The organism is Citrobacter sp. Colony219, from assembly GCF_019382635.1.
Classification (GTDB): domain Bacteria; phylum Pseudomonadota; class Gammaproteobacteria; order Enterobacterales; family Enterobacteriaceae; genus Citrobacter; species Citrobacter youngae.
Genome location: NZ_CP080033.1, coordinates 3,249,671 through 3,299,466, shown reverse-complemented (window position 1 = coordinate 3,299,466; position 49,796 = coordinate 3,249,671). Strand labels below are relative to the sequence as shown.

Sequence of the window (49,796 nt, the reverse complement as noted above, 5' to 3'; positions counted from 1 at the left end):
TTATCGCTGCGAAAGGTGAATACGAGAACACCGGCAACTACAACTCGAAAGCCAGCCAGCAATACGGAGATGCTTACGGCCAGATAGTAAATCTGCTGAATATCACCAGCGTTGATGCGCAGAATCAGCAGCAGGTGAAGGATGCACTAACGCAGTATGCAATGGATGTGCTGGGTGTTGATCGCCAGACGGCTCAGGGTTATGCCGAAACGAAGCAGGGAATGGATATTATCGTTGCTTCGGTGACTCCAGTGTTGGGTTCAGTGGCAGCAAAACAGCTCAGTAAAGTCGTTGATGCTAATCTCAAGGTTGTTGCGAAAGGTAATGTAGACGGGGCTAAATTCACTGATACCAATCAGGGTGCAAGACCATCCAACTTAGCAGATGTGAATAAGCCAACACTCATTGATGGAAGAATCCAAGCTAAAATAGATAAGCAAGGCAAGCCTCTTCCTAATGGAAATATGGCTACAGCTCATGCTGAAGTGGGCGTCATCCAACAAGCTTTTGAAAAGGGTATGTCTCAAGGGCGTGAGATGACAATGAGTGTATCTAAAGAGCCTGTATGTGGTTATTGTCGCGGTGATATAGCTGCTATGGCCGATAAAGCGGGGCTAAAATCTTTAACAATCTATGAAGAGACTACTGGGTCTGTCCTCTATTGGCAGCCGGGAATGAAATCTCTCAAGGCCAGGGATTAAAATGAATTTTAAAATGAGTTGGACGCTAAATGGAACTGGCGGAAATAAGCAGATTTCAAACTGGGATGATATATTAAATCAGTTGAAACAACTTCAGGGAAAAAAAGGTTCCATAACTCTTGATACCCTAACCAGTGTGGATAGTGGAGCTGAAATGCTTCAGGTAAGAACAGAAAATAATTTTTACCTAATAACATTAGGTGAGATCTTCGAAGATGAATATCAGATAAGAAGTTACTGGGATCGCTCTAAACTTGATGCCGAAATGATGATACTTGGTGATTATTGGCCTGAACGTCAGCTTACAAAAGACTTTGATATTGTTATCAGTGTTTTTAAGGAATTTTTTAATACTGGCAACGTATCAATGGAGCTTTTGAGCTAACACATAGATCCCGAGCATACGTCAGGATTTTTGATTTCACAGCTATAAGTTCTTTAACAGCGCTGGGAAAAGTGGAGAACAGGGAGCAAAACCGCGTATCTGGCTGGCGGTGATATGGGGGCCGCGCTGGCGGGGGCATCGGCACCGGAGCTCGCGCATCTGCTTAAATCGACAGAGGGCAATAGTGCGGTAAATGTTATTGCCCACGCGATACTGGGCGGCGCAGTGGCGGCGATGCAGGGAAACAGCGCGGCAGCGGGCGCAGCGGGGGCGGCAACGGGTGAACTTGCGGCTAGGGCGATTGCAGGTATGCTGTATCCTGATGTGACTGACCTGTCGCAACTGAGTGAGGATCAGAAGCAGACCATCAGCACGCTGGCAACGATATCAGCAGGGATGGCCGGTGGTCTGTCGGGCGATAGCACGGCGTCGGCGGCTGCCGGGGCGCAGGCCGGGAAAAATGCGRTTGAGAATAACTATCTGAGCTACGACGAGGCTCATGCTTTTGACAGAGAAATGACTGCCTGTCGTAAAGCCGGTCGTGAATGCGGAGATATTCAGAACAAGTATGCTGTAATTAGTGCTGATAACCGGCTGAAATTGCATATTGATTTGGCTGCCGACCCTCTGACGGCGCTGTCCGGGGAAGATAAATGGAATATTGAGGGCGGACTTAGCGCGGCAGGTCGGCCTGGCTGGCTGTATGGTTCGCTGGAAAACCCGGATGTGAAGGACTACGTCATTGAAGGTAACCGCTACGACTTAAACTATCTGAATAGCAATACGTCACAGGGTGATAGAGCTCTGGCTTTCTTCGGTGAGCCAGAAAATTATTGGGGTACGGTTGCCGGAGCGGGTTCGTTGTTAACGTCATCAGCCACGCTGACGGAAAAATTTGTTAGTGCCGGGCTGAGTTACGGAGCAAATGGGGCTGTCCAGGTTGCAACCGGCAATACCGGTGAGAAGTTCGATTACCTCAGTTTCATGATGTCAGGCTTAACTGGTGTAGGTACAGCCAGGAAAGGATATTACGCTAACCAGTTGTTAGGGGCCGGTAGCGCTTACATGAGCAGTCAGATTGAAGGCCAGGACAGTACCGCATCAGTAGTGGGCAGTATGGCCGGTACAGGTTTTGGCTATAATATTGGTGCTTCAATTACTAATAAGTTTGAATCACAGTATATAAAAAATCAGCTAGGAATGGATGCCAGTAAGTATTCACTGAAATATTCGGAAAAATCTATCGGATACGGTATATATCAGGGCGGTCAAATGAGCCCATACCCTGGTATACTGGGTGGTTTTGGTGGTTCTGTAATCTCAGAATGGACTGGCAATGTGACGCAAAAAGAAGCTAATGGAGATAGTAAATGAAACATCCTCTATTAGAACTTATTAAGTTGGTGTTTATACTGGCAGTTACGTTCTCTATTGGAATGGTTGCTAGTACCTGGCTGATCAGTAAAGGAGATGTTCCCTTTTCGGAATATATCTTAGCTGGAAAAATTGGTGCAATTGTTGGTGTGTGGGGAGGGGCAGGAGTTTGGCTACTGCTTTATTTACAAGTACTAAAATATAATCGTAAGTAGTTGTTGTTGAGAATAATTTCCTTTGTGCAACATCTTCAGACAAACTTGATAAGGCCGTTGAGAAAATTAAGAACGGTGATAAGTCATTAGCAACTGCTAATGACTTATCAAGCTGGAGAATGCCGATAAACGTAGCGATGCACTGGTTCCTAAATTCACCAAAGATCCTTCACATATGCGCCGGGGTTTTTCCCCGATAATTCCCCATTGCTTCCCCATACAGAAAACAGGCATAAAAAAACCAACCGTAGAAGGTTGGTTTTTTTGGGGAATTTTGGTCGGCACGAGAGGATTTGAACCTCCGACCCCCGACACCCCATGACGGTGCGCTACCAGGCTGCGCTACGTGCCGACACTTATGGCTGCTAATACTACTGCTTTCCACCACGAATGCAAGAGGATGGACTGCTAACTGATTTATAATTAATCAGTTAGCGATAAATCGTTTCTCATCCGTCAGCACTTGCAGCAGCAAACTTAGCTGCGGTTTCTGATCTTTAATTTTCTCGCCGCGTAAATTATAGGTCTGGTAATTACCGTTGTTATTAAGCACCAGCGTCATCTCTGGTGTGGTAATGGCCATGGTGCTGCTGTCAGCTGCCGTGACCCAGTAATGGCGGCGTGTTGCATTAAACAAATCCTGACCCTGTGAGTACTCGCTTGCTGGGGTACTGACGTGGAGCAGGCGCTGCATCAGTGTTGTCATCAGGTCAGTATGATCGGTCAGGCTATTAATACGCTGCGCAGGTGTTCCCGGCCAGTGAATAACCAGAGGCACCTGTAGATGGCCACGCGACCAGGCAAAGTTATTCTCTTCCTGCGTCAACGGCACGCCCCGGCCCGCGGTAATAATGACCACCGTGTTGTTCAGTTTGCCGGAGTCACGCAGGGCGCTGAGTATACGGTTGATGTTGGCATCCACATCTTGCGCCGCGCTGGCGTAGCGTTTGGCAAAATTCTTCTGGTTGCTGTCATCAAGGTTCGTTCCGTTAAAGGAAACCCATGAGAACCAACGGTTATCATCTTGCGCATAGCGGCCCAGCCAGTTAATCCACTGGCTTGCAGTTTGTTGATCAGATTGCGTTTGCACGTTTGGCATCGAAAAGTCTGACAGCAATGCCTGGCGATACAGTGGGCTAGTGAAGCCATCAGAGGAGAACAATCCCAACTGATAGCCTTGTTGATTCAGCGCAGAGATTAGCGCGGCAGGCGTTCGGGTCGACAAAATGCCGTCCATGTAGCTTGGTGAAACGCCATAAAACAGGCCAAAAATCCCGTTGTCGGCAGTATTTCCCGAACTCATGTGGCGCGTAAAGGAGATATTCTGCCCGGCAAATTCTGCCAGAGCAGGCATTTGCTGTTCAAAGCGCGAGTAGTTCAGACCGTCAACGGTGATCAGCAGGACATTCTGACCCGTTCCCATATCACGGTAACGCAGCTCACTGAGCGGATACTGGACGGAGACCGCTTCCGGATTACCCTGTTCAATCAGGCGGCGTTGATACTCTTGCGCATCCAACAGACCATGTTTTTCCAGAAACTTACGCGCCGTCATCGGGTAAGAGAGCGGCAGGTTTGCGCGCTGCATGGTAATCGGGCGATAGAAGTTGGCATCAGCCCAGATATACACCACGTGCGAGGCGATAAAGCAAATGAAGAAGAATGCGGCTAACGGTTTGGCAAAATGGCGGCGACGCGTCAGGCTGCGTAGTTTCTGCCAGCTCCAGGTCGCAAACAGCATTTCGATTAGCAGAATGATTGGCACACTGATAAACATCAGTTGCCAGTCACGCGCCGCTTCATTCTGGTCAGGGTTAATGACCAGCTCCCAGACGATGGGGTTGAGATGCAGGTGGAAGCGGGTGAACACTTCGCTGTCGATGAGCAACAGCGTCATACCTGCTGTCGCCAGAATGGCTGATAAGAATCGCATCAGCCTCTGGGACATGACGATAAACGTCAGAGGAAACAGGATTAGCAGATAGGTGGCAAACACCAGAAAACTAAAATGTCCGACCAGGCTTACATAGGAATAAACACGCCCTGCAAGCGTTGTCGGCCAGTCGGCGACAAACAGGTAACGGCTACCGAGTACCATGGCCAACAGAATGTTGAACAAGGCAAACCAGTGCCCCCAGCTAACCATCTGGGAGACTTTCTCACGGTAGCGCTGACGATGAGTTACCATAAACTGTTGTTCGTTTCCCCGGAGCAGGCTCTTAATGCGCTTGGTCGTCGTTTACCGAAGACTGCAATGCGCGGGCAAAAGAGTTGGCAATCGCCTGGCGCTGGGCCGGTGCGATGCTTGTATTGATAAGGTTAGTCACCATATTTCCCAATACCATCAGGGAAAGATCGGTTGGCGCCTTATGTTTTTCCAGTACGTTGAGCATCTCATTCAGCAGTTGTTCAACGTGTTCGTCACTATAGCGGGAAATTTGTGGCATAAATCGAAATCAGTCTGTTCATGAAAGGGCAACATATTACCGTACAGACAGTTTTTTTTCTGCTTTTTTATCTTCTATTGCGTCACTGGCCGGCAGGTGGTTGAATACCGCCCGGTCTAAAAGGAGAGTTTATCATGAGTCTGGATATCAACCAGATTGCCCTGCACCAGCTTATCAAACGTGACGAGCAGAACCTTGAGCTGGTCTTGCGCGATTCATTACTGGAACCGACAGCGACGGTTGTCGAGATGATGGCTGAGCTGCACCGGGTGTATAGCGCCAAGAATAAAGCCTATGGCCTGTTTAGCGAAGAGAGTGAACTGGCGCAAACGCTGCGTTTACAGCGTCAGGGTGAAGAGGATTTTCTGGCATTTAGTCGTGCCGCGACCGGACGCTTGCGGGACGAGCTGGCGAAATATCCTTTTGCCGACGGCGGTATTGTCCTGTTCTGCCATTACCGTTATCTGGCGGTAGAGTATCTGTTGGTCGCCGTGCTGAACAATTTAAGTAGCATGCGCGTCAATGAAAATCTGGATATCAATCCGACGCACTATCTGGACATCAATCATGCGGATATCGTGGCGCGTATTGATTTAACCGAGTGGGAAACCAATCCGGAGTCCACGCGCTATCTGACGTTCCTGAAAGGGCGGGTAGGGCGCAAAGTCGCCGATTTCTTTATGGATTTCCTCGGTGCCAGCGAAGGTCTGAATGCCAAAGCGCAAAACCGTGGCCTGCTGCAGGCAGTGGACGACTTTACTGCCGAGGCGCAGCTCGATAAAGCTGAACGCCAGAACGTGCGTCAGCAGGTGTACAGCTACTGCAACGAACAGCTACAAGCCGGTGAAGAGATCGAGCTGGAGTCGCTGTCCAAAGAGCTTTCCGGCGTCAGTGAAGTCAGCTTCAGCGAATTTACCGCAGATAAAGGCTACGAGCTGGAAGAGAGCTTTCCGGCGGATCGCAGTACGCTGCGTCAGTTAACCAAATTTGCCGGAAGCGGCGGTGGGTTAACCATCAACTTCGACGCCATGTTACTGGGTGAACGTATTTTCTGGGATCCGGCTACAGATACTTTGACCATCAAAGGTACGCCGCCGAACCTGCGCGACCAGCTGCAGCGTCGCACGTCGGGCGGGAAATAAAACCGTTTGCCGGGTGAGAGCGTATACGCCTTATCCGGTCGACGAGAACCATCAGTATCGATTACAAAATCCCATAAAAAAACCCCGCCTTGGCGGGGTTTTTCTTCAACTTGTTTGCGATTACGCGCGAACGAAGTCGATGTGAGACAGCTTCGGCTTGAACGGGTGACGCTGTACAGCCTGAGCTTTAACTTTAACTTCTTTACCGTCAACAACGATGGTCAGAACTTCGCTGTAGAATTCAGCTTTAGCTTGCATGTTCATAACTGCATCGTGATCCAGTTCGATAGCAATCGGGGCTTCTGCGCCACCGTAGATGATTGCCGGGAACTTGTTAGCGGCACGCAGGCGGCGGCTCGCACCCTTACCCTGCTCTTTACGTACTTCAGCGTTGATAGTAAACATTTAAATCTCTCTTTAATAATTCCTGCTACAGGCGACCCAGCAACAGGTAAGTGATCTGCTTTGCGTATGCAAAAGCGGGCGAGATTCTATACTCAAACGGCTGGTACATCAATCAAAAGTACGATTAACCGCGTAATTCATGTGCCCGACGAAAGCGTCCTTCATAATCGAAGACCTTTTCACGGACCTGCCAGTACTGACCTTTCATGCGCGCGACCACGAAATCAGGATGACGTAACAGCGCCTGCTGGGCGAGGATATCGGCGGCGGTTATCCAGCGTAAGGGAATGCCGGGCGTTCGGGTGTGCGGGCGAATAAACAGTTGCTCGAAGGCTGTACGCTGCGCGGGAGTATGCAGGCGAAAGCGTTCGCTGACGTCGGCGCCATCTTCATCGTAATAGGTAATTTTCAGCCATTCGCCTTTTTCATCCTGCCCATTTTGTAGCGCCATCCCGCTGCAGCGCAAAACCAGCGCATCTTTAAGCCTGAGCGCGGCTTTCAGCATGTCATCCGGGTCAACCAGTACCGTGTCGCACTCCCGACAACGGCGGGCGGCGATGTCATTTTCCGCGTTGCACTGCGGGCAGTTTTTAAAACGGAAACGAAAATCGCACTGTTCGCGATGGCCGTCATCATCTTCAAACCATCCCTGACAGCGGCGGCCAAAGTGCTCAATCAGCGTGCCGTCGGCCGTTGTTTTTCCCCAGAAGGTGTTGGCAAAGCCGCAGGCAGGACAGAACACCTGTACCGGAACGTTGTCACTTTTCCCTTTGGGCGCACCCACTTCCGGGGCGTACAGGTCGTGCGGATTCCCGGCGTAATCAAGGATCAGACAGTCCGTTTTCCCCGGCGCCAGGCGCAACCCTCGTCCAACGATTTGTTGGTAAAGGCTAACTGACTCGGTCGGGCGCAGAATGGCGATAAGGTCGACGTGCGGGGCATCGAAGCCAGTGGTCAGGACCGACACATTCACCAGATAGCGAAAACGTTGGGCTTTGAACTCTTCAATCAACACGTCGCGTTCAGCGCCAGGCGTGTCCCCGGTGATAAGCGCCGCATCATCAGCAGGCAGCAGGCCGACTATCTCTTTGGCGTGCTCAACGGTAGCGGCGAAAATCATTACCCCTTTGCGTGTCTGAGCAAACTCGACAATCTGGCTGATGATATGCGGCGTTATTCGCTGCTGCTTTTTCAGTTCCTGATTCAGGTCCGCTTCGCTAAACAGGCCGTTACTTTGCGCCTGCAGGCGGCTGAAATCATATTGTACGACCGGCATGTCGAGGCGTTCTGGCGGCGTCAGGTAGCCGTGTTTAATCATGTAGCGCAGCGGTAATTCATAAATGCAGTCGCGAAACAGTGCTTTTTCATCGCCGCGCACCATTCCGTGATAATGAAAATGATAAATCCAGCCTTTGCCCAAGCGAAAAGGCGTGGCGGTAAGTCCGAGCAGGCGTAAGTGAGGGTTTACGTTGGTCAGGTGTGTCAGGATTTGTTGATACTGGCTCTCTTCATCATCACCAATGCGATGGCATTCATCGACGATGAGCAGGGAGAATTCTCCCTGAAAGGCGTCCAGATTGCGCGCCACCGACTGTACGCTGCCAAATACCACTTTCCCGTGACTCTCTTTACGCTTCAGACCTGCGGCAAAAATATCGGCTTCCAGCCCCAGCGCGCAATATTTCGCGTGGTTTTGCGCGACCAGCTCTTTGACGTGCGCCAGTACCAGTACGCGACCCCGCGCCACGCGGGCCAGCTCGGCAATCACCAGGCTTTTGCCTGCGCCTGTGGGGAGGACGATAACTGCCGGAGTACGGTGATGGCGAAAATGGTTGAGCGTGGCATCCACGGCTTCTTTTTGGTAAGGACGAAGAGTAAAAATCATGGGCTCACAATATGTAACAGTCTCGCGTATAGTATGCCACGAATCTTTTTCCCTTGAGGGAAGTTGTTAGCTCGTTATACTGAGCGGAAAACGGCTCCACTTTTCGGGCATAACGCCCGATTTCCGTATTGTTACAGGCAAAATCACACTCATGCGACTTGATAAATTTATCGCTCAGCAACTCGGCGTCAGCCGCGCTATTGCCGGGCGTGAGATCCGTGGTAACCGTGTTACTGTCGACGGCGAAATCGTCAGAAATAGCGCTTTTAAGCTGCTGCCAGAGCACGACGTAGAATATGACGGTAATTCCCTGGTTCAACAAAATGGCCCGCGCTATTTTATGCTGAATAAGCCCCAGGGTTATGTTTGCTCAACGGATGACCCGGATCACCCGACGGTGCTCTATTTCCTTGATGAACCAGTGGCCTACAAACTGCATGCGGCAGGGCGTCTGGATATCGACACCACCGGACTGGTGTTAATGACCGACGACGGACAGTGGTCGCATCGCATCACTTCGCCACGCCACCATTGTGAGAAAACCTATCTGGTAACGCTGGAGTCGCCAGTGGCAGATGATACTGCCGAACAGTTTGCCCGTGGCGTACAGTTGCACAATGAGAAAGATCTGACCAAACCCGCCGTGCTGGAAGTGATTACGCCGACTCAGGTACGTTTGACCATCAGTGAAGGGCGCTATCATCAGGTTAAACGTATGTTTGCCGCCGTGGGTAACCACGTTGTGGAACTGCATCGTGAACGCATCGGTGCCATCAAGCTTGATGAGGATCTGGCGCCCGGAGAATACCGTCCATTGACCGAAGAAGAAATCGCCAGCGTTAACTTAACCCCGCGTTAATTTCAGGAGCTAAATGTGACCACCCGGCAGAACTCTTCAATTGCCATTGTTTTTATCCTTGGCTTATTGGCCATGTTGATGCCGTTGTCGATCGATATGTATCTTCCGGCACTGCCGGTGATCTCTGCTCAATTTGGCGTGCCGGCAGGCAGCGCGCAAATGACCCTCAGTACCTATATTCTGGGGTTCGCGGTTGGGCAGTTGATCTATGGTCCGATGGCCGACAGCATCGGGCGTAAACCGGTGATACTGGGCGGAACTCTGGTGTTTGCGGCAGCAGCGGTCGCCTGTGCGTTGGCGCAAACTATCGATCAGTTGATCACTATGCGTTTCTTCCATGGTCTGGCAGCTGCGGCGGCAAGCGTGGTCATCAATGCCCTGATGCGCGACATCTATCCGAAAGAAGAATTCTCGCGCATGATGTCATTTGTCATGCTGGTGACGACGATTGCGCCACTGATGGCACCTATTGTGGGCGGTTGGGTGCTGGTATGGCTGAGTTGGCACTATATCTTCTGGATCCTCGCTGTGGCGGCGATTCTGGCCTCGGTGATGATCTTTACGCTGATCAAAGAGACCTTGCCCGTAGAGCGTCGCCAGCCGTTTCGCTTGCGCACGACTCTGGGCAACTTTGCCTCGCTGTTTCGCCACAAGCGCGTCCTGAGTTACATGCTGGCCAGTGGGTTTAGCTTTGCCGGGATGTTTTCTTTCCTGAGCGCCGGACCTTTTGTCTACATTGAGATCAACCACGTTTCACCGCAGAATTTCGGCTATTACTTCGCGCTGAATATTGTGTTCCTGTTCGTGATGACCATCATCAACAGCCGCTTTGTTCGGCGGGTTGGTGCACTAAATATGTTCCGTACCGGGCTGTGGATCCAGTTTGTGATGGCGGGCTGGATGGTATTCAGCGCGCTGTTCGGCGTTGGATTCTGGGCACTGGTTGTCGGTGTTGCGACGTTTGTAGGTTGTGTGTCGATGGTGTCATCAAATGCGATGGCGGTCATTCTGGATGAGTTTCCACACATGGCCGGGACGGCCTCATCGTTGGCGGGGACGTTTCGTTTTGGCATCGGCGCGATTGTTGGCGCGCTGTTATCTCTGGCAACCTTTAACTCGGCCTGGCCAATGATATGGTCGATAGCGTTTTGCGCCACCAGCTCAATTCTCTTCTATCTCTACGCCAGTCGCGCCAAAAAACGGTGATCTATTACACAACCTGGGGATCATAAGGCCTCCAGAGTTGATGTACATCAACCGCAAATCTATCATTTTCCCCGCTTATGTTTATTTTATGTAAAATCAATTTATGTAAAAAGTCACATCATTGTAGTTAAAAAGGTTGAGTTAGATCGCAGAAACGAGTACATATAGCGCGGAAACATGCCTGAACCGTTGAATAAATTTAAATAGTGGGTTCGGAAAGTGGCATAAAGACTGGGTGTAAACGTTTACCAACTGTCTAAAGACGTATTGTCAATGATGTGTTAATATTGATGTAAAATAATTGTGAAGTGATTGTACTTCCAGGGAAAGAAAGTGATGACATTACAACTCTCAATCGTTCATCGTCTGCCGCAGTGCTATCGTTGGTCGGTGGGTTTCGCAGGTTCAAAGGTTGAACCGATTCCGCACAACGGTCAGAACAATGAGAACAGCCTGGTGGCCCTCAAATTGCTTAGTCCTGATGGTGACAGCGCATGGTCAGTCATGCATAAACTTAGCCAGGCTCTCAGCGACATTGAGGTACCTTGTTCCGTGCTGGAATGTGAAGGGGAACCGTGCCTGTTTGTGAATCGCCAGGATGAGTTTGCCGCGACCTGCAGACTGAAAAATTTCGGCGTGGCCATCGCAGAACCGTTTTCAAACAACAATCCGTTTTGAGCGTCAGCTTAGCGCGAGCAGCTGACGCGTATAGGCCTGTTGTGGCGCGTTAAATACGTGCTCGCATTGCCCCTGTTCCACGACTTCTCCCTGCCGCAACACAATTACCTGATGGCATAACGCACGTACAACATGCAAATCATGGCTGATAAAAATATAAGCCAGACGATGCTTTTCCTGTAAGGACTTTAACAGCGTGAGGATTTGCGCCTGTACGGTTCTGTCGAGCGAGGATGTCGGCTCATCCAGAATGATCAGCGAGGGTTTGAGAATCAATGCCCTGGCAATGGCTATGCGCTGGCGTTGACCGCCAGAAAACTCTGCAGGATAACGATGGCGGGTTTCGCTATCGAGTCCGACTTCAGCCATCACTGCTTTTACCTGCGCTTCACGCTGTTCAGCGGAAAGCGTTGGCTGGTGAACGCGCAATCCCTCTTCAATAATTTGTAATACGCTCAAACGCGGATTCAGTGAAGAGTTGGGGTCCTGAAAGACCACCTGAATGCGGTGACGTACTGGCAACAGTTGGCGGCGATTTAAGGTATGCAGCGCCAGACCATCGAACACAATACTGCCTTGCGATGTGATTAATCGCAGTAGCGCCAGACCAGTGGTACTTTTCCCGGAGCCTGATTCACCCACCAGTCCCAGTGTTTCACCGGGTCTGAGGGTAAAACTGACGTTGTTAACCACGACGTTATGATCCACCACGCGCTTGAGGATACCCTTGCGTACGGGAAAGGCGACCCTGAGCCCATTCACTTCCAGCAATGGCGGTTGTCCGGCGGCTAAAGGGACTGGATCGCCGGAGGGTTCGCTATTTAACAGTTTCTGTGTGTAGGAATGGGTTGGCGCGGCAAGCAGTGGCTCGGCACGGTTTTGTTCAACGCATTGACCGTTCTGCATGACGGCAATGGAATCGGCTAGCTTTCTCACGATGCTGAGATTATGAGTGATGAACAGCAATCCCATGTTCAGCTCACGCTGCAACTCCCGCAGCAGTTGCAAAATTTGCGCCTGCACAGAGACATCCAGCGCGGTGGTTGGTTCATCAGCAATTAGCAGCTCCGGGCGGGTTAACAGCGCCATAGCAATCATTACGCGCTGGCGCTCACCGCCGGAAAGCTGGTGCGGATAATCTGTAAGGCGTTTCGCTGCATGGCGAATGCCTACACGATCCAGACAGGTCAGAATTTCTGCCCGTGCGGCTTCCCGACGCATTCCCCGATGCAGCGACAGCACTTCATAAAGCTGCTTTTCCAGGTTGTGGAGTGGATTTAGCGACACCATTGGTTCCTGGAAAATCATGGCGATTTTATTTCCCCGCACACCGCGAAGCGTCTGCTCGTTAGCGTGAAGTAGTGATGCGCCGTGAAAGCGGATATCACCGGAGAGGTACACCGCAGGCGGCGTGGGCAACAGACGCAACACCGAAAGCGCGGTGACGCTTTTACCTGAGCCGGACTCGCCCACCAGCGCCAGCGTTTGTCCGGCATCAACGCGCAGTGACAGACTGTTGACCACGGTGCGCACGGTGTTCTGTTGGCGAAAACCTACCGATAAATTGTCAATAGCTAACAGAGGTTGTGTCATCTTAAATCGCCTTATTGGGATCAAATGCGTCGCGTACCGCTTCACCAATAAAAATCAGTAGCGATAATAAGAGGGCAACGGAGATGAACGCGGTGATGCCAAGCCACGGCGCCTGCAGGTTGTTTTTACCCTGCAACAGCAATTCTCCCAGTGATGGCGAGCCAAGCGGTAATCCGAACCCGAGAAAATCCAGCGAGGTGAGTGTGGTGATTGAGGCACATAAAATAAACGGTAAAAAGGTCAGGGCGGCAACCATCGCATTGGGTAGCATATGACGCAAAATAATACTGCTATCGCTAACCCCGAGCGCCTGAGCGGCACGAATATAATCAAAGTTTCGGGTGCGCAGAAATTCCGCGCGTACCACGCCCACCAGGCTCATCCAGCCAAACAGCACGGTGATCGCTAATAGCCACCAGAAGTTAGGCTGAACGACGCTGGATAGCAAAATAATCAGAAACAGCGTTGGCATACCGGACCACACTTCGATGAACCGTTGTCCCCACAGGTCTACCTTACCGCCATAATAGCCCTGTAGCGCGCCAGCCATCACCCCCATGACGCTGGAACACAGGGTCAGCATCAAGCCAAACAGAATTGAGATGCGGGTGCCGTAAAGGATACGCGCCAGCACGTCACCACCATTTGCGTCAGTACCCAGCCAGTTTTGCGCAGAGGGTGGAGAGGGGAAGGGCTTATCGGTGGCAAAGTTAATGCTGGTAGCACCGAACCGGATGGGGGCCCATAGTATCCAACCCTGTCTCTCCAGACGGTGTTGCAGCCACGGATCCTGATAATCAGCCTTTGTTGCTAACGGGCCGCCGAAATCGCTCTCACTGTAGTTTTTAACCAGAGGGAAATACCAGCTGCCGTCATAGCGTACCAACAGCGGCTTATCATTAGCGATCAGCTCGGAACACATGCTCAGGCCAAACAACACCAAAAAAATCCATAATGACCAGTAGCCGCGGCGGTTATGACGAGAACGCGCCCAGCGGGCCTGATTGACGGGGCTTAATCGCGACATTAGCGTCCCTCAAAATCAATACGAGGATCGACCAACGTATAGCTGATATCACTGAGGATATTGAGCAACAGGCCAATCAGGGTGAAGATGTAGAGTGTGCCGAACATCACCGGGTAGTCGCGCGATACGGTAGATTCATACCCCAGTAATCCCAGACCATTAAGCGAAAACATCACTTCAATCAGCAGTGAGCCGGTGAAAAACATACTGATAAATGTGGCGGGAAATCCTGCGATTACCAGCAACATGGCATTGCGGAACACATGCTTCCATAGAATATTTTTCTCACTAACGCCTTTGGCGCGCGCAGTAACGACATACTGCTTACGAACCTCATCCAGAAATGAGTTTTTAGTCAGCATGGTCAGCGCGGCGAACCCACCTACCACGGTTGCCAGCACTGGCAGGGTAATGTGCCACAGATAATCGGTAATTTTTTGATACCAGGGCAGGGCATCAAAGTTAGCGGACACGAGCCCACGTAGCGGGAACAGGTCGTAATAGCTGCCCCCGGCAAAAAAAACGATCAGCAAAATGGCAAACAGAAAGGCCGGAATGGCATAGCCAATAATAATAAATGCGCTGCTCCAGACGTCAAAACGACTGCCGTTGTGAACCGCTTTGCGGATCCCAAGCGGTATCGACACCAGATAGATGATGAGCGTACTCCACAGCCCCAGGGTAACGGACACCGGGAGGCTGTCTTTGATTAGCGTAAGAACAGAGGCACTGCGAAACAGACTATCGCCAAAATCAAAACGGATATAGTCCCAGAGCATCTTGAAATAGCGTTCATGAATGGGTTTATCGAATCCGTAGCGACGGGTAATTTCCGCGATGACTTCCGGATCCAGACCCCGACCGCCACGGTAGTTACTGTCGCTGATATTCCCTACGCCGGTTTGCGCGTGGCTGGCGCGAACACCTTCGCTGCCCGCACCGGGCAACGCGCCGCTTTGTCCGAACTCAATGGCGGCGACGGCCTGCTCAACAGGACCGCCAGGTGCTATCTGTACGATAAAAAAGTTGATAGTAATGATGGCCCAAAGCGTTGGGATCACCAGCAGCAGACGTCGAATCAGATAAGCGCCCATTTACTCTCCCTGTCGTCTGGCTGCGGGAAGCTTCGCCGCTTTGTTGACGTCATACCACCAGTTGTCGATGCCAATGGTATAAATCGGGCGGATCGCCGGATGCGAAAACTTATCCCACCAGGCGATACGATCTTCAGCCATGTACCACATCGGCAACATGTAGTAGTTCCAGGTTAATACCCGGTCCAGTGCCCGCCCCAACGGGATCAGTTTGGCTTTATTCCCTTGTGCGGCAATGATCTGGCTAATCAGTTTATCAATGACCGGGCTTTGCACTCCGGGCGCGTTATAGCTGGAGTCTATATATTCAGAGGCCCAGAGAATTTGCAGGTCTGAGCTTGGCCACGGCATTGCGCGATACAACCTTGGCATCATGTCATAGTCGCGACTGCGCAAACGGTTAGTGATTTGCGAGTTATCGACCTGGCGGATATTCATCGTAATGCCTAAGCGTTGCAGGTTGTGCTGGAACGGCAGCACCCACTGGCTGTTGCTACCTGCCGGGAGTAATAACTCGAAGGTCAGCGGTTTACCGCTGGTGCTATTTATCCGTTGTTGCCCTTTCAGTATCCATCCCGCCTGTTGGAGTAACGTATCGGCTTTCAACAGGTTTTCACGATCGTAGCCATCGCCTTTCGACATCGGTGGTTGATAGATTTGACTGAAGACTTCCGGTGGCAGCTCTTTTTTCAATGGCGCGAGGATCACCAGTTCATCCGCATCGGGATAACCTCTGGCTGCATACTCGGTGTTCTGGAAATAGCTGTTTGTCCGACTCCAGGCATTATAAAACAGGGCCTTATTCATCCATTCGAAATCAAAGGCCAGCGTAATCGCTTCCCGTACACGTCGGTCACTAAACATTGGACGTTGAATATTAAAGGCTAACCATCGTGTGTCCTGCGCGGACTCATTCTTTTGTTCGTCTTTGACAATGTAATGATTGGCGAAATTTTTTCCGGTATAACGGGTTGCCCAATTTTTTGCATCGTTTTCCAGTCGCAGGTCGAACGCTCCAGCCTTAAATGCTTCAAAAGCGACGTTATCATCTAAGTAGTAATCGTAGCGGAGGGTATCAAAGTTCCAGCGTCCGCGATTGACGGGCAAGTCAGCAGCCCAATAATCTTTGACGCGCGAATAAACAATGTACTGGCCCATTTTCCATTGACTGATGCGATAAGGGCCGCTGGCGAGCGGAGGTGATGACAAGGGATCGCTGAGCTTATGATCTTTCCAGTACTTCTCTGGCATCACCGGTAATGAAAACAGGCTGAGCATGTCCTCTTTACCCGGTTTGGCGAGTTCAATTCGCACTGTTAACGGGGCAATTGCCTTTACCGTTGTTCCTTTATAGACCAAACGAAACTGCGGTACGCCTTCGGTCATAAACTTATGGAAGGTGAATTCAACATCGCGTGCGGTAATGGGTGAACCATCATGAAAACGGGCCCGCGGATTAATCGCGATTTCTACCCACGAATAATCATCGGCATAACGCGCTCTGTCAGCGATGAGCGGGTAGTAGCTGCCGGGTTCGTCATCCGAGGTGGTAAACAGCGTATCGTAGAGCGTTTCGGTGCGTGCGCCAGGGTTGCCGCGCATCGAGTAGCGGTTGAAGTTGTCGAAGGTACCCAGGGCGGAGAGGGTGAGCTGCCCGCCTTTAGGGGCCGCGGGGTTAACATAATCAAAGTGATTAAAATTAAACGCGTACTTGGGTTCGCCCAACACGGCAAAGGCGTAGCTTTCTTTGATGGATTGGGCATGAACGTTAAACCCGATAAGGGCGATAAACAGAAGCAGTACACGAGGAATCATATCACAGAGGTTTCCTTGTCCTGCCACAACCCGACAGGCTTCTTGCCTGAGAAATAGCGGTTGGGGTGGCGAGTGAAAATATATGAATCGCCTGGTGCGATCACCACGTTGGCTTATCGGATTGCGCCATCCACCGTACAAAATCATCAAGCATTAATGGGCGGCTGATCCAGTATCCCTGGAAGAAATGAACCCCGCGATCGCGCAGCCATCGGGCTTGCTCAGGCGTTTCTACCCCTTCAGCAACCGTCAGCATATTAAGACGCTTAGACAGTGTCAACACCGCATCCAGTACCGGAGACGTTAGCGTTTCTGTCCCAATGGCGTTGATAAATCCTCGGTCGATTTTCAGATAGTCAACGGTAAAGCGTTCCAGATAAATGAGTGCGCTATGGCCGGTACCGAAATCATCAATGGCAATTTCGAATCCGGCAGCGTGTAGCCATTCAAATAACTTTGAGGCTTCATGCTGATTGAGCATATCGCGTTCGGTGATTTCGAGTACAACCTGGAAATGGTGTGGCGGCAGGGAAGCGTTCAGGTGTTGAATATCGTCTTTAAAGCTTTCACCATGCAGGTGCGTTGGGGCGATGTTGAGCCCGAGCTTTGCGCCTTGCGGTAACACTTTTTTTAATGCGGGGGCATCACGGGCCACCAGTTTGAACAGATGCTGCGTCAGCGGCACGATCATTTGCTGTGATTCAGCGTAGTGAATAAACGCATCTGGCGGGATCTCACCTGTTGTCGGGTGGCGCCAGCGTAACAATACTTCTACCCCTTTTACTTCCAGCGTCTGCATTTCAACGACTGGTTGGTAGACCACATAAAACTGATCGTGCTTGATAGCGTTGAGAATATCCTTTCCCGGGCGTAAACGAACGGCGTAGTTGTAGTACCACAAAAGCAACCCGGTCATGATCCCGGCCATACATCCCAACATGACGGCATACCAGACGTCAGTGTACGTCCACTCTTGCGCGTATAGCCGGATCTTCATCGGGATCCCTTTCAGCGTCGTCTGGCGCCAGGTGGTATCCGGAAGCGCGGAAACGTCCATCAGTTGGGATGAAAATGTCGTGATAGCGGTATCACCAACAATAATTGCAATACCGTCAAAATCATCTTCTCGGGCGGTATAGAGAAGGTAAGGCGCCAGATTGATATTCAGTGAGGAAAACACGCCGCTATTCTTAAATGAAGGATTCCGCTGCCAAATCATGATCGCCGGATTGTCCGGCATCATCGGGGTACCGGACAGTAATTCCACATCGACATCTTGCTTGAGATCCAGCTTCGGAACCAGCGACAGAATAGGCGAGTCCATCGCGCCAGTTGCGGATGAGCAGAAAGCAATACCATCTTTTACCAATAAAAAAGCGCGTACATTGAGGTTAAACGCTGCGCTGGCAGTTAGCCTGGCGGCAACTTGTTGGCAATTGTATGAGACCAGCGGCTGCAGGGCATCTGTTGTGCTTTTGAGGTCTGAGAGGTAACTGCTGATGTAATAGTCTATATCGGAAAGAAGCGTTTCGTACTTTACATCTCGTTTGTGCCAGGTGGCAAAAAACTGCAGGGTGCTGACAAGTACCGCGACGACTACCCCCGTAAAAATACAGGTAAAAAGGACATTTCGACTGGAAGATGAAGGACGTCTGAACATAGTTCCTTATGTTTACCTGGGGTATCTGCTTATTATTAAACGGCTTGATCTGTAAAACTATAACCTGGATTGATTCGTATAGTGAGATTTTTCTTAAACATAGTGCAACGCAAAAAGCACTGCCGAAGCAGTGCTTTTGATAAGTCTCATCAGGATAGCCAAGGGATAGCTGCCAAACGAAATTAACTGCGGCTCAGGACCCGGCGAGCTTCGTTGTAACGTTTTTTCCAGTAAGGCTCGTTCATGCTGGAAATGATAACGCCACTGCTGGTCGAGGCATGTACAAACTGGTTATTGCCGATATAGATACCGACGTGACGGCCGGTGGAACCCGCACGGAACAGAACCAGATCGCCTGTGCGCAGATTAGTGCGCGAAACGGATTTGCCCGTTTCCTGTTGCTCGTAGGTTGAGCGCGGAAGCTCTAAACCAAATTGCTCACGAAACGTACGCTGTACGAAGCTTGAACAATCAATACCTTTTTTGGTGCTGCCGCCAAGGCGGTAACGCACGCCTTTCCAGTCAGCATATTGGTCCATAATACGTGATTTAACATCGATATTACGTACCATATTTTCAAATTCATCCTGAGAGGCTTGCAGTGAAGAGTTATCTCCATTGCCCACAGCATGCGTCTCAGAATGCATATTCCTGGCGGTGTTCGTTGTGCTACATGCAGAAAGCAGAACCGCAACTGCTATCGCGGGTATGCCCCGCAAGATATATCTCAAAATCGGTTGAGATTTGACCATTTTGTTTGTTTTCCCTTGAAGTCCTTAACGATAAATATCGTTATAAAAAATGCCAAACGTGACGAGACTAATTACCAACGCATGATGAGACAATTCTTTAAGGTCAAATCTGTGGCAGAACGCACAAATTTATTCTTATAGTGAATAATTATCCCGCGAGGCAAAACGAGTCTGAGGTTACCCGATCGCTCCGGTCATTGCGAGTGATTTTATGTGATTTCTTATAAGAAAAAGTGATACAGAAAGTGAATAGACTGCATTGGCTAAATTAAGAACAAATAGAGTGAAAAACACGCAATTCATTCATTTTAAACAGGAATAATATGACAGGAGAATGACAGTCAGAAGGATAATTTCCTGGCAGATATCATCAGGAAATCAGAAGCATTCCTGATGATGTTAATTACTTTGCGTTATTTGTTTAAAAATTGTTTGTTTTTGCCGGGAAGATAATGAATAAACAGCGTAACCAGACGGTCGCTTAATGGCGTCATTAACCACCAGGGCAAGCCAATCAATACGACGGTCATAGAACCTACCACGATATCTGTAAGCCAATGTGCGCCGATCATTACGCGTGGAAAGGCAAAAACCACAGTGATAATAAGGCCGATTATTCCTGCGACTTTTCCGAAATAACGTAGCATAAATGCGGAAAAAATAAGCAGCATCATACCGTGATCGCCAGGAAAACTGTCTCTGGACGCATCTTTTGTTGAAATATGCAGCAGCTCGCTGACGCGATTAATATTATCGAACGTGAGGGTGGGGCTGGCGCGCTTAACCGGAATAAGCGCCTGGCCCAGTTGGTTTAATATCACCGCTGTTAGCAGCATCACCAGCCCAATTGCCACAATACGACGACGACCTTCCTGCGTTTCTTTTAACCAAAAACTCAGCATTAATGTGCCCATCGCCAATAATGAGCAGCCGTCAAATGCCCGGTTATTGGTGACCGCGACAATCCACAGGAAGAGCGGGCTCTCAACCAGCTTATGATTGAAGAAGTGGAAGATGCCCGAATCGAGAGAAAACCAGAGCCCATGCCCATGTGGAAGGTACCAGGACAAAAACAGCGCCAGACCAGCAATATTAAGCAGGAGTATTAGTGGGTATCGGGTTTTCATCGTCGTTTACCATTGCCATAAAACGGAGGCAACCTTACGCGCCAGCGTCTAAACGAAGCCTCAACAATGCACTCTGTAATGCATTCCAGTCGGTCTCGGTATCGGAGATGAGTTCAATGCGGCTATCTGGAGGGGCGACGTTTTGGGTCTCAATATGCCAGTCCTCACCCTGACGATTGATACGCACCAGCCCCTCTTTAATACGCATCACTCCCTTCACGCGGCCGACAGGGGCGAGACGTGACCATTCCAGCAGGCCGATGGTATCGAACACCGTGTCAGCGTCAAAAATCCAGCCGCAGGCCTGATGCCCCTGACCGCTGTTCAGACTGCGGCGCCAGCGTTGCTGGGCAGGCAGGCTTAGTGCTGCCAGCCCTTTTTTATCAGCATGCTGGTGAGTATGTGCCGCACTGGAGGGAAGTTCTGTCAGATTCAGTCGGGGCAAATCCAGTAATTGTCCGTCGATCTGTCCATGATCGGCATAAACTAACTGGCGGTTACCGCCGTAGTGCTGCCACCAGGTTTGCAGAGCAGTTTCGCTTTCTGTCGTGGCACGATCGGATTTATTGGCAACGATGATATCGGCAGAGGCCAACTGATCGCGGAAATTCTCATTCGCGACGCTTTTTTCATCCAGCAACAGGCGCGGATCAAGGATACAGAGAGTTGCGCGCAAGTCGATCCACGGTTCGTAAACCGGCGCGGTGAGTAAATCCAGAATCTGTTTGGGATGCCCGAGGCCGGTGGGCTCAATCAGCAGCCGATCCGGTTTTCCCTGACGTAACAGCGTATTGAGGCCAACCTGCATGGGCAAACCATTAACGCAGCACATACAGCCGCCGGGGATCTCTTTGAGCATTGCGCCGCTGTCGGCGAGCAGTGCGCCGTCGATACCCACTTCGCCAAACTCATTGACCAAAACGGCCCACTTCTCTGCGGGATCTTTGTTGGCCAATAGACGAAGAATAGATGTGGTTTTGCCACTGCCGAGAAAACCCGTGATGAGATTGGTTTTAGTCACGCTTACTCCAGATTCATAAATTACCGTAATGGCTTTTAACAATCCTGGCGAAAAACGGGGGAAAAGAGAAGCGCAGAGAGGACGAAGACGAACTTCGTCCTGTTTAATGGCAGAAATCGTTAACTTTTTAACGTCTCGATGACCGCCTGATGTGCACCGTATTGGGCGATACGTTGCCAGGCTCGTTCCACGGTATCGATGAATTGTGGGTTCTGCGCGAGGTCAGTGGCAAAGATTTCGTGCAGTGAAAGCAACGCGCTGACGCGTTCTGATTCCGTACTCTGTTCGACGATAGTGCGGATTTTGTCACTCATCGGGTCACGAATATCGATAATTTCACCTGAATCATCAATCCCGCTTACGTAGCGCATCCAGCCCGCAATGCCGAGTGCCAGCAGCGGCCACTCGCTTTGACGTGCTAAATGAACGCGGATCCCGTCCAGCATACGTTGCGGTAATTTTTGGCTGCCATCCATCGCGATTTGCCAGGTTTTATGTTTCAGCGCCGGATTGGCAAAGCGTTCCAGCAGGCTGTCGGCATACTGGTCCAAATCTACATCGGTAATTTGCAGCGTGGGGGCCTGTTCGCTGAGCATCAGCCGGTAAGCGGCTTCACGAAATGCGCTGTCCTGCATACAGTCGCTGATATGCTGGAATCCCGCCAGATAGCCGAGATAAGCGAGAAACGAATGACTGCCGTTCAGCATCCGCAGTTTCATTTGTTCCCACGGCAAGACGTTTTCGACCATCTGGACACCTGCCGTTTCCCATTGCGGACGGCCGCTGACAAAATGGTCTTCAATAACCCACTGAATAAACGGCTCGCAGCTGATTGCGCAAGGGTCTGCCACGCCTAATTCGCGGGCGATTTCATCCAGTGATTCTTCCGTCGCTGCCGGGACAATCCGGTCTACCATGGTTCCCGGGAAACTGACGTGCTCCCGAATCCAGTTAGCCAGTTCAGGTGAGCGTTTCTCCGCCATTCCCAGTACGGCGTTTTTTACCACATGACCGTTGTCCGGGATGTTATCGCAGGAGAGGACGGTAAACGGTTGCAGCCCACGTTGACGTCGGCGGTGCAGTGCCTCAACAATAATTCCGGGCGCGGAGTGCGGTTCAGCCGGTGTCTGCAGATCGTGAATAATACGCGGGTTAGCGATATCGAGTGACCCCGTGGCAGGATCAATACAGTAGCCTTTTTCCGTAATGGTTAACGAAACAATAGCGACCTGAGGCTCGCAAAATTTTTCGATAATAGCCGCCAGTGAATCCAGCTTTGCATTCAGGCACTCGTTGACGGCCCCGACGATAATCGGCTGGTTGCCGGCCGCACCTTTTTCCAGCACGGTAAATAAATGATCCTGCTCGCGTAGCTGGCTCATCAGCCGGTCGCCGCTGAACAGGCTGATCTCACAAATCCCCCAGTCTCCACCCTGCGCATTCAGCACCCGGTCGGTCAATAACGCCTGATGGGCGCGATGAAATGCACCGAAACCAAAATGTACGATCCGCGTTTTTAGCTGTTGGCGATCGTACTGAGGCATCACGACATTTTCCGCAAGAGACGCTGAGGCAATAGTCTTCATTAAATACACCTGATTAACCATTAATTAACAATGGCAGTATAAAGTTATATGACAACAAATTGAATTGGTGTGCCTCATTTATCCGGGTAATGTGAGCTGGATCAATCAATGATGGGCGGTGTGTTGATCGTATACCGGATGCCTGTATGGTAGTCGTCATAAAAGTCGTTTAATTTGGTATAACAACTTGTGAGGTGAAGTAATGGAACAAACCTGGCGTTGGTACGGACCAAACGATCCAGTATCGCTTGACGATGTGCGTCAGGCTGGCGCAACGGGTGTTGTGACCGCCTTGCACCACATTCCCAACGGTGAAGTGTGGCCCGTAGAAGAAATTCAAAAGCGCCAGGCGACCCTGGCCGAAAAAGGGCTGACCTGGTCGGTGGTGGAAAGTATCCCTGTTCACGAAGATATCAAAACGCGTTCAGGTCAATATCAAACGTGGATTGCCAACTATCAGCAAAGTATTCGTAACCTAGCGACCTGCGGCATCGATACCGTGTGCTACAACTTCATGCCGATCCTGGACTGGACGCGTACTGACCTTGAATATCAGCTACCGGACGGGTCCAAAGCGCTGCGTTTTGACCAGATTGCCTTTGCGGCTTTCGAGCTGCACATTCTGCAACGCCCGGGAGCTGAAGCGGATTATACCGACGAAGAACAACGCCAGGCGCTGGACTACTTCAATGCCATGAGCGATGCCGACATTGAAAAGCTGACCCGCAACATTATTGCTGGCCTGCCTGGTGCCGAAGAAGGTTATACGCTGGATCAATTCCGCGCGCGCCTGGCGGAATATGATGGGATCAGCAAAGATGATTTGCGCAATAACATGGCTGTCTTCCTGCGGGCGATTGTGCCTGTTGCTGAGGAAGTTGGTGTACGTCTGGCAGTGCATCCTGACGATCCGCCAAGGCCAATCCTCGGTTTGCCACGTATCGTGTCGACCATTGAAGATATGCAATGGCTGAAAGAAACGGTAGACAGTATCAATAACGGTTTCACCATGTGTACCGGTTCGTACGGCGTGCGCGCCGATAACGATCTGGTAAAAATGATTGAGACCTTTGGCGATCGTATTCACTTCACACACTTGCGTTCAACCTGCCGTGAAGAAAACCCGAAAACCTTCCACGAAGGCGCACACTTGCAGGGCGATGTGGATATGGTATCGGTGGTGGCAGCTATTTTGAGCGAAGAGCAACGCCGTAAGAAAGCAGGTGATTTGCGTCCGATCCCAATGCGCCCGGATCATGGGCATCAGATGCTTGACGATCTGCATAAGAAAACGAATCCGGGCTATTCCGCGATTGGTCGCCTGAAAGGACTGGCAGAAGTTCGCGGCGTGGAGCTGGCGCTGAAAAAAACGCAGTTCCGCGATCTGCTGTAATTCGCCCAACACCAGGCGATAAATTGCCGGATGGCGCTTGTCCCGCCCCCGGCAATACTCAGGTGCGTTGTTATTGCTGTAATAACGCACATCTCTCCTGCTCCAGTACGTTTAATACCTTTCTGAGGTGCGGCACCTGCAGTCCGCCAAAACCAAAGAACATCACAGCATCGGAATTTTTTTGCCGCCACGCTGTTTCTGAGCCGTTTTCAATTTCCTGTAATGTATCAAAGCGCACCCCTGCCTGCAGGCAGCGCTGGCGTAGTTTTGCGATGACGTCAGGCGACCAGTCAATGCGTAATGAGAGATGTAACCCTGCCGTGGCACCATCGATCTTTCCTTCAGGGAACAGGGCTGATAAGCCATCACGCAGTAATGCGAGGCGTGCTGCATAGTTGCAGGCTAGCTTACCGAGATGGGTATAAAACACCTGGTTTTGCATTAACTCGGCTAAAAACTGCTGCAATAACCACTGGCTACCATTGTTGTTCAGCGCTTTCATATTTTGAACGGCGGGCAGCAGCTCATTGGGGCAAACGAGGTAACCGAGACGTGCCCCCGGTCCCAGCGTTTTTGAGAAAGTCCCCATGTAGATAACCCGGTTGTGGTAATCCATGGCTTTCAGTGCCGGAAGGGGATTCTCGCCATACGTAAATACGGCATCGTAATCGTCTTCAATAATCCAGGCGCCCACTCGCTGTGCCCACGTGAGTAATGACTTACGTCGTTCAAGTGACAGAACACTGCCCATTGGATACTGGTGAGCAGGTGTCACATAACAAAGCTGGGTTTCAACCTCGGGTAAATTATCGGTGCACAGCCCGTGATTATCCACGGCAATAGACGTAATATCGGCACCATAATAATTAAACAGATGCCATGCGCCAGAATAACAAGGTGATTCGGCGACCACGTGACACTTTTTATTCTGGCTTAGTGCATGATGAATAATGAATATTTGACTGAGCAGTGACAACCCTTCCTGAATTCCATCAGTAATGATGATGTTTTGTGCACTGGTATTAATACCACGGGATAAATTAAGGTATCTGACAATTTGCTCACGCAATGAAAATAATCCATTTGGTGAATGATATCGAGTCAGTAGCTGCTCTTTAAGTACGCTGGGGGCATTATTCCATTTACGCCAGCTTGACCAGGGAAACGCATTGGGGTCAGGGACGCCCATCCGGCAATAGCACTCACGCCCCATTTCAGCGTAAACATCGGTAGAAACACCGGCAGGCTTAGGCTTTATCGGTGGTGAGCCTTCCGCAGATGGCACGTGTGTTGGGGGACTACGCATAGGTGCCGTAAATGTGACTTCATAGCCGATACCCTGCCTGCTCTTAATAAAACCGGCCGCCATCAGTTTTTCATACGCCATCACTACCGTGATTTTGGCCACGTTTAGCGTCTGTGCCTGTTCGCGGATAGAGGGCAGTTTATCCCCACAAAGCAAATCGCCTTGCTGAATTGCCTGAAAGTAGAATTGAAAGATCTGTAATTGTAGCGGGGTGCGACTTTCCCTATTGAGAAACAGTGCCAGCATGAGGAAATTCCTTGTTTAAACAATAGCGGCATATTACACGTTTCAGAATATTGCTATTTTGACACGCCTCATAGAGTTAAGGCTGTTCCTATAATCTGAAATCGCTGTCTCTATTTTTGCTTTTTAATATCCCTTAGCGTGACGCTATTAAAAAAATGGAGGCAGGTATGTCGTGGATAAAAAAGAACGCGCTTTGGTGTGCGTTAGGTGGCGCTGTCGTAATGGCCATTGTTATTTGGGGAACATGGCAAGGAGTCCATTACACCAGCACTACGGAGTTTTGTTTATCGTGCCACTCGATGCGCACACCTGGAGAGGAGTATAAAACCAGCGTGCATTTTCGTAATGCCTCTGGCGTGCGAGCGGAGTGTAAGGATTGCCACATTCCCCCGGGAGTCGTCCCGACGTTGATGCGTAAAACCGAAGCCCTAAACGATCTCTATCACACCTTTATCTCACCCTCTATCGATACCCCGGAAAAATTCAATGCTAAACGGGCTGAGCTCGCCCAGCGAGAGTGGGCGCGGATGAGCGCCAACAACTCGGCAGCCTGTAAATCGTGTCACAGCTATGAAGCAATGGATCATGGAAAACAATCCGCCAATGCCGCGGCGCAGATGACGGCGGCAGCGGCGAAGGACAGCAACTGCATTGATTGCCACAAAGGGATCGCGCACCACAAACCGGACATGAGCAGTGGTTTTCGCGATCGCTACAAGCAGCTACAACAGCAGGGAGAAAAACTGTCAACTGCGACGACGCTGTTTTCGTTAAGCGAAAAAACACTGACAGCCACGGCAGGGGCACCAGCAGGGAAAGCGCTGTTATTTCCGGCGACCCAGGTCAAGGTGCTGCAAAAAGAGGGAAGCAACGTCCAGTTGGAAGTGACGGGCTGGCGTGAAAGCAAGGGGCGTGGGCGGGTGATCACCCAGTATATGGGTAAACGCGTATTCTCCGCGGTTCTGGATGCTTCACTGATGGAAAACGTGAAAGTCCTGCAAACCCAGACTGACCCAGGTTCGCATCAGGAATGGCAGCAGGTGAGCGTGACCGCATGGACCTCCGCGCAGGGACTCATCGATAGCATTACTCCGGTATGGGAGTACTCAGATCAGATGCTGCAATCGACGTGTAGCGCCTGTCACAGCACGCCGCCGGCTACCCGATACACCGCCAATGGCTGGATTGCCGGACTGAAAGCGATGTCGACGTATTATCGACTCAATCCGGTGGAAGAACGTACGTTGTTGAAATACCTCCAGACACATGCCAGCGATGTGTCTGAACCCAACAAATAATAAGGATAAGATATGGATATTCATGACTTTAATCCGTCCCGCCGTCGTTTTCTGACCGGAATGCTGGCGGTTGGCGCAGCCAGTGCGCTGGCGCCTAATCCGCTGATATCAAAAGTATGGGCGGCGGGGGAAAACCCCGAACAATGGATCCAGTCCGGCTCACATTATGGTGCTTTTGAAGCCAAAGTGGTTAACGGCGAGTGGACGGAAACGCGTCCGTTCAAACATGACAAACACCCGTGCGATATGCTCAATGCGGTACGTGAAATCGTCTACAACCCTTCACGGGTTCGCTATCCGATGGTTCGACTGGACTGGTTACGCAAGCGTGAGAAGTCGGATCGTAGCCAGCGGGGAGATAATCGTTTTGTGCGGGTTAGCTGGGATCAGGCGCTGGACCTGTTTTATGAAGAGCTTGAGCGGGTGCAAAAAACCTACGGTTCATCCGGCGTCTTTACCGGGCTGGCAGATTGGCAAATGGTGGGCAAATACCACAAGGCTGGCGGTGCAATGGACAGAGGGCTCGGCCTGCATGGTAGCTATGTGACGACCGTAGGCGACTATTCAGCGGCTGCAGCCCAGGTGATTTTGCCGCATGTTATTGGTTCGCTTGAAGTCTATGAACAGCAAACCTCGCTGCCGCTGGTTATCGAGAACAGCAATACCATCGTACTGTGGGGCTGTGATCCCATTAAGAACTTGCAGATTGAATTTTTGGTTCCCGATCACGATGCGTTTGGCTACTGGCAGCAGATCAAAGAGGCCGTCGCCCAGGGCAAAATGCGCGTCATCAGCGTTGATCCGGTGCGCAGCAAATCGCAAAATTTTCTGGGGTGTGAACAGCTGGCGTTACGACCACAGACCGATGTTGCGTTACTGCTGGCGCTCGCACATACCCTGTATGAAGAAAAACTGTACGACACGGCATTCATTAACGACTACACCGTCGGCTTCGAGCAGTTTTTACCCTACCTGATGGGAGAAACAGACAAACAACCGAAAAGCGCCGAGTGGGCTGCTGAAATCTGTGGGCTGACGGCGGATCAGATCCGTGACTTTGCCCGGCTGCTGGTGAAAGGTCGGACGCAGTTTATGGGCGGCTGGTGCGTACAGCGTATGCACCACGGCGAACAGTATCCCTGGATGCTGGTGGTGCTGGCCAGTATGGTTGGTCAAATTGGCTTACCGGGCGGCGGTGTGGGGTTCGGCTGGCACTACAACGGCGGAGGGACGGTGACGTCAGCCGGGCCGGTACTTTCTGGTCTGGGGAGCATTAACAATCCGCCAGAGGCGAAGTATAAACCAGATTTTCGCGGCGTATCCGAGCATATTCCTACCTCACGTATTGTTGATTGCCTGCTGGAGCCGGGCAAAAAGATTGCGTTTAACGGTGAGACGTTAATCTACCCTGACATCAAAATGGCGATCTTCAGCGCGGCTAACCCGTTCCACGCCCAGCAGGATCGCAACCGGATGATCGAGGCGTGGAAGAAACTGGAGACCGTGGTGGTGTTAGATCACCAATGGACCGCATCCTGTCGTTTTGCCGATATCGTCCTGCCTGTTACCACACGCTTTGAACGTAACGATATTGAGCAGTTTGGCACCCATTCGAATAAGGGACTGATGGCGCTGCATCAGGTCGTCAAACCGCAATATGAAGCGCGGCATGATTTCGACGTGTTTGCCGGACTCTGTAAACGTTTTGACAAGGAGTCGGTATACCGGGAAAACCGCGATGAAATGCAGTGGGTACAAGCGCTTTATGACGAAGGGGTCAAAATGGGGGCCTCGCTCGGTGTTACGTTGCCAGACTTTGACACGTTCTGGAAAGGTGAAGGGTATGTTGAATATCCCGCGGGACAACCGTGGGTGCGTCATGGCGAATTTCGCGATCAGCCCGATCTTAATCCCCTGGGCACACCATCAGGTCTGATTGAAATTTACAGCAAAACGATTGCCGGTTTTCAGTATGACGATTGCCCTGGGCATCCGGTGTGGATGGAGCCGTTTGAACGTAGCCATCAGGGTAGGAAAGATAAATATCCACTGCACCTGCAATCCTGTCACCCGGATAAACGCCTGCACTCCCAGTTGTGCTCAAGTGATGCGTTTCGCAGCACGTATGCGGTAGCGGGAAGAGAACCGCTTTACATCAGCGAGCAAGATGCTGCCGCGCGGGGGTTAAAAGCCGGGGATATTGCGCGGGTCTTTAACGCGCGCGGTCAGGTGCTGGCGGGGGTGGTGATTAGCCCTGATTTTACCCCTGGCGTGATCCGCATTCATGAAGGGGCATGGTATTCCCCACAGGAAGGTGGGAAAGCCGGGACGCTGTGTACCTATGGCGATCCTAATGTCCTGAGCGCGGATATTGGTACGTCTCAACTGGCGCAAGGGCCTTCAGCGCATACCGTGCTGGTGGATGTCGAGCGCTATCAGCAACATGTTCCACCGGTCACGGGATTTGGTGGGCCGGAGATAGTAAAAGAGGAGGGGGACAATGCAGCATAGCCTTATTTTCCAGCAACGTGCCGCGGTCTATCAGTGGTTTTCACAATTGCTGTTTCGTGAGCTGGACCAGAAACAACTCGCTCGTCTTGAAAGCGAGGATACCCGACAGTGGCTTGCGTCGCTGGCGGGTATCCCTGGGCTTTCGCTGGATGTCAAAAAACTGGAGCGTAGCCTGACGCAGGCTCTGCGTCGTGAAAGCCGACAACTGGAGCTGGCCGCAGATTTTGCAACGTTATTTCTGCTGGCGCCGCCTGGCGGTGTTTCCCCGTATGCGGGACATTATCCGCACACAACAGCGGCCGAAGAACGTCGACAAATGAATGTACTGTTGGTTGAACACGGGCTGGCTGCGCAGGAAAATGAGCCCTCCGATCATATCGCTATACAGCTGGCTTTGATGGCGAGGATGGCAGCCAAAGAGGAAACGCTATCTGCACAATATTACTTTTTGCATCATCACATTATGTGTTGGGCACCCTTGTTCCGTGATAGCTGCCTGCAGCGTGATGAGAAGGGATTTTATGCGCGGGCGGTTAGCGTCATTGTGGGTTTTATACGGGAAGATGAGCAGTATCTCGAATCATTGTTGATGGATGATTTTTACCTCAGCAGTCAGCGCTGAAAATGACAAAGGGACAGCCTGCGCTGTCCCTTATACGTCAATGTGCGGCAGAAAATTAGTCTGCACGGCCCATATAGCGGCGTTCTTCGATATGAATACGGATTTTCTCACCCGCACTCAGATACTCAGGAACCTGGATCACCAGACCGGTGCTCAGGGTTGCTGGTTTGTTACGCGCACTCGCCGAAGCACCTTTAATACCCGGTGAGGTTTCAACGATTTCCAGGTCTACGGTCTGTGGCAGTTCAAGCGCCAGCAGCTGGCCGTCCCAGGTCAGTACCTGCATGTCTGGCATTCCGCCTTCCGGGATGAACAGCAGCTCTTCTTCAATCTGGTCTTTGGTGAAGGTATACGGGGTATAGTCTTCTTTATCCATAAAGACATATTCATTGCCATCAACGTAGGAGAAATCAACCCCGCGGCGGCTTAGGGTGACGGTATCCACGATATCGTCACCTTTGAAGCGCTCTTCAACTTTCAGACCGGTACGGACATCAGAAAAACGCATTTTGTACAGCGTAGCTGCACCACGTGCGGACGGTGATTGAATATCGATATCTTTTACAATCAGCAGCTTGCCGTTGTAGTTCAGTACCATACCTTTTTTAATTTCGTTCGCTCTTGGCATCGAAAAAATCCTGTAGTGAGGAGTGTCTAAAATATCGCGTAAAACTACTCGCGCCGGGGCATTCAGGCAAGCGGAATTCATGCTTTTGCTGGTGCCAAAAAGGTGGTACTGTGCGCTTCCCGCACAATCCGATGGTTTACGATAAAGAGAGTACTGTATGGAATGCCGTCCGGATTGTGGTGCATGCTGCACCGCGCCTTCAATCTCCAGTCCCATCCCTGGCATGCCTGATGGCAAACCTGCTAATACGCCATGCGTTCAGCTGGATGAATCCCTGCGTTGCAAAATTTTTGCGTCTCCGTTGCGACCAAAAGTGTGCGGCGGTTTACAGCCCAGTGCGGAAATGTGCGGACAGACGACGCACCAGGCCATGATTTATCTCATCGAGCTTGAAGCGCTGACCGCGCCTTAAACGTCCTTGATGCGCGCCAGGCACACAACCGTCGCGACGATCATCACCAGCGCAAACCAGAACACCGCGTGATAGTTCCAGATTTCAGCGGCAATCCCCGCCAGTGAGCCGGCAATAATCCAGCCGACGCGGATGGTATTGGTGTACAACGTTGTGGCTGATCCCGCCTGCCCCGGCATTAAATCCTGAAAATAAAGCATGCCAATCCCGCCGAGGATGCCGATGTAAATCGCGTTCAGCAACTGTAAGCCGAGCAAAACAGCCGGTGAATGTGCCAACAGCATGCCGGCATAAAAAAAGAACCCGGCGATGACGGCGATTCTCATCAACAGACGTTTGCCCAGACGTTTGGCAAAATATCCCGCAATCAGCATGGTTGGGATTTCCAGTCCTGCTGCGGTGCCCATCATGATACCGGCGAGTTTTTCAGGCAGATGCAGTTCGTTGATGATAAACAGCGGCATATTAATGATATAGAGGCTGTTGGTGCCCCACATTAATGTGCAGACAGCAAAAAGCAGCAGCGTATCACGACGATTACGGCGTGGAGCTTCAACCGCCCCTGTTGCGAGAGGTACGCTTTTGTTCATTGACGGTAAGAAAAACCAGACCATCACGCCGCAGACAATAAATGCCACCGCGGCGCTGAGATACATCACCGTAAAGCTGAACCCCATGGCCAGCGCGTAGGCCAATGGTGGGCCGATCACCCAGGCCAGTGAAACCTGAGCACGTAAAATCGAGCTGAACATAACGGCTTCCCGGCCCGTGCGATCGGCATGTTCACGAGCAAGCGCAAACATTTGCGGGTTAGCGGTGGAGCCAAAGCTACTGAGAAATACGCCGACAAACAGCAAAATAAAATAGTTACGGTTCCAGGCAAACAACACGCAGGCCAGCATACCCAGCACACAGCAAAAAACGATCAGGTTTTTACGATCGCCTTTTTTGTCAGAGCGTCCGGCCAGAAACTGGCTTACCAAAATGCCGATGACGGCGCTACCGGTAAAAAAGAAACCCACCATTCCCGGACGTGCATGGACCTCATCGGTCAGAAAAAGGCTGAGCGTGGGCGTCTGTAATGCCCCGGCGATGCCCGTGAGAAAAGCGACAAGCAGGAACGCCGAAGACGTTAAATCAAACGCCTTGGGTGTGGCGGCTACGGGGGTGTTATGCATGTTTAGCTATCAGTGGAGTGAAGAGAGGCGGAGTTTACGCTGCTCGCCAGAAAATAAACAGGGCACTAAATCAAAATCGGTATGGAAAATCAAAATGTCATTTCAGTCTGAGAAGTCCACATGCTGACGATGCTGAAGTTGAATAGCTGAACACGTTTTTGCGTCAGCTTGTTTCAAAGAAACGAAGAGAAAATGTGCGGTACATCTAAATTCAGTAAGTTAATTGTTAACTTTACTTGCGTGCTGAAGCAGAAAGATCCAGACTCCTTGAAACGTTTCAGCGTCATCTTACCTTAACTGATGGAGTCGGGTGACGCCTTTTTTCTCATGTTAGCTGAATCGTTTCAATTCAGCAGGAGAGGAGAATCATGTTCCAGTTATCTGTTCAGGATATTCACCCGGGCGAACAGGCCGGGAACAAAGAAGAGGCTATTCGACAGGTTGCCGCAGCCCTTGTGCAAGCGGGCAACGTTGCGGACGGCTATGTCAATGGCATGCTGGCGCGCGAACAACAAACATCGACGTTTCTCGGCAATGGTATTGCCATTCCTCACGGTACGACAGACACACGCGATCAGGTGCTGAAAACCGGGGTGCAGGTGTTTCAGTTTCCGCAGGGTGTGACGTGGGGCGAAGGTCAGATTGCGTATGTGGCTATCGGCATTGCGGCCAGCTCAGATGAGCACCTTGGGTTGTTGCGTCAGCTGACTCATGTATTGAGTGATGACTCGGTTGCGGAACAGCTGAAATCAGCCACCACGGCAGAAGAATTACGCGCATTGCTGATGGGCGAAAAGCAGAGCGAGCAACTGAAGCTTGATAACGAAACGCTGTCGTTGGACGTCGTCGCCAATTCGCTGGTGACGCTGCAGGCGCTGAACGCCGCGCGTCTGAAAGAAGCCGGTGCAGTAGATGCCACCTTTGTGGCCAGAGCGATTAACGAGCAACCAATGAATCTTGGTCAGGGCATCTGGCTGAATGACTGTGCTGAAGGCAATGTGCGCAGCGCCGTCGCGGTCAGTCGTGCGGCAACCGCATTTGAGGTGCAGGGCGAAGCCGCTGCGCTGCTGGTGACTGTCGCGATGAATGATGACCAGCCCGTTGCGGTGTTGAAGCGTCTGGGCGATCTGTTGCTGAGCAATAAAGCTGACCGTTTGCTGAAGGCGGATGCTGCAACGGTGTTAGCTATGCTGACCAGCGATGATGCATTAACTGATGATGTACTGAGTGCCGAGTTTGTAGTGCGTAATGAGCATGGTTTACACGCCCGTCCGGGCACCATGCTGGTGAATACGATTAAACAATTTAATAGTGAAATAACCGTGACAAATCTTGATGGAACCGGAAAACCGGCAAATGGACGCAGTTTGATGAAAGTTGTGGCATTGGGCGTGAAAAAAGGACACCACCTGCGCTTCACCGCACAGGGTGAAGATGCTGAACAGGCGCTAAAAGCCATTGGCGATGCCATCGCGGCAGGCCTTGGGGAGGGCGCATAATGAGCAGACGTGTTGCAACTATCACCCTGAACCCGGCTTACGATCTGGTCGGTTTTTGCCCGGAAATTGAACGCGGTGAAGTCAATCTGGTGAAAACGACTGGTCTGCATGCGGCGGGAAAAGGGATTAACGTCGCAAAAGTACTTAAGGACCTGGGGATTGACGTGACGGTCGGCGGCTTTCTGGGTAAGGACAACCAGGATGGTTTTCAGCAATTGTTCAGTGAACTGGGCATCGCTAACCGTTTTCAGGTGGTGCAGGGGCGTACCCGAATTAACGTCAAGCTGACTGAAAAAGATGGTGAAGTTTCTGACTTCAATTTCTCCGGCTTTGAAGTCACCCCGGCTGACTGGGAACGCTTTGTGAATGACTCACTAAGCTGGCTGGGGCAATTCGATATGGTGTGCGTCAGCGGCAGCTTGCCGACCGGCGTGAGCCCTGAAGCATTCACTGACTGGATGACGCGCCTGCGCAGCCAGTGTCCATGCATTATCTTTGATAGTAGTCGTGAAGCGCTGGTCGCTGGCCTGAAGGCAGCTCCGTGGCTGGTGAAACCAAACCGTCGTGAGCTGGAAATCTGGGCTGGCCGTAAGCTGCCAGAAATGAAAGATGTTATCGATGCGGCACATGCTCTGCGTGAGCAAGGCATTGCGCACGTGGTGATTTCACTCGGTGCGGAAGGCGCGTTGTGGGTCAACGCTTCGGGTGAATGGATTGCTAAGCCACCGTCAGTTGAGGTGGTCAGCACTGTAGGTGCGGGTGATTCGATGGTTGGCGGTCTGATTTATGGCTTGCTGATGCGTGAATCCAGCGAACATACCCTGCGTCTGGCGACGGCAGTTGCCGCCCTGGCGGTAAGCCAAAGTAATGTGGGTATTACCGATCGTCCTCAGTTGGCCGCAATGATGGCGCGTGTCGACTTAAAACCGTTTAACTGACAGCAGGAGAGGCATAATGAAAACGCTGCTGATTATTGACGCTAATCTCGGCCAGGCTCGCGCCTATATGGCGAAAACCCTGCTTGGAGCGGCGGCACAGAAAGCGCATCTGGAGATCATCGACAATCCAAATGATGCAGAGCTGGCGATTGTCCTGGGCGATAAGCTGCCTGTCGACAATTCGCTGAACGGCAAAAAAGTCTGGCTGGGTGACATCGGTCGTGCGGTTGCGCATCCCGAGCTTTTTCTCAGTGAAGCAAAAGGTCATGCGCAGCCATATAGTGCGCCGGTTGTGGCAACGCCAGCGGCAAGCAATGGTCCAAAACGTGTGGTGGCAGTGACAGCCTGTCCGACAGGCGTCGCACATACGTTTATGGCTGCTGAAGCTATCGAAACCGAAGCGAAAAAACGCGGCTGGTGGGTGAAAGTGGAAACCCGCGGCTCAGTAGGGGCAGGTAATGCCATTACGCCGGAAGAGGTTGCCGAGGCCGATCTGGTGATTGTGGCGGCTGATATTGAGGTTGATCTGGCGAAATTTGCTGGAAAACCGATGTATCGCACGTCTACGGGCCTGGCGCTGAAGAAAACGAAGCAGGAACTGGATAAAGCGCTGGATGAAGCGACCCCGTATCAGCCAGCCGGGAAAAATCAGACTGCGGCCACCGAAGGAAAAAAAGAGGGCGCGGGCGCGTATCGTCACCTGCTGACCGGTGTGTCTTACATGCTGCCGATGGTGGTTGCGGGCGGTCTGTGTATTGCTCTGTCATTCGCCTTTGGTATTGAAGCATTCAAAGAGCAGGGAACGCTTGCGGCAGCACTGATGCAGATTGGTGGGGGCTCAGCCTTCGCACTGATGGTGCCCGTTCTGGCAGGTTACATTGCATTTTCTATCGCTGATCGCCCAGGTCTGACGCCGGGTCTTATTGGCGGTATGCTGGCGGTAAGCACCGGTTCTGGCTTTATCGGTGGGATTATCGCCGGTTTCCTTGCCGGTTATGTGGCGAAGCTCATCAGCACGAAGTTGAAACTCCCACAGAGTATGGAAGCGCTGAAACCGATTCTGATTATTCCGCTGCTTTCGAGCCTGGTCGTTGGTCTGGCAATGATTTACCTGATTGGTAAACCGGTTGCGGGCATTCTGGAAGGCCTGACTCATTGGCTGCAAACCATGGGGACGGCGAATGCGGTTCTGCTTGGCGCTATTCTTGGCGGCATGATGTGTACCGACATGGGCGGTCCGGTGAACAAAGCGGCCTACGCGTTTGGAGTGGGGCTGCTGAGTACGCAAACTTATGCACCGATGGCAGCCATTATGGCGGCAGGTATGGTGCCACCGTTGGCGCTGGGTCTGGCAACGCTGGTTGCGCGTCGCAAGTTCGACAAAGCACAACAGGAAGGTGGCAAAGCGGCGCTGGTTCTGGGTTTATGCTTTATCACCGAAGGGGCAATTCCGTTCGCGGCACGCGATCCGATGCGTGTTCTGCCATGCTGTATCGTCGGTGGCGCGGTGACGGGAGCAATCTCAATGGCTGTGGGTGCGAAGTTGATGGCGCCACACGGCGGACTATTTGTACTGCTGATCCCAGGCGCCATTACCCCTGTACTGGGTTACCTGTTGGCGATTGTTGCTGGTACGCTGGTGGCCGGTCTCTCCTACGCGGTGCTGAAGCGCCCGGAAGTGGACGCTGTCGCGAAAGTAGCCTAACTCTTCTTTACTTCCCTGGGCAGAGATTTCTCTGCCCTTTTTTATTCTTTGATCCCGGCAGTTGCGGCACCGCCACAATAATCCATCCTGTCTTAACCAAATTCGATAAAGTGCCCTTAAATCAAACTCGTCACGGAAATCGAATATGAAAAAAACGCACATTTTTGCCTCTCTGTCACTCGCTACGCTGTTGCTTACGGGGTGCTCAACCACCTGGGTGATGACAACAACATCAGGGGCAACGATAGAGACGCAAGGCAAGCCTGAGCAGGATTCCGGGACTGGACTGACAAAATATGCTGACACCTATGGCTATCACCGCGTGATTAAAAGCAGCGATGTGAAGCAAATAGATAAAGGTAAGACGGTATTGCTATGGTGAGTCAGGTCAGGTAAGTCGCGAAGTATTCAGGAGGCGATATCGCTTTCGGCCCCCCTGAATAAAACGGGTCAGGCAATCATTGGCGCGATGATAAAACCAAAGGCAACGCCCGCGATGATCCCACCCAGTCCTGGCAACATAAACGGATGGTTTAAGACATATTTGCCCACGCGCGTTGTCCCGGTGGTGTCGAACTCCATTGCCGCCAGTGAAGTGGGGTATGTGGGTAGAACAAACACACCTGTCACTGCCACGTAGGAAGCCAGAATGGCCCAGGTGGGTACGCCGAGCGCGACGGCAAGCGGGATAATCAGCGGCGTGGTGGCTCCCTGCGAATAGAGCAGCGCGCAGGTCCCAAACAGTACCAGAGCCAACAGCATCGGGTAGGCCTGTAGAATATTACCCGCGATGTCTTTAATTTCCGCTAAGTGTGCGTCAATGAATGTGGTTCCCAGTGTAACAATGCCGAGAATGACGGCCAGCGAACTCATACCTGCTCGAAAAGTGGATGTCAGTACAATGGCATCTGTCGATGTTTTGCACAGTACGACCATCAGACAAGCGGCAGATAACATGCAGATAATGATGATATCCCGGGTATTCATTGGGTTACCTGCATCGAATCCAGGACGTAGTTGAGGACATGCTGCAAGAATAACGATGACGACCGTTGCCAGCATAAACAGGGCAACGGAAAGCACGGCACCCGGCGTCGTGCTACTCTGGCTTTCATATTTACGGACCAGACCTTTTTGCAGGCGTTGCAGATACACTTCATCATCCTGTAGCTCGCACCCCTGGCGTGAAGCGATTAATGCCGCCACCATTGCGGCAACGAACGAGGCCGGCAGGCATACTGCCATGACCTGTATAAAGCTGACGCCGTTTCCCTCCATGATGGTCAACATTGCGGCCATTGCAGCGCTGATCGGCGAGCCGGATATTGCCACCTGGGAGGCGACGACGGATCCTGCGAGCGTGCGTGAGGGGCGGATACCGGACTCTTTTGCTACTTCGGCAATGACCGGTAGGGTAGAGAAGACAATAAATCCGGTCCCCGCCATAATGGTCATCGACCAGGTAATAATGGGCGCAATAACATTGATATATTTAGGGTTACGCCGCATAAAATTCCCTGCAACGCGTACCAGATAATCCATACCACCCGCGGCCTGTAGTGCTGAGGCAGCCACTACCACCGTCATAATAATGAGAATCACGTCAACGGGTGGCGAACCAATTTGCAACCCAAATCCCAGTGTTAAAATAGCCAGCCCCAGCCCGCCACATAAACCAATACCAATACCGCCGAAGCGGATACCAAAAAATATTGCGCCCAACACTACGATAATTTCCAGCCAAATCATAATGGCCTCCGCCAGAGAATAATTCGTTATTAAAATGGGTGTTTATTTAATTCAATAATTAGCCAGGCATAGATTTTCATTGCACCAAAAGATGATCTTTACCAACGCGTTTCTCGTACCATTTAATACCGGCGCGAACCAACGAACCGGTTGAATCAATATATTTTTCAGGTGACGTTTTGACAGCCTCAGCAAGGATGACGGGAACTTCAGTACATCCCAGTACGATAACTTGTGCGCCGCGAGAGAAGAGTGCTTGAGCCTGTTCATTCATCAGCGTTTGCGCCCGTTTAACATCACCGGCTTTTAAGCAATAGATACTTTCCATCACTTTTTCCTGACTGGCAGAGTCAGGACTGATGCAGGTTAACCCAAGAGATTCAATGCCTTTTTGATAGAGACCCATGTACAAGGTGGCATTGGTGGCGAGTAGTCCAATACGTGATTTTCCACAGTTCCTGACCTCGCTGATGGTCGTTTCAACGATACTGAGCAGCTCTGTGTGACAGCACTCTTTTAATTCATTAAACCAAAAGTGGGCGGTATTACAGGGGATGACAATACACTCAGCGCCAGCATCTTCGAGTTTATGCATATAATCGCGCATTGCCGGGAGTGGGGAATTACCATGATGCATTAACGCGTCAGTTCGGTCAGGAATGTCAGGAATAGATGAAATAATTAATGGGATATGTTCCTGGTCACGTTGTGCCGCGGTAAAGGTGACGAATTTATTAAAGAGATCGACGGTTGCCGCTGGCCCCATACCACCCAGTACACCAATTAAACCTTTCACGATATATACCTCGATTAACCGTTAAATAATATTCAGGCTGTTTTTATCTTGCCCTAATGTTTAACAGCAGAGAGTCGAGAGGAGAAATGCAATAATGTTTGTCTAAATGCAAAAACTGCATGACTGTAGTTTCTTTCGTCCTCCCATGAGGTTCGGAAAGCGTGCGAAACCTGAAGTTTTGCCTGCAGAGAAGGGGGATGACTGAATGGCGAAGCCAACATGTTAATGCCAAAAACGAAGGCTTGATGCAAAAAACGAATCATCAGTGGCTAATCGCCAATATCATCTCTGGAACGCCTCTGGCATGATGTTTTAGGTTAATCACCCCATTTAAACATCCGCGTGACAGGCATGAAAAATATTGAGACAAAATGGTTATATGATTTCCTGACGCTGGAGGCGTGTCGTCATTTTTCCCAGGCGGCTGAGGAACGCAATATATCCCAACCGGCATTTAGCAGGCGGATCAAGGCGCTCGAATCCGCCGTGGGAGTACAGCTTTTTGATCGCACGACGAGTCCACTGCAACTCACGGAGGAGGGCAAGCTATTCCATTCGCAAACCCGTAGCCTGCTGCAACAGCTGGAATGCAATCTGGATGAGCTAAGTGGGCACAACCTGCTTGGGGTTCCCAATATTAAAATAGCGGCGGCACATTCTCTGTCGCTGACGATGTTGCCCAGATTAGTGCACTCAATGGCGGCCTGGGGGGAAGAGTTTGTTTATCACGTCGAGGCGATTGATGTGGTGCAAGCGGTGAATACCCTGCGTGAAGGGAAAAGTGATTTTATTATCTCTTTTCGGGATGAAGATTTAATGCAGTCACCCTTCTGCGGTTTGAAGGTTTTTGAGTCTGAGTTGTATCCCGTTTGTGCGGCTGACGCGCAGGGGAAGGCGTTGTTTGATATCTATCAGCCGCAGGTGCCGATTCTGAACTATACCAGTACATCCTACATGGGAAGATTGGTAAACCGTCATCTGGCGGAAGTGGGCGGTATTTCTGCTCGTACACTGTTTATGTCTTCGATGAGTGAGTTATTGAAAAATATGGCATTAGATGGCCATGGTATCGCCTGGCTGCCGGCGTGGACTATCGTAAACGAACTGCGTGACAAGCGGCTGGTTTGTCTGCAGACGCCGGAACTGATGGTGCCTATTCAGGCTTATATTTACCGGATGGATACCCGCTTGAATAAAACGGCTGAGCACTTCTGGCGGATTTTGTACAACCACATGCCGGAGGACCTGGTTTCGCTCAGTTAATACACACCAGTCTGCCTGGCACATCTGAAAAACCTCCGGTTATCCGGAGGTTTTTTTCTGGTTTGCTCAATTTGTGTTCTGCCTCTCATTTTTTCTCTCCCTTGCAAACTGTATCTATAAAAAATTGTGACTCTGTTCATATCTATTTGTTTTAGATCTTGCGGATGGATTTACTTTACAAAAAACCTGGCTAACATGAACACATGTTTGATAGTGAACATGTGCTCTAATAACCTTTGCTGTAGCAATGGTTATTTTTGACGAACTCATTAGTGGTAATTATATTGCCAGGGGACGTGCTATGCGTGAAAAGGAATACATAGTAACCATTGGCTCGGCTAATATGGATGTCGCCGGGTATTCGCATGCTTCTCTGAATTATGCGGACTCGAATCCAGGGAAAATAAAATTTACGCCAGGCGGCGTGGGACGCAATATCGCTCATAATTTGGCGCTGCTGGGAAAAGATTCATGGTTACTGACCGCTGTTGGTAACGATTTCTATGGCCAATCACTGCTGGCGCAAACTAATCAATCTGGCGTTCATGTCGAAAAATGCCTGATTGTTGCTGGAGAAAATACATCAAGTTATTTGTCGCTGCTTGATAATACCGGTGAGATGCTGGTTGCCATAAATGATATGAGTATTACCGACCACATTTCAGCGGATTTTTTGTCGCAACATCGTGATTTTATTCGTGCAGCAAAAGTCATTGTCGCTGACTGTAATATCAGTGAAGACGCGCTGACATGGGTGTTGGAAAATGCGGGCGAGGTACCGGTGTTTATTGACCCGGTATCGGCATGGAAGTGCGTTAAAATTCGCGAGCAGCTCGGCAAAATCCATACCTTAAAACCTAATCGACTTGAAGCTGAAACCCTGAGTGGGATTGCACTCTCCGGGCGAGAGGATGTTGGCAAAGTTGCCACGTGGTTTCATGAACGCGGCCTAAACCGCCTGGTGCTCAGCATGGGGGGGGACGGTGTTTATTACAGTGATATCTCGGGGAGTAGCGGCTGGTCGCTGCCCATTAAAACTCACGTCATTAATGTCACGGGGGCTGGTGATGCCATGATGGCGGGACTGGCTTCCTGCTGGGTAGACGGTCTGCCCTTTATTGATTCGGTTCGATTTGCGCAGGGTTGCTCATCTATGGCACTGGCCTGTGAATATACCAATAACCCTGATTTGTCTGTTGCGAATGTTAGCTTAATAGTGGAGAACACAGAATGTCTGAATTAACTCTTTCCTCTGAATTATTACAAATATCTCCAGAAGTTCAGGAAGCATTAAACAGTAAAAAACCCATTGTTGCACTTGAATCAACCATTATTTCCCATGGCATGCCATTTCCACAAAATGCGCAAACAGCAATTGAAGTAGAAGAAACTATTCGCAAACATGGTGCTGTGCCTGCAACCATTGCCATTATTGGCGGGGTAATGAAAGTTGGCTTGAGTAAAGACGAAATTGAACTTTTAGGACGTGAAGGGCATAACGTTGCTAAAGTTAGCCGCCGAGATTTACCGTTTGTTGTAGCCGCAGGGAAAAATGGCGCGACTACCGTTGCCTCTACCATGATTATTGCCGCTATGGCGGGAATTAAAGTATTTGCAACCGGGGGGATCGGCGGTGTTCACCGCGGGGCTGAGCATACATTTGATATTTCTGCGGATCTGCAAGAACTGGCTCATACCAATGTCACGGTTATTTGCGCAGGGGCAAAATCTATTCTCGATCTCGGATTAACAACCGAATATTTAGAAACCTTCGGTGTGCCGCTCATTGGTTATCAGACAACATCGCTGCCAGCATTTTTCTGCCGCACCAGCCCGTTTGACGTCAGTATTCGTCTGGACAGCGCAAAAGAAATTGCCCGCGCGATGGCGGTGAAATGGCAAACCGGTCTGAACGGCGGCCTGGTTGTCGCCAATCCAATCCCGGAGCAGTTTGCCATGGCAGAGGAAAAAATTAACGCGGCAATCGATCGGGCCGTGAAGGAAGCTGAAGAACAGGGCGTTGTGGGCAAAGATAGCACGCCGTTCCTGCTGGCGCGGGTTGCGGAACTGACCGGAGGCGACAGTCTGAAATCAAACATTCAGTTGGTGTTCAACAACGCCGTACTGGCTTGCGAGATTGCGAAGGAATACCAACGCCTCGCCTGACCAAATTTTTCGGGCAGAAAGCGGTCGCCCGTGAATATCAAACCTACCAAAACCTGGCGTTAGCGCCGGGTTTCCTGGCATGAAGGGATTTCATTATGGATATAATGAGAAGTGTTGTGGGTATGGTGGTATTACTGGCCATCGCGTTTCTGCTGTCAGTAAATAAAAAACGGATTAGCCTGCGTACCGTTGGCGCTGCGTTGGTTTTGCAAATCGCCATTGGCGGTATCATGTTGTATTTCCCTCCGGGGAAATGGCTGGTTGAACAGGCTGCACTCGGCGTCCACAAGGTCATGTCATATAGCGATGCGGGAAGCGCATTTATTTTCGGCTCGTTGGTCGGTCCTAAAATGGATGTGCTGTTTGACGGTGCCGGTTTTATCTTTGCCTTCCGGGTACTCCCCGCGATCATTTTTGTTACCGCGCTGATAAGCCTGCTTTACTACATTGGCGTAATGGGACTGTTGATCCGTATTCTCGGTGGTATTTTCCAGAAAGCGCTGAACATCAGCAAAATCGAATCATTTGTCGCGGTGACGACGATTTTTCTCGGGCAAAACGAAATTCCGGCAATCGTGAAACCCTTTATTGATCGCCTGAATCGCAATGAGCTGTTTACTGCAATTTGTAGCGGGATGGCATCTATTGCGGGTTCAATGATGATTGGTTATGCCGGAATGGGTGTACCCATCGATTATTTGTTGGCGGCATCATTGATGGCAATCCCTGGCGGTATTTTGTTCGCGCGTATGCTGAGTCCGGCAACGGAAGAGTCTCGCGTTACCTTCGAGAATCTGTCGTTTACTGAGACACCACCGAAAAGCATCATCGAAGCGGCGGCCAGTGGGGCGATGACCGGATTGAAGATCGCCGCAGGTGTGGCGACGGTGGTAATGGCATTTGTCGCCATTATTGCGTTAATTAACGGCATTATTGGTGGCGTTGGTGGTTGGTTTGGCTTCGGTCACGCCACTCTGGAAGGCATTTTTGGCTATATTCTGGCCCCGCTGGCGTGGATTATGGGCGTGGACTGGAGCGATGCGACGCTGGCAGGTAGCCTGATTGGACAGAAGCTGGCGATCAACGAATTTGTCGCTTATCTCAACTTCTCACCGTATCTGCAAATGGGCGGTGCGCTGGACGTGAAGACCATCGCGATTATCTCGTTTGCTTTGTGTGGTTTTGCAAACTTTGGTTCAATTGGTGTTGTCGTCGGTGCGTTTTCAGCCATTGCGCCACAGCGCGCACCGGAAATCGCGCAACTTGGAATGCGTGCTTTGGCAGCGGCAACGCTTTCTAACCTGATGAGCGCCACAATAGCCGGTTTCTTTATCGGACTGGCATAAAATAAAGTTTGTAGGCCGGATAAGCAGAGCGCCATCCGGCATTATATCTAAGCGGTTTTCAGCAAATACAGGGCATTATCGGCGGAGAGCGTTGGGTTGTTGATACTGACGCTGGCCCGCGATAATGCCGCGCAGGCCATGGCAAACTGCGCGCTTTCACGAAACTCGCTACCTTCCAGAAAGCTGTACAGTAATCCCGCCATAAAAGCGTCATCGGCGCCAAAACTGTCTACCACCGTATGCTCAGGCGGCGTCAATAAAAACTGTTCGCCGTCCTTTTCGCTGCAAAAAACGGATTCGTTTTCCAGACACACAAAGATGCGTTTTACTCCTTGCTGATGAAGGTCGTTGACGGCCTGCATGCGATCCGCATCCGACTGGACAGGCTTACCCCATAAAATGCCCAGCTCTTTCTGCGTGGGTTTGAGCGTATGAATACGTGTAAACCAGGTCTTCATTTTTGCCGCTTTGAACTCTGAAACGGTATCAATAAATACCGGAATGTCATCAGCAATAGTAAATACCCACTCGATGGCTTCAGCAGTCAGGTTGCAATCCGCCAGCACGACGCCGGAATGGCGGATAAGATCCCGTGAACCGTTCAGCAACTGCGGCGTTAGCTGTTGCAGAATGTGGGTATCGTTAATCGCCAGTACGGTCTCTTCCTGCTGATTCGCGATCGACAAATAGGTGGAGGTGTTATGTCCATGCAGACGAATGCAATTGGAAACGTTAACACCAGCCTGACGGGTCTGTTCCAGCAGCGTTTCGCCATAGAAATCGCTACCAACAGCGGAGATTAAATGCACGTCACGGCCCAGCAGCGCCAAATTATGAGCGATATTGCGTCCCACGCCGCCTGCAGAACAGTGGATGCTGCCGGGGTTAGATGCGGCTTGAGGATAGTGGATGTCTGCAATACCCCGGATATCCATGTTGATAGCTCCGACGACGACGCAATAATCTTGTTCGGTAAGGATATAACCTTTACCTTTGATCATTCCTTTGCGCATCAAATCCATAATATGTGCGGCGACGCGCGAACGGCTGATCTGCAAAATATCGGCGATTTCATTCTGCTGAATCAACGGATTGCGTCGCAGGATCTTAAGGATCTGCTTTTCCCTGTCGTTCATGATTAGGCCACCGCTTTTTCAGTTTGCTGCGCTTTCAGCCAGGCAATCTCTTCTGCCCAGATATCTGGATTAATGGTTTCCAGTATCAGTGGGATGCCGTCAAATCGGTTGTCCTGCATGATCCAGCGGAATGCATCGTGACCGATATTACCTTCCCCTAAGCTATGGTGACGGTCAACGCGGCTGCCAAATGCGCTCTTGGCATCGTTCAGGTGCATACCGCGTAAATAGTTAAAGCCGACAATACGTTCAAATTCAGCGAATGTCTTTTCACACTCGTCAACGGAACGCAAATCGTAACCGGCCGCGAAGGCGTGGCAGGTGTCGATGCAGACGCCGACACGGGATTTATCCTCGACGCCGTCGATGATTGCCGCCAGATGCTCGAATTTAAAACCAAGATTACTGCCTTGCCCGGCGGTGTTTTCAATGACTGCCGTCACGCCCTGAGTTTGAGCAAGGACAATGTTGATTGATTCGGCAATACGCGCCAGGCATTCATCTTCCGGGATCTGCATTAAGTGGCTGCCCGGGTGAAAGTTAAGCAGGGATAAACCAAGCTGCTCGCAGCGCTGCATTTCATCAAGAAAAGCATCGCGTGATTTTTCCAGCGCGTCGCTGACCGGATGACCGAGGTTTATCAGGTAGCTGTCGTGAGGCAGGATTTGCGCAGAAGTATAGTGATACTTCTCGCAGGCAGATTTGAAATCATCAATGATTTCGGTGGTCAGCGGCGCGGCACGCCACTGACGCTGATTCTTGGTGAACAGGGCGAATGCGGTCGCTTCGATTTCTGCGGCTCGAATAGCGGCGTTAGCCAGACCGCCAGCGGCGCTTACGTGCGCTCCAATATATTTCATAAATTAAACCCGCCATACTCAAAAGGGGAGAGTATAGCGGGTTAATGGGGGGGAGTCGTGCTCGTTTATGCCATCAGCGCGTGGATAGCGAGGTTAATCGCGCCACCGCCCACAATCAGCCAGACAAACAGCACCAGTGCCATCAGCAGAGGTTTTGCACCGGCTTTTTTCAGGGCGCTAACGTGAGTGGTCAGCCCCAGCGCGGCCATCGCCATTGCCAGCAAAATGGTATCCAGCGTTACCAGCATGTTCACTACCGACTGCGGCAGCAGGTGGAACGAGTTAAAAATCGCGACCACAATAAACAGGATGGCAAACCACGGAATAGTGATTTTACTTTTTTCTCCGCTGGCCGCCGGAGACAGTTGTTTAACACGTGCTGCCAGGATGATGAGGAACGGAGCCAGCATCATGACGCGCAGCATTTTAGCAATGACGGCTGCGTTTTCAGCTTCCGGGGTGATTGCATGCCCGGCAGCAACAACCTGTGCGACTTCATGCATCGTGGAGCCAATATAAATCCCGTAGGTTTCCGGGCTAAACCAGTGCGCCAGTAGCGGATACATTGCCGGGTACAGGAAGATAGCAATGGTCCCGAAGATAACCACGGTAGCAACGGCGACCGTTACCTTACTGGCTTCTGCTTTCACCACCGGCTCGGTGGCTAATACGGCGGCGGCACCACAAATGCTGCTCCCCGCGCCAATCAGCCAACTGGTGTGGCGGTCCAGACCAAACACTTTCTGCCCAAGGAAGCAGGCAATCATAAAGGTGCTGCTGAGCGTTAACACATCAATCACGATACCGCTGACGCCGACGTCAGCAATTTGCGCGAAGGTGAGGCGGAAACCATAAAGGATGATCCCCAGACGCAGTAAATGTTGCTTGGCAAACAGCACGCCACCGTCACAGCTTTTCCAGATTTGTGGATACACGGTGTTGCCGATAACCATCCCGAATAAAATGGCTAAGGTGAGGGCGCTGAACCCGGCACCTGCGACGGCGGGAATGGAACCTCCCCATAAGGCGGCCCCGGTGATAACTGCACTCAGGGCAAGCCCCGGAATAAAATGCCACACTGTACGACGATGATTCTGTAGGGCGAGTTCAGTCATAACCCCTCCTGAACAATTTGAATGATTTCTTGGCAAAAATTGTAAGGTGAAGTGGCTTAAAAATAAAATTGATTATATATTTATAATTAATCTTTATAAGTGGTAAGCACGGGCTACCCGGTGGAAAACGACTATGCATATCACCCTGCGACAACTTGAAGTTTTTGCTGAGGTACTGAAAAGCGGCTCGACGACTCAGGCATCTGTCATGTTGTCATTGTCGCAGTCAGCGGTCAGTGCTGCGCTTACCGATTTAGAGGGGCAACTTGGCGTGCAACTGTTTGACCGCGTCGGCAAGCGACTGGTCGTTAATGAGCACGGGCGCTTACTCTATCCGCGTGCGTTGGCCTTGCTCGAGCAAACGACAGAAATTGAACAGCTTTTTCGTGAAGATAATGGCGCGATTCGCGTCTATGCCAGTAGCACTATTGGCAACTATATTTTACCTGCCATGATTGCAGGTTACCGGCGGGATTTCCCCGATTTGCCGCTGGAACTCAGCGTGGGCAACAGCCAGGATGTTATCAATGCCGTGCTGGATTTTCGGGTCGATATCGGGCTGATTGAAGGGCCCTGTCACAGTACCGAAATCATCTCTGAACCGTGGCTGGAAGATGAACTGGTGGTATTTGCTGCGCCGTCATCGCCGCTAACCACGGGGCCCGTGACGCTGGAGCAACTTGCGGCTTCGCCCTGGATCCTGCGCGAACGTGGGTCTGGTACTCGCGAGCTGGTGGATTATCTGCTGTTGTCTCATCTACCGAGATTTCAGATGGCAATGGAGTTGGGTAACTCTGAGGCCATTAAGCATGCGGTGCGCCATGGTCTCGGGATCAGCTGCTTGTCGCGTCGGGTTATTGCAGAACAACTGCAGGCAGGAACGTTAAGCGAAGTTCCGGTGCCGTTGCCACGTCTGGTCCGCACGCTTTGGCGCGTCCATCATCGCCAAAAACATCTTTCAAACTCGCTGCTGCGTTTTTTACGTTATAGCGACCAGGTAGAGCAGGTTGAATAAGGCGCTGATGCGTCGTACCTGCAATAAACACCCCATCGTCAACTGAGGGCAATCGTCATACGTTGCCCATTTCTGCTTTACTTATAATCCGCGGCCAGTCATGAAGGTCTCTTATAACAGCGCATTTGTGCCGGAAGAATGCCATTTCGTCTGCTACAATCGCGCCTCATTTTTTGGATGGATAGCATTTTCACATGGTTTCCGAAACTAAAACCACAGAAGCGCCCACGCTACGCCGTGAACTGAAGGCGCGTCACCTGACGATGATCGCCATTGGTGGTTCCATCGGTACGGGTCTTTTCGTTGCATCTGGTGCAACCATTTCTGCGGCGGGTCCTGGCGGCGCGCTGTTTTCTTATATTCTGATTGGCCTGATGGTGTACTTCCTGATGACCAGTCTTGGTGAGCTGGCTGCCTACATGCCGGTTTCCGGTTCGTTCTCTACCTACGGTCAGAACTATGTAGAAGAAGGCTTTGGCTTCGCGCTCGGCTGGAACTACTGGTACAACTGGGCGGTGACTATCGCCGTGGACCTGGTGGCCGCACAATTGGTAATGAGCTGGTGGTTCCCGGATACGCCTGGTTGGATCTGGAGTGCGCTGTTCCTTGGCGTTATCTTCCTGCTGAACTACATCTCGGTACGTGGATTTGGCGAAGCGGAGTATTGGTTCTCACTGATCAAAGTCACCACCGTGATTATCTTCATCGTGGTTGGCGTAATGATGATTATCGGTATCTTCAAAGGTGCTCAACCGGTGGGTTGGAGTAACTGGACGACAGGTGATGCCCCCTTTGCTGGCGGTTTTGCCGCCATGATTGGTGTGGCGATGATCGTCGGCTTCTCTTTCCAGGGGACCGAGTTGATTGGTATCGCCGCGGGCGAATCTGAAGATCCAGAGAAGAACATTCCACGCGCGGTGCGTCAGGTATTCTGGCGAATCCTGCTGTTCTATGTGTTCGCGATTTTGATTATCAGCCTGATTATCCCGTATACCGATCCGAGCCTGCTGCGCAATGATGTAAAAGACATCAGCGTCAGCCCGTTCACGCTGGTATTCCAGCATGCGGGTCTGCTGTCTGCGGCGGCGGTGATGAACGCCGTTATCCTGACGGCGGTGCTGTCGGCGGGTAATTCCGGGATGTATGCATCAACACGTATGCTCTACACCCTGGCATGTGACGGTAAAGCGCCGCGTATTTTCTCTAAACTGTCTCGTGGCGGCGTACCGCGTAACGCGCTGTATGCGACGACTGTTGTGGCAGGTCTGTGCTTCCTGACATCCATGTTTGGTAACCAGACTGTGTACCTGTGGCTGTTGAACACTTCCGGGATGACGGGCTTTATCGCCTGGCTGGGAATTGCAATTAGCCACTATCGTTTCCGCCGTGGTTACGTGTTGCAGGGCCATGATATTAATGATCTGCCGTATCGTTCAGGCTTCTTCCCTCTGGGGCCGATCTTTGCCTTTGTCCTGTGCTTGATAATCACCCTGGGGCAAAACTACGAAGCGTTCCTGAAAGATACCATTGACTGGGGCGGTGTAATGGCAACCTATATTGGTATCCCGCTGTTCCTGATCATCTGGTTTGGCTATAAGCTGACCAAAGGAACCCGTTTCGTTCGTTACAGCGAAATGAACTT

43 protein-coding genes, 1 tRNA gene and 1 pseudogene are annotated in these 49,796 nt (G+C 51.1%); 23 read left to right on the top strand and 22 right to left on the bottom strand.

Annotated features, from left to right (window positions below; genetic code table 11):
- The 4 genes and pseudogenes from JTI85_RS14935 to JTI85_RS14915 all read left to right on the top strand — a co-directional run.
- A partial coding sequence (locus tag JTI85_RS14935) for a deaminase (RefSeq protein ID WP_219351681.1) occupies positions 1 to 701 on the top strand: 701 nt, incomplete at its 5' end.
- A 1-nt stretch (position 702) separates the two neighbouring features.
- Positions 703 to 1,086: a hypothetical protein gene (locus tag JTI85_RS14930; RefSeq protein WP_061068185.1), complete on the top strand. Its 384-nt coding sequence runs from the start codon at positions 703 to 705 to the stop codon at positions 1,084 to 1,086.
- 99 nt (positions 1,087 to 1,185) lie between these two features.
- Positions 1,186 to 1,576 (top strand): annotated as a pseudogene (locus JTI85_RS14925) (VENN motif pre-toxin domain-containing protein); the annotation flags it as partial.
- Between the two features lie 880 nt (positions 1,577 to 2,456).
- A complete protein-coding gene (locus tag JTI85_RS14915) occupies positions 2,457 to 2,675 on the top strand; it encodes a hypothetical protein (RefSeq protein WP_061068184.1) in 219 nt (72 codons plus the stop codon).
- Positions 2,676 to 2,950: 275 nt separating this feature from the next.
- Here the strand turns inward: JTI85_RS14915 and JTI85_RS14910 are convergent.
- The 3 genes from JTI85_RS14910 to JTI85_RS14900 form a co-directional block, all read right to left on the bottom strand.
- A tRNA-Pro gene (locus JTI85_RS14910) sits at positions 2,951 to 3,027 on the bottom strand.
- A 75-nt stretch (positions 3,028 to 3,102) separates the two neighbouring features.
- Positions 3,103 to 4,863, bottom strand: a complete 1,761-nt coding sequence (yejM, locus tag JTI85_RS14905; protein WP_061068183.1) for an LPS biosynthesis-modulating metalloenzyme YejM — start codon at positions 4,861 to 4,863, stop codon at positions 3,103 to 3,105.
- A gap of 31 nt (positions 4,864 to 4,894) precedes the next feature.
- A complete protein-coding gene (locus JTI85_RS14900) occupies positions 4,895 to 5,122 on the bottom strand; it encodes a YejL family protein (RefSeq protein WP_003027506.1) in 228 nt (75 codons plus the stop codon).
- Positions 5,123 to 5,256: 134 nt separating this feature from the next.
- Between JTI85_RS14900 and yejK the strand changes: the two genes are divergently transcribed.
- The gene (gene yejK / locus JTI85_RS14895; RefSeq protein WP_005129293.1) at positions 5,257 to 6,264 is read left to right on the top strand and encodes a nucleoid-associated protein YejK; all 1,008 of its coding nucleotides are present in this window, start codon (positions 5,257 to 5,259) and stop codon (positions 6,262 to 6,264) included.
- 120 nt (positions 6,265 to 6,384) lie between these two features.
- On the opposite strand, the gene rplY is transcribed toward yejK, so the two are convergent.
- Both rplY and JTI85_RS14885 read right to left on the bottom strand, forming a co-directional pair.
- Positions 6,385 to 6,669, bottom strand: a complete 285-nt coding sequence (gene rplY / locus JTI85_RS14890; RefSeq protein WP_003027502.1) for a 50S ribosomal protein L25 — start codon at positions 6,667 to 6,669, stop codon at positions 6,385 to 6,387.
- 124 nt (positions 6,670 to 6,793) lie between these two features.
- Entirely contained in the window at positions 6,794 to 8,554 is a 1,761-nt protein-coding gene (locus tag JTI85_RS14885; protein ID WP_061068182.1) for a DEAD/DEAH box helicase, read from the bottom strand.
- A gap of 151 nt (positions 8,555 to 8,705) precedes the next feature.
- On the opposite strand from JTI85_RS14885, the gene rsuA reads away from it, so the two are divergent.
- From rsuA to JTI85_RS14870, 3 genes are all read left to right on the top strand, one after another.
- The gene (rsuA, locus tag JTI85_RS14880; protein WP_086523393.1) at positions 8,706 to 9,413 is read left to right on the top strand and encodes a 16S rRNA pseudouridine(516) synthase RsuA; all 708 of its coding nucleotides are present in this window, start codon (positions 8,706 to 8,708) and stop codon (positions 9,411 to 9,413) included.
- A 15-nt stretch (positions 9,414 to 9,428) separates the two neighbouring features.
- Positions 9,429 to 10,619, top strand: coding sequence for a Bcr/CflA family multidrug efflux MFS transporter (locus tag JTI85_RS14875; RefSeq protein WP_219351680.1), 1,191 nt, complete (start codon positions 9,429 to 9,431; stop codon positions 10,617 to 10,619).
- A 333-nt stretch (positions 10,620 to 10,952) separates the two neighbouring features.
- A complete protein-coding gene (locus JTI85_RS14870) occupies positions 10,953 to 11,297 on the top strand; it encodes a YejG family protein (RefSeq protein WP_086523392.1) in 345 nt (114 codons plus the stop codon).
- A 3-nt stretch (positions 11,298 to 11,300) separates the two neighbouring features.
- Here JTI85_RS14870 and yejF read toward each other — a convergent pair whose 3' ends face one another.
- The 9 genes from yejF to JTI85_RS14825 all read right to left on the bottom strand — a co-directional run bounded on the left by yejF (position 11,301) and on the right by JTI85_RS14825 (position 22,972).
- Positions 11,301 to 12,890 (bottom strand): microcin C ABC transporter ATP-binding protein YejF, encoded by a 1,590-nt coding sequence (gene yejF / locus JTI85_RS14865; RefSeq protein WP_048211140.1) that lies wholly within the window; start codon positions 12,888 to 12,890, stop codon positions 11,301 to 11,303.
- 1 nt (position 12,891) lies between these two features.
- Entirely contained in the window at positions 12,892 to 13,917 is a 1,026-nt protein-coding gene (locus tag JTI85_RS14860) for an ABC transporter permease (RefSeq protein ID WP_219351679.1), read from the bottom strand.
- The gene (locus JTI85_RS14855) at positions 13,917 to 15,011 is read right to left on the bottom strand and encodes a microcin C ABC transporter permease YejB (protein ID WP_040230596.1); all 1,095 of its coding nucleotides are present in this window, start codon (positions 15,009 to 15,011) and stop codon (positions 13,917 to 13,919) included. Before JTI85_RS14855 ends, JTI85_RS14860 begins: the two co-directional genes overlap by 1 nt.
- On the bottom strand, positions 15,012 to 16,826 hold the full coding sequence (locus tag JTI85_RS14850; RefSeq protein ID WP_124021784.1) for an extracellular solute-binding protein: 1,815 nt from the start codon (positions 16,824 to 16,826) through the stop codon (positions 15,012 to 15,014).
- 100 nt (positions 16,827 to 16,926) lie between these two features.
- On the bottom strand, positions 16,927 to 18,486 hold the full coding sequence (locus JTI85_RS14845; RefSeq protein ID WP_048211143.1) for a cyclic di-GMP phosphodiesterase: 1,560 nt from the start codon (positions 18,484 to 18,486) through the stop codon (positions 16,927 to 16,929).
- A gap of 182 nt (positions 18,487 to 18,668) precedes the next feature.
- Complete coding sequence (gene mepS / locus JTI85_RS14840) at positions 18,669 to 19,238, bottom strand: bifunctional murein DD-endopeptidase/murein LD-carboxypeptidase (protein WP_003027474.1); 570 nt, start codon at positions 19,236 to 19,238, stop codon at positions 18,669 to 18,671.
- Positions 19,239 to 19,651: 413 nt separating this feature from the next.
- Positions 19,652 to 20,365 (bottom strand): phosphatase PAP2 family protein, encoded by a 714-nt coding sequence (locus JTI85_RS14835; RefSeq protein ID WP_048211144.1) that lies wholly within the window; start codon positions 20,363 to 20,365, stop codon positions 19,652 to 19,654.
- A gap of 34 nt (positions 20,366 to 20,399) precedes the next feature.
- A complete protein-coding gene (locus JTI85_RS14830; RefSeq protein ID WP_219351678.1) occupies positions 20,400 to 21,386 on the bottom strand; it encodes a GTP-binding protein in 987 nt (328 codons plus the stop codon).
- 119 nt (positions 21,387 to 21,505) lie between these two features.
- On the bottom strand, positions 21,506 to 22,972 hold the full coding sequence (locus JTI85_RS14825) for a mannitol dehydrogenase family protein (RefSeq protein ID WP_115643156.1): 1,467 nt from the start codon (positions 22,970 to 22,972) through the stop codon (positions 21,506 to 21,508).
- Between the two features lie 202 nt (positions 22,973 to 23,174).
- Here JTI85_RS14825 and uxuA point away from each other — a divergent pair, with 202 nt between their 5' ends.
- Positions 23,175 to 24,365 (top strand): mannonate dehydratase, encoded by a 1,191-nt coding sequence (gene uxuA / locus JTI85_RS14820; RefSeq protein WP_199945860.1) that lies wholly within the window; start codon positions 23,175 to 23,177, stop codon positions 24,363 to 24,365.
- Positions 24,366 to 24,435: 70 nt separating this feature from the next.
- On the opposite strand, the gene JTI85_RS14815 is transcribed toward uxuA, so the two are convergent.
- Complete coding sequence (locus tag JTI85_RS14815; protein ID WP_115643158.1) at positions 24,436 to 25,917, bottom strand: PLP-dependent aminotransferase family protein; 1,482 nt, start codon at positions 25,915 to 25,917, stop codon at positions 24,436 to 24,438.
- A 167-nt stretch (positions 25,918 to 26,084) separates the two neighbouring features.
- Between JTI85_RS14815 and torC the strand changes: the two genes are divergently transcribed.
- The 3 genes from torC to torD are packed head-to-tail and all read left to right on the top strand — an operon-like array spanning position 26,085 to position 30,348.
- Positions 26,085 to 27,215: a pentaheme c-type cytochrome TorC gene (gene torC, locus JTI85_RS14810; RefSeq protein WP_137379144.1), complete on the top strand. Its 1,131-nt coding sequence runs from the start codon at positions 26,085 to 26,087 to the stop codon at positions 27,213 to 27,215.
- 12 nt (positions 27,216 to 27,227) lie between these two features.
- Positions 27,228 to 29,726 (top strand): trimethylamine-N-oxide reductase TorA, encoded by a 2,499-nt coding sequence (gene torA / locus JTI85_RS14805; RefSeq protein WP_219351676.1) that lies wholly within the window; start codon positions 27,228 to 27,230, stop codon positions 29,724 to 29,726.
- Positions 29,716 to 30,348 (top strand): molecular chaperone TorD, encoded by a 633-nt coding sequence (gene torD / locus JTI85_RS14800; protein WP_048211151.1) that lies wholly within the window; start codon positions 29,716 to 29,718, stop codon positions 30,346 to 30,348. Before torA ends, torD begins: the two co-directional genes overlap by 11 nt.
- A gap of 55 nt (positions 30,349 to 30,403) precedes the next feature.
- Here the strand turns inward: torD and yeiP are convergent, their stop codons facing one another.
- Positions 30,404 to 30,976, bottom strand: coding sequence for an elongation factor P-like protein YeiP (yeiP, locus tag JTI85_RS14795; protein WP_005129255.1), 573 nt, complete (start codon positions 30,974 to 30,976; stop codon positions 30,404 to 30,406).
- Between the two features lie 157 nt (positions 30,977 to 31,133).
- Between yeiP and JTI85_RS14790 the strand changes: the two genes are divergently transcribed.
- Complete coding sequence (locus JTI85_RS14790; RefSeq protein ID WP_040230605.1) at positions 31,134 to 31,388, top strand: YkgJ family cysteine cluster protein; 255 nt, start codon at positions 31,134 to 31,136, stop codon at positions 31,386 to 31,388.
- Here the strand turns inward: JTI85_RS14790 and setB are convergent.
- Positions 31,385 to 32,566 (bottom strand): sugar efflux transporter SetB, encoded by a 1,182-nt coding sequence (setB, locus tag JTI85_RS14785; RefSeq protein ID WP_137376433.1) that lies wholly within the window; start codon positions 32,564 to 32,566, stop codon positions 31,385 to 31,387. The genes JTI85_RS14790 and setB overlap by 4 nt on opposite strands.
- Before the next feature lie 368 nt (positions 32,567 to 32,934).
- On the opposite strand from setB, the gene fruB reads away from it, so the two are divergent.
- From fruB to JTI85_RS14765, 4 genes are all read left to right on the top strand, one after another.
- Positions 32,935 to 34,065, top strand: coding sequence for a fused PTS fructose transporter subunit IIA/HPr protein (gene fruB / locus JTI85_RS14780; RefSeq protein WP_061068171.1), 1,131 nt, complete (start codon positions 32,935 to 32,937; stop codon positions 34,063 to 34,065).
- A complete protein-coding gene (gene fruK, locus JTI85_RS14775) occupies positions 34,065 to 35,003 on the top strand; it encodes a 1-phosphofructokinase (protein ID WP_003027446.1) in 939 nt (312 codons plus the stop codon). Before fruB ends, fruK begins: the two co-directional genes overlap by 1 nt.
- A gap of 16 nt (positions 35,004 to 35,019) precedes the next feature.
- Positions 35,020 to 36,708: a PTS fructose transporter subunit IIBC gene (gene fruA / locus JTI85_RS14770; protein WP_048211154.1), complete on the top strand. Its 1,689-nt coding sequence runs from the start codon at positions 35,020 to 35,022 to the stop codon at positions 36,706 to 36,708.
- 145 nt (positions 36,709 to 36,853) lie between these two features.
- Entirely contained in the window at positions 36,854 to 37,090 is a 237-nt protein-coding gene (locus JTI85_RS14765; protein WP_048211155.1) for a YgdI/YgdR family lipoprotein, read from the top strand.
- A 68-nt stretch (positions 37,091 to 37,158) separates the two neighbouring features.
- Here the strand turns inward: JTI85_RS14765 and JTI85_RS14760 are convergent, their stop codons facing one another.
- Positions 37,159 to 38,457 carry an anaerobic C4-dicarboxylate transporter gene (locus JTI85_RS14760; protein ID WP_101741562.1) on the bottom strand — a complete coding sequence of 433 codons (1,299 nt, stop codon included), beginning with the start codon at positions 38,455 to 38,457 and terminating at the stop codon, positions 37,159 to 37,161.
- A 76-nt stretch (positions 38,458 to 38,533) separates the two neighbouring features.
- Positions 38,534 to 39,253 carry an aspartate/glutamate racemase family protein gene (locus JTI85_RS14755; RefSeq protein WP_048211157.1) on the bottom strand — a complete coding sequence of 240 codons (720 nt, stop codon included), beginning with the start codon at positions 39,251 to 39,253 and terminating at the stop codon, positions 38,534 to 38,536.
- Positions 39,254 to 39,604: 351 nt separating this feature from the next.
- Here JTI85_RS14755 and hypT point away from each other — a divergent pair, with 351 nt between their 5' ends.
- The 4 genes from hypT to JTI85_RS14735 all read left to right on the top strand — a co-directional run bounded on the left by hypT (position 39,605) and on the right by JTI85_RS14735 (position 44,028).
- Positions 39,605 to 40,516: a hypochlorite stress DNA-binding transcriptional regulator HypT gene (hypT, locus tag JTI85_RS14750; protein WP_061068168.1), complete on the top strand. Its 912-nt coding sequence runs from the start codon at positions 39,605 to 39,607 to the stop codon at positions 40,514 to 40,516.
- A gap of 301 nt (positions 40,517 to 40,817) precedes the next feature.
- A complete protein-coding gene (locus JTI85_RS14745) occupies positions 40,818 to 41,759 on the top strand; it encodes a pseudouridine kinase (RefSeq protein ID WP_048211159.1) in 942 nt (313 codons plus the stop codon).
- Complete coding sequence (locus tag JTI85_RS14740) at positions 41,747 to 42,682, top strand: pseudouridine-5'-phosphate glycosidase (RefSeq protein ID WP_048211160.1); 936 nt, start codon at positions 41,747 to 41,749, stop codon at positions 42,680 to 42,682. The genes JTI85_RS14745 and JTI85_RS14740 overlap by 13 nt, the downstream gene beginning before the upstream one ends.
- A gap of 95 nt (positions 42,683 to 42,777) precedes the next feature.
- Positions 42,778 to 44,028: a NupC/NupG family nucleoside CNT transporter gene (locus JTI85_RS14735; RefSeq protein ID WP_048211161.1), complete on the top strand. Its 1,251-nt coding sequence runs from the start codon at positions 42,778 to 42,780 to the stop codon at positions 44,026 to 44,028.
- Positions 44,029 to 44,075: 47 nt separating this feature from the next.
- Here JTI85_RS14735 and JTI85_RS14730 read toward each other — a convergent pair whose 3' ends face one another.
- The 3 genes from JTI85_RS14730 to JTI85_RS14720 all read right to left on the bottom strand — a co-directional run bounded on the left by JTI85_RS14730 (position 44,076) and on the right by JTI85_RS14720 (position 47,139).
- Positions 44,076 to 45,164: a sugar kinase gene (locus JTI85_RS14730; protein ID WP_219351675.1), complete on the bottom strand. Its 1,089-nt coding sequence runs from the start codon at positions 45,162 to 45,164 to the stop codon at positions 44,076 to 44,078.
- A gap of 2 nt (positions 45,165 to 45,166) precedes the next feature.
- The gene (nfo, locus tag JTI85_RS14725; RefSeq protein WP_048211163.1) at positions 45,167 to 46,024 is read right to left on the bottom strand and encodes a deoxyribonuclease IV; all 858 of its coding nucleotides are present in this window, start codon (positions 46,022 to 46,024) and stop codon (positions 45,167 to 45,169) included.
- A gap of 65 nt (positions 46,025 to 46,089) precedes the next feature.
- Positions 46,090 to 47,139 (bottom strand): YeiH family protein, encoded by a 1,050-nt coding sequence (locus JTI85_RS14720; protein WP_048211164.1) that lies wholly within the window; start codon positions 47,137 to 47,139, stop codon positions 46,090 to 46,092.
- Positions 47,140 to 47,272: 133 nt separating this feature from the next.
- On the opposite strand from JTI85_RS14720, the gene yieE reads away from it, so the two are divergent.
- Positions 47,273 to 48,154 carry a DNA-binding transcriptional regulator YeiE gene (yieE, locus tag JTI85_RS14715; RefSeq protein ID WP_048211165.1) on the top strand — a complete coding sequence of 294 codons (882 nt, stop codon included), beginning with the start codon at positions 47,273 to 47,275 and terminating at the stop codon, positions 48,152 to 48,154.
- A gap of 194 nt (positions 48,155 to 48,348) precedes the next feature.
- Positions 48,349 to 49,796, top strand: a 1,448-nt coding sequence (gene lysP, locus JTI85_RS14710) for a lysine-specific permease (RefSeq protein WP_219351673.1), incomplete at its 3' end; no start/stop codon positions are given.

Coding starts and splice junctions, on each gene's coding strand:
- rsuA (WP_086523393.1), top strand. CDS start 8,706: ATGCGACTTGATAAATTTATCGCTCAGCAACTCGGCGTCAGCCGCGCT.
- JTI85_RS14915 (WP_061068184.1), top strand. CDS start 2,457: ATGAAACATCCTCTATTAGAACTTATTAAGTTGGTGTTTATACTGGCA.
- JTI85_RS14730 (WP_219351675.1), bottom strand. CDS start 45,164: ATGAACGACAGGGAAAAGCAGATCCTTAAGATCCTGCGACGCAATCCG.
- fruK (WP_003027446.1), top strand. CDS start 34,065: ATGAGCAGACGTGTTGCAACTATCACCCTGAACCCGGCTTACGATCTG.
- nfo (WP_048211163.1), bottom strand. CDS start 46,024: ATGAAATATATTGGAGCGCACGTAAGCGCCGCTGGCGGTCTGGCTAAC.
- JTI85_RS14720 (WP_048211164.1), bottom strand. CDS start 47,139: ATGACTGAACTCGCCCTACAGAATCATCGTCGTACAGTGTGGCATTTT.
- hypT (WP_061068168.1), top strand. CDS start 39,605: ATGAAAAATATTGAGACAAAATGGTTATATGATTTCCTGACGCTGGAG.
- yeiP (WP_005129255.1), bottom strand. CDS start 30,976: ATGCCAAGAGCGAACGAAATTAAAAAAGGTATGGTACTGAACTACAAC.
- uxuA (WP_199945860.1), top strand. CDS start 23,175: ATGGAACAAACCTGGCGTTGGTACGGACCAAACGATCCAGTATCGCTT.
- fruB (WP_061068171.1), top strand. CDS start 32,935: ATGTTCCAGTTATCTGTTCAGGATATTCACCCGGGCGAACAGGCCGGG.
- JTI85_RS14745 (WP_048211159.1), top strand. CDS start 40,818: ATGCGTGAAAAGGAATACATAGTAACCATTGGCTCGGCTAATATGGAT.
- JTI85_RS14930 (WP_061068185.1), top strand. CDS start 703: ATGAATTTTAAAATGAGTTGGACGCTAAATGGAACTGGCGGAAATAAG.
- yieE (WP_048211165.1), top strand. CDS start 47,273: ATGCATATCACCCTGCGACAACTTGAAGTTTTTGCTGAGGTACTGAAA.
- JTI85_RS14850 (WP_124021784.1), bottom strand. CDS start 16,826: ATGATTCCTCGTGTACTGCTTCTGTTTATCGCCCTTATCGGGTTTAAC.
- JTI85_RS14790 (WP_040230605.1), top strand. CDS start 31,134: ATGGAATGCCGTCCGGATTGTGGTGCATGCTGCACCGCGCCTTCAATC.
- yejK (WP_005129293.1), top strand. CDS start 5,257: ATGAGTCTGGATATCAACCAGATTGCCCTGCACCAGCTTATCAAACGT.
- torC (WP_137379144.1), top strand. CDS start 26,085: ATGTCGTGGATAAAAAAGAACGCGCTTTGGTGTGCGTTAGGTGGCGCT.
- rplY (WP_003027502.1), bottom strand. CDS start 6,669: ATGTTTACTATCAACGCTGAAGTACGTAAAGAGCAGGGTAAGGGTGCG.
- JTI85_RS14860 (WP_219351679.1), bottom strand. CDS start 13,917: ATGTCGCGATTAAGCCCCGTCAATCAGGCCCGCTGGGCGCGTTCTCGT.
- torA (WP_219351676.1), top strand. CDS start 27,228: ATGGATATTCATGACTTTAATCCGTCCCGCCGTCGTTTTCTGACCGGA.
- torD (WP_048211151.1), top strand. CDS start 29,716: ATGCAGCATAGCCTTATTTTCCAGCAACGTGCCGCGGTCTATCAGTGG.
- mepS (WP_003027474.1), bottom strand. CDS start 19,238: ATGGTCAAATCTCAACCGATTTTGAGATATATCTTGCGGGGCATACCC.
- JTI85_RS14845 (WP_048211143.1), bottom strand. CDS start 18,486: ATGTTCAGACGTCCTTCATCTTCCAGTCGAAATGTCCTTTTTACCTGT.
- JTI85_RS14735 (WP_048211161.1), top strand. CDS start 42,778: ATGGATATAATGAGAAGTGTTGTGGGTATGGTGGTATTACTGGCCATC.
- JTI85_RS14900 (WP_003027506.1), bottom strand. CDS start 5,122: ATGCCACAAATTTCCCGCTATAGTGACGAACACGTTGAACAACTGCTG.
- JTI85_RS14760 (WP_101741562.1), bottom strand. CDS start 38,457: ATGATTTGGCTGGAAATTATCGTAGTGTTGGGCGCAATATTTTTTGGT.
- yejF (WP_048211140.1), bottom strand. CDS start 12,890: ATGACACAACCTCTGTTAGCTATTGACAATTTATCGGTAGGTTTTCGC.
- JTI85_RS14855 (WP_040230596.1), bottom strand. CDS start 15,011: ATGGGCGCTTATCTGATTCGACGTCTGCTGCTGGTGATCCCAACGCTT.
- fruA (WP_048211154.1), top strand. CDS start 35,020: ATGAAAACGCTGCTGATTATTGACGCTAATCTCGGCCAGGCTCGCGCC.
- JTI85_RS14740 (WP_048211160.1), top strand. CDS start 41,747: ATGTCTGAATTAACTCTTTCCTCTGAATTATTACAAATATCTCCAGAA.
- yejM (WP_061068183.1), bottom strand. CDS start 4,863: ATGGTAACTCATCGTCAGCGCTACCGTGAGAAAGTCTCCCAGATGGTT.
- JTI85_RS14825 (WP_115643156.1), bottom strand. CDS start 22,972: ATGAAGACTATTGCCTCAGCGTCTCTTGCGGAAAATGTCGTGATGCCT.
- JTI85_RS14815 (WP_115643158.1), bottom strand. CDS start 25,917: ATGCTGGCACTGTTTCTCAATAGGGAAAGTCGCACCCCGCTACAATTA.
- JTI85_RS14885 (WP_061068182.1), bottom strand. CDS start 8,554: ATGATTTTTACTCTTCGTCCTTACCAAAAAGAAGCCGTGGATGCCACG.
- JTI85_RS14765 (WP_048211155.1), top strand. CDS start 36,854: ATGAAAAAAACGCACATTTTTGCCTCTCTGTCACTCGCTACGCTGTTG.
- JTI85_RS14835 (WP_048211144.1), bottom strand. CDS start 20,365: ATGAAAACCCGATACCCACTAATACTCCTGCTTAATATTGCTGGTCTG.
- setB (WP_137376433.1), bottom strand. CDS start 32,566: ATGCATAACACCCCCGTAGCCGCCACACCCAAGGCGTTTGATTTAACG.